We start from the raw sequence: 57,671 nt of genomic DNA on the forward strand, positions 1-57,671 counted from the left end.
TAGTGCTGATCCCGCAGGTGGCGATGCGGCGCTGGCTGCAGGCGACGCTGGCGCAGCGACACGGCATTGCCGCGCATCTCCAGTTCCTGACCCCGGGCGAATTCGTGCGCCATGCGCTCGACGCCAACGTACCCGGCGCCAGCGAGGATCTCGATGCCGCTGCGCTGCAATGGCGCCTGTACGCCCAACTGTCCGACCCGAGCGCACTCACCGGTCGCGCGCTGACGCCGCTGCGCGAGTACCTGAGCGGCGACGACGCGCTGAAGCCATGGGCGCTCGCGGGCGAGCTCGCCGGGATCTTCGAGAAGTACCAGGCCTGGCGCCGCGACTGGCTGCTGGCCTGGGAATCTGGACGCGATCCCTACGATGCCCAGGCCGAGCTGTGGCGCCGCGTCGCCGGCCAACAACGCCACCGCGCGCGCCGCATCGACGACTACCTGGCGCGCTTCGAAGCGTCCGAGGCGCCGCTGCCGAGCGCGCTGCCGCCACGCCTGTTCGCCTTCGCCACGCTCAACATCTCGCCCGACGTGCTGCGCGTGATCGCCACCCAGGCCCGTGTCGGCGCGCTGCACTTTTATGTGCCCACGCCGTCGCGACGTTACTGGGGCGACTTACCGACCTACGCCCAGCGCCTGCGCGAAGATCCGGAAGTCAACGAAGACGAGAATCCACTGCTCGCCGCCTGGGGCGCGGCCGGGCGCGATTTCATGGCCGTACTCGGCGGGCACGAAGTCGTGCATCCCTCGCACGAATTCGAACGCTACGCCGATCCGGAAGCACTGCCAGGCGATGCCCCCGCGCAGGATTCGCTGCTCGGCCGCCTGCAGCGCGACCTGCTGCACCGGCGCGCGCCGCGGCCGTGGCGCAAGACCCTCGATCGCGACGATCCCAGCCTGCAGGCGCACGCCTGCCACACCCGTCTGCGCGAAGTGCAGGTGCTGCACGATCGCCTGCGCGCGCTGCTCGACAACGAACTGGCCGACGGCCGCCGCTTCGATCCGCCGCTGCAGGCGCGCGAGATCGCGGTGTTGTCGCCCGACATCGATCTGTATCGCCCGCATATCGAAGCGGTGTTCGGCGCGCTCGCCGGCACTCGCGATTACATCCCGTACGCGCTCGCCGATTTGAGCCCGCTCGCCGGTGAGCCGCTGGCGGAAGTGTTTCTGCGCCTGCTCGCGTTGCCGACCTCGCGCTTCGGCGTCAGCGAAGTGCTCGATCTGCTCGCGACGCCGGCGGTGGCCGAAGCCGCGGGCCTGGACGCGGCCGGGCTCGAGCGTCTGCGGGACTGGCTGCATGAAGCCGGCGCGCGCTGGGGCCTGGACCCCGACCACCGCACCCGCCACGACGCACCGGCGGACGCGGCCTACACCTGGCGTTTCGCGCTCGATCGCCTGCTGCTCGGTCATGCCAGCGGCGACGACGAGGACCTCGCCGGCGTCGCGCCGTGGACCGAGCTCGAAGGCAGCGCGCTCGATGCACTCAACGCCTTGATCCGCGTGCTGCGCGTGTTCGCCCGGCACGAACGCCTGCTCGGTCGCGCGATGCCGCCGGCGCAATGGCGCGAAACCCTGTGCGCGCTGCTCGACGCGCTGTTGCCGGAACGTCCGCGCGTTGCCGCCGACCAACGCGCGATCGAACGCCTGCGCCAGCAGATCGACACCTTCGCCACCAGCGCGCTCACCGCGGGCGTGGCGGAGCCGGTGCCGCCCGAAGTAGTGCGCGCCTGGTTCCAGCAGGCGCTGGCCGAATCCGACACCCGCGCGCCGCTGCTTACCGGCGGGGTCAGCTTCGCGCGCATGGTGCCGATGCGGCTGCTGCCGTTCCGGGTGATCTGCGTGCTCGGCATGAACGACGGCGACTACCCGCGCCGCGATCCGGCCGGCGGCCTCAACAAGCTGACCCAGGAACTCACCACGCCGGCGCGCCGTTACGGCGACCGCTCATTGCGCGAAGACGATCGCTTCCTGTTCCTGCAGTTGTTCGCCGCGGCCAGCGACGTGTTCTACGTCAGCTGGCTCGGCGCCGATCCGCGCGATGGCAGTGCGCGCGAGCCGTCGGTGCTGGTGTCGGAACTGCTCGATGCCGCGGCCGCCTACCACGTTGATGCCGATGCGCGCCGCGCGCTGGTCCTGCACCATCCGCTGCAGCCGTTCGCGCCGCGTGCGTTTGGCGACAGCGAGGAGCCGCGCCATTACAGCTACCAGGCGGCGTGGCATCCGGCCGCCGATGCATTGCGCGGACCGCGCAGCGAACCGCGGCCGTGGTTCAGCGAGGTACTGGCTGACGTCGACGCCGAAACCGAACTGCCGCTGGTTGCGTTGCGCCGCTTCCTCACCGATCCCGCCGAGGGTTTCCTGCGTACGCGTATGGGCCTGCGCCTGCCCGACGACATCGCCGTGCATTCCGATCTGGATCCGCTGACCGCACCGGCGGGCGGACTGGAACGCTGGCGTCTGCAGCAGGTGGTGTTCGATGCCTGCGTCGACGCAGATACAAACGATCTTGCCCGGCGCTTGCGTGCGCGTGCACTGCTGCCGTCGGGCGCGCTGGGCGAACGCCAGCTCGCGCGGCTGCGCGCGGACGTCGAGCCGTATGCGGCTGCATTACGCCGCTGGCGAGAGGGCGAAGCGCAGACCCGTGCGTTCGAAATCGACCTCGATGGCGTGCGCCTGTACGGCCATCTCGACCGGTTGTACCCGCACGGCGCATTGCGCCTGCGCCTGGACACGCTGCACGGACCGGCGCAGATCGCGCATGGCCTGGATTGGCTGGTGCTGTCGGCGTTGGGCGATACGCGCCCGCTGGCCCAGCTGGCGCAGTGGGAAGGCGGGCCCGAAGTGCGTCTGCGTCCGCCAATTTCTTCTGAACAAGCGCGCGACGCCTTGCGCGCCTTGCTGGCGCTGCGCCGCGAAGGCCTGCGCGAACCGCTGCCGCTGCAGGCCCGCTCCGCGTGGCTGTGGTACGCCGCGCCACGCGATAACGACGCCGACCAGACGGCCGCCTGGAAGGCGGCGCGCGAGCAATGGTTCGGCAACGACCGTAAATGGGGCGAAGTCGATTCCGCGACGGTGCAGCTCGCATTGCGCGGGCGCGACCCGTTCCTCGACGAGCTCGATGGCGCACGCTTCCGCGAATTGGCAACACGCCTGTTCGATGCGGTAGCGCCGCGTGCGAATGCGATGGACGCCGGAGCGCCAGCATGAACGCACCGCGACTCGCACCGGACGCTCCGCCGCGGGATTTCCTCGACCTGCCGCTCGACGGCGTGCGCCTGATCGAAGCCAGCGCCGGCACCGGCAAGACCTTCACCCTGGCCACGCTGGTCACGCGCCTGGTGATCGAGCGCCAGCTGCGCGTCGGCCAGATCCTCGCGGTCACCTACACCGAGGCGGCGACGCAGGAACTGCGCGAACGCCTGCGTGTGCGCCTGGAACTCGCCGCGCGCCTCGCCAACGAAGTCGCGCTGATGCCGACTTCGCTCGCCGACGACGGCGATGCGGCGATCACGCGCGTGCTGATCGAACGCCAGGCCAAAAAAGAGAACCCGGTGGCCCTGGCGCGCCGCCTGCGCCAGGCCGCGCGCGAGATGGACCTGGCCGCGGTGTTCACCATCCACGGCTTCTGCGCCCGCGCGCTGGCCGAACACGCGGTCGAAGCCGGCCAGCCGCTGCTCGCGCCGGACTTGATCGGCAGCGAGCGCGAACTGATCGACGCGGTCGCCACCGACCTGTGGCGCGTGCTCGGTGCGGATGCGGCGGAAGCCGAGCTGCTGCAGGCGCAATGGCGCACGCCCGACGACTTCGCCAAGGATCTGGGCCCGTTGTTGCGCGCGCCGCGTATCGAGCCGCCTGCACCGGATCCGGGTGTGCCCGATCCGTTGCCCGCATTGCGTGTCGCTGCCGATGTATTGCGCGGCGCCTTCCTGGCCCATGGCGACGACGCTTGCGCCGCGCTGTCGGCAGCGATCGACGGCAAGGTGCTCAACGGCACCAGTTACAAGAAGGAGTTGCCGTCCGAGTTGCAGCGTTCGCTGGCGCACTGGTGCGCAATGGACGACGCGACCGCCGTGATCCACGAGCGCATCGACCGGCTCACCCCGCAGATGCTCGCGGACAAGACCAACAAGCCGAAGAAGCCCGGCGCGCCGTTGCCGACCCCGACCTCGCCGCTGTTTGAAGCCGTCGCCGACTATCTCGAGGTCGCCGAGCGTCGCGCCGAATGGCTGGGCGCGCAGCGCATTGCGCTGGTGCATCGCGTGCGTGAACTCGGCGCGCAGCGGCTGGCCGCATTGAAGCGCCTGCGTCGCGAACAGACCTTCGATGACCTGATCGCGGATCTCGCCCAGGCGCTGGATGGCCTGCACGGCGCGCGTCTGGTCGAACGCCTGCGTGCGCAGTACGCGTTCGCGCTGGTCGACGAATTCCAGGACACCGATTCACGCCAGTGGGCAATCTTCCAACGCGTGTTCGGCGATATGCTGGCGCAGGAAGCGGTGCTCGCGCCGAACCTGTTCCTGATTGGCGATCCCAAGCAGGCGATCTACCGTTTCCGCGGCGGCGATGTGCACACCTATCTGGCCGCGGCCGAGCGCGCGCAGCGGGCCCCGGCGCTCGATCGCAACTTCCGCTCGCGGCCTGCGCTGCTGGGGGCGATTGCCGCGTTGTACGACCGGGCCGGCGATACCGCCTTCGTCGATGCGCGCATCCGCTTCCGCGAGGTGCACGCGGGCGATGCCGTGCGCGATGCGGATTTCCGCCGCGATGGGTATGACGCCGCGGCGTTGACCCTGGCCGTGCTGCCGCCACCGCACGATGGCCGCAAGCGACCGCAATGGAGCGTCGGCGAGGCCCGCACGCTTGCGGCGCACGCCTGCGTGACCGCGGTGCACGCGCTGCTGGCGGATGCGCGCACGGGCCGCGCGCTGCTGCGCGAGAAGGACCGCGAGCGCGCCCCCGAACCCGGCGATATCGCCGTGCTGGTGCGCAACCACGCCGAAGCCACGCTGATGCGCGAGGCGCTGGTGCGCAGTGGTATCCCCGCGGTCGCCGCCGGTCGCAGCAGTCTGTTCGCGACCGAACAGGCGCGCGATGTGCTCGCGCTGCTCGAGGCGTTGCTGCATCCGGACGACGACGCACGCTTGCGCGGCGCGCTGGCGACGATGCTGGTCGGGCTTGATGCCGCCACACTGGCCAGCTTCGACAGCACGGCGGCGCTGCACCGCGATTGGCAGCTGCGCGCACTGGCCTGGCGCGATCGCTGGCGCCGGCACGGACCATTGGCGCTGCTCAACGCGGTGTGTGCGGAACAGGCGCCGCGCCTGCTCGCGCTTAGCGACGGGGAGCGGCGCCTGACCAATGCCCTGCAGCTGGCCGAAGCGCTGCAGGAAGCCGACACCCATGCGGTCGGCGAGCATGGTCTGGTCGACTGGTTGCGTCTGCAGATCGCCGAGGCCGACGACAGCGATGAAACCCAGCAGCTGCGTCTGGAGTCCGATGCGCGCTGCGTGCAGATCCTGACCCTGCACAAGAGCAAGGGCCTGGAATTTCCGTTCGTGTTCCTGCCGTTCGCGGCGATCGGTCGCGACAGCCGCAACGGCAACCTGTGCGAATACCACGACGGCACGCAACGCGTGCTGCAGCTGCGCAGTGAGGCGACGCCGGTCGCCAAGGCGGCATGGGAACACGCGAAGGGCGAACAAGAGAAAGAAGAACGTGGTGAAGACGCGCGCCTGCTCTACGTCGGCCTGACCCGTGCGCGGCATGCCCTATGGCTGGCGACGGGCCCGTTCGCGCAGGCCGAACTCAGTCCATTGGCGCGGATGCTCGATGATCCCCACGCGCTCGCGGCGCAGCTGGGCGAAGCCATCGAGGTGCAACAGATCGCGCTCCCGTTGACCCTGCCCGATGCACTCGCCGCGGAACAACGTGCAGCGGTGCCACCCGCCCGCAACGCACGCCGCAGCGTGCCGCGCGACTGGTGGGTCTACAGCTTCACCCAGCTCGCCAACGAAGCCGCCGGCGCGGTCGAAGCCGCGCCGCGCGCGGTCACCGAGGAAGGCGGCGCGCAGGACGAACCCACGCCCGCGCTATTCGAGGGCGATGCGCGTTTCGCCGGCAGCCGCTTCGGCAACGTGCTGCACGGCGCGCTAGAGCGCGTGGACTTCGCCGCGTGGGCGCAGTGGCCGCACATGTCACCTTCGACCGAGCAACAGGCACACCTGCGCGCGGCCTTGCAGGCCGGCGGCTACGGCGATGCCGACATCGACGACGGCGTCGCCGTGCTGGAGCCGCTGATCGGCCATACGCTCACCGTGGCGTTGCCGGAAGGCGCGCGGTTGTGCGCGGTACCGCCTGATGAGCGCGCGGTCGAAATGGAATTCCACTTCGCCCTGCGCCCCACTGCGGTCGCAGATCTGCTCGCGCTGCTGCACGCGCACGGGCTGCTGCAACAGCGCCACGCCTTCGGCACGCGCCAGCGCCTGGAAGGCCTGATGACCGGCAAGATCGACCTGGTCTATGCGCATGCCGGGCGTTTCCATGTGCTGGACTACAAATCCAACCGCCTCGCCGGCTACCAGCCCGAGGCGCTGGCCGCGGCGATGGACGACAGCGAATACACCCTGCAGGCGCTGCTGTACGCGCTGGCGCTGCACCGTTGGCTGCGCTTCCGCCTCGGCGAAAGCTACGCCTACGACACCCACTTCGGCGGCATCCGCTATCTGTTCTGCCGCGGTCTCGACGCCAGCGACCCGGCCGCGCCGGGCGTGCACGCGTGGTTGCCGCCGCGCGCGCTGATCGAGGCGCTGGATGCGCTGTTCGGATACGACGCGGCGGGGGAGGTGGCATGAGCCTGCTCGACACCCTGCTACGTCAGGGCGCGCTGCGCCCGATCGATCATGCGCTGGCGCAGAGCCTGCGTCGGCTCGGCGCCGAGGATGGCGACACCGATGAGCGTGTACTCGTTGCCGCGGCATTGGCTTCGTCCGCCGTCGCGCAAGGCCACGCCGGACTCGATCTGGCGCGGCCGCAGCTGGTCTGCGCCGCCGAGGCACCGTGGCCGGATGCGGGCGAATGGGAAGCGGCATTGCGCGGCTCGCGCTGGGTCGCGCAACCGGATGCCGACGCCACGAGCGCACAGGCACCGCTCGCACTCGAGCGCGGCATGCTCTATCTGCGCCGCTATCGTGAATTCGAACGCCGCCTCGCCGCGGGCCTGCGTCGCATCGCGAACGCGCCGCCTGCCACCGGCGACCTCGCCGCACTCGTGCCGCTGTTCGCCGCACTGTTCCCGCATGCCAAAGAAGGCGATCGCCAGGCACGCGCCGCCGCGCTGGCCTTGCTGCGTTCGCTACTGCTGGTGACCGGCGGCCCCGGCACCGGCAAGACCACCACGATCACCCGCGTGCTGCTGTTGCTGCTCGCGCAGGCGCGCCTGGCCGGACTCGCACCGCCGCGCATCGCCCTGGCCGCCCCCACCGGCCGCGCCGCTGAACGCATGGCCGAAAGCCTGCGCGCGGCGACCGCGCAGCTGCGTGCATTGCCGGACATCGATCCCGCGCTGCTCGACGCCATGCCCGACACGGCCAGCACGCTGCATCGCCTGCTCGGCACGCTGCCCGACAGCCCGCGCTTCCGTCACGACGCCGACCATCCGCTGCCGTTCGAGGTGCTGGTGATCGATGAAGCCTCGATGGTCGACCTGCCGCTGATGTGCCGGCTGGTCGAAGCGGTACCGGACGGCGCGCGCCTGATCCTGCTCGGCGACCGCGACCAGCTGCCCTCGGTCGAAGCCGGCGACGTGCTCGCCGCGATCACCGATGCCGCCGGCGAAGGTGAATCGCTGCCGCCGGTTCTCGCCGCGGCACTACGACCGCTGCTGGGCGACGTGCCTGCGCTGGCGGACGAAGCGGGCGCGCTGTCCGGTCATCGCGTGCAACTGCAGCGAGGCTATCGCCAGGCCGCCGCGCTCGACCTGGCTCCCCTGGCCGAAGCCCTGCGCCGCGGCGATGGCGACGCCACGCTGCAGCAGCTGCACGCTGGCCTCGCCGGCGTGCACTTCCATGCCGACCTGAGCGATCCGCTCGCCGGCGCCACCCGCGAAGCGCTGCTCGCGCCGTGGCGCGCGCTGCAGCAGCTCGACGATCCGCTCGAGGCCCTGCAGCACGCCGCGCGCCTGCGCCTGCTCACCGCGCTGCGCGAGGGGCCACAAGGCGCGCACGTACTCAACCAGCGCATCGAGGAAGCGCTGGCGGGCATGCAGCGTGATCCGTACTTCCACGGCCGCCTGCTGCTGATCACCGAGAACAGCTACCGCCACGGTCTGTTCAACGGCGACATCGGCGTGTGCCAGCTCGATCCCGCGGGCGTGCCGGTGGCCTGGTTCGCCGGCGGCAGCGAAGGCGTGCGCGGCTTCCACCCGGCCTCGCTGCCCGCGCACAGCGGCGCGTTCGCCATGACCGTGCACAAGGCGCAAGGCTCCGAATTCGACACGGTATGGCTGCTGCTGCCGCGCCACGACGCGCGCTCGCTGTCGCGCGAGCTGGTCTACACCGCGCTGACCCGGGCCCGCCGCGAGTTGCACGTGTGCGCCGGCGAAGCGGTGCTGCGGGCCGCGGTGGCACGTCATGCGGCCCGCATCTCCGGGCTGGCCTGGCGCCTGCGCTAACGGCTTTTGCACACGTCCCATTTCAGCCCGCAACCGCGGCTGGAGTACGATGCCCGTCCCCTGCAACGAGGCCGAACGATGGCCAACGACAAACCCACGCGCGAGCAAGCCGAAGCCGCCGTGCGCACCCTGCTGAGCTGGGCCGGCGACGACCCGCGCCGCGAAGGCCTGATCGACACGCCCAAGCGCGTCGTCACCGCGTTCGGCGACTGGTTCAGCGGCTACGGCGAAGATCCGACCGAGTACCTGCAGCGCACCTTCGAGGAAGTCGAGGGCTACGACGAGATGATCGTGCTGCGCGACATCGAGTTCGAAAGTCACTGCGAACACCACATGGCCCCGATCATCGGCAAGGCGCATGTCGGCTACCTGCCCGACGGCAAGGTCGTGGGCATCAGCAAGCTGGCGCGCGTGGTCGAGACCTATGCGCGTCGCCTGCAGGTGCAGGAGAAGCTGACCGCCCAGATCGCCCAGGTGATCCAGGACGTGCTGCAGCCGCGCGGCGTCGGTGTGGTCATCGAAGGCGCGCACGAATGCATGACCACCCGCGGCGTGCACAAGCGCGGGGTCAGCATGATCACCTCGAAGATGCTGGGCAGCTTCCGTGAGGACGCACGCACCCGCGCCGAGTTCCTGCAGTTCATCGACGTCGGCCCGGGACGCTGATCCCGGGTCTGCGCGGCCGGTCACGGTCGCGCCTGCACGTACCATTTGCCTGAGGCCGCGCAAAGCCGTACACAGGCGGTAACCAGTCTGGAGAAGGCGACATGGCCGTTGTCTCGAAACATCGCAAGCCGGTCGCGGCTCACCTGGCCGGCTCGCGTGCTCTGCGCGGGCTGGGCGTGCTGGCGGCCCTGCTGCTGCTCAGCGCCTGCGCGCAATTCGCCACGCTGACGAACAAGGGCGGCAGCGAACCGGATGTTCGCAAGCAGCGCCAACAGTTCAATGAAGCCATCGCCATGCGCAAGATGGCCGACCTGGGCCCTCTGGTCAGCGACGACACCCAGCTGATCGAGCCGTCGCGGATCACGACCGGCAAGAAGAACCTCGTGCGTGCCTATGAAGGCCTGGTGCAGAAGCGTCCCGACCTGCTGCTGATCTTCACCACCGAAACCGTGGAGCGGAATCCACGCTGGGCGTTTGCCGCCGAGCGTGGCCGCTGGTTCCAGTCCTGGCAGGAACAAGGCGAGTCCATCGAAGTACACGGCAGCTATTACGCGCTGTGGAAGTTCAAGGACGGCCGCTGGCGGATCCAGTCACAGATCATGACGCCGGTGGTCTGCAAGGGCACGCGCTATTGCAAAGCCCAGGAGTAGGGCTTCGTCGTTCGATGGAGCGCGGCGGCTAACCGCATCCGCCACCTGCGTCATCCCCGCTTCTTCGTTGTCGCGACCGCGGTTGGCTTCGCGCTGCGGGCCGCGCGCTGACTCCAAGTCCGGCTTCCTTAAGGAAATGACGCAATGAAGCTTAATCCGTCGTGGTCGTTCGCCCTGGCCCTCATGCTGGCGTTCCCGGCATGCGCCGGCGAGGCGCCCGCAACGCTGCGCGTCGATGTAGTGCACACCGGCAACGCGCTCACCGAGCAGTACGCGCTCGACCGCGTCGTGATCGAGCCACTGCCCTGGGCCGGCAATCCGGCGCGCCCGCTCGACCACACCAATCGCGGGCTCAACCGCTTCGAGGTGGTCGACCCCAAGACCAACAGGGTGCTGTATTCGCGCGGCTACAGCACCATCTTCGGCGAATGGCGCACGACCGAAGAGGCGCAGAAGCACAGTCGCGGCTTCCAGGAATCGCTGCGTTTTCCCAAGCCCGAACAACCGGTGCGGGTGCGCGTGCTGGAACGCGACGACCGCAACGAGTTTTCGGTGGTGTGGAGCGTCGACATCGATCCGGCGGCGATGGAAGTGCTGCGCGAGCAGCGACCCGCGCCGGCCAAGCCGATCGCGATCCGCCATAACGGCCCCTCGGCGGAGAAGGTCGATCTGCTGATCCTCGGCGATGGCTACACCCAGGGCGAGTTGCGCAAGTTCGAAGCCGATGCGCGCCGGCTCGCCGATCATCTGTTCAGCGTGTCGCCGTTCCGCGAACGCGAGCACGACTTCAACGTGTGGGCGTTGGCCGTGCCGACGCGCGAATCGGGGGTATCGCGGCCGTCGACCAATACCTTCCACCAATCCGCGCTCGGCACCCGCTACGACATCTTCGGCAGCGAGCGTTACGTGCTGACGCTCGACAACCGCGCGCTGCGCGAGGTGGCGCAGTACGCGCCGAACGAATTCATCGAGATCCTGGTCAACAACGAGACCTACGGCGGCGGCGGGATCTTCGGCCAGTTCAGCACCGCCGCAGCGGGCAATGACTGGGCGAACTATCTGTTCGTGCACGAATTCGGCCACCACTTCGCCGCGCTCGCCGACGAGTACTACACCTCACCGGTGGCCTACACCTCGGGCGAGGAGCGGCCCGAGCCGTGGGAACCCAACGTCACTGCGCTGCTGGATCCGGCGCAGCTGAAGTGGAAACGCCATGTCGCGCCGACCACGCCACTGCCGACCCCGTGGCCCAAGGCCGAATTCGAGGCCTACCAGCGCGAGTACCAGGCCAAGCGCGTCGCGCTGCGCAAGGCGAACCGGCCGGAGTCGGAGATGAGCGCGTTGTTCGCGGCCGAGCGCAAGTTCACCGATGCGTTGATCGCGCGCCAGCCCAACCATGAGCTGATCGGTGCGTACGAAGGTGCGAACTATCAGGCCAGCGGATATTACCGCTCGGAGATGCAGTGCACGATGTTCAGCCGTACCGAGCGGTTCTGCCAGGTGTGTCAGGACGCGATTGGGGACATCATCGACTTGTATTCGCGGCCACCGACGGAATGAGGTCGCGCTAGCGCCTTACCCCTCACCCCGCTTGCGGGGAGAGGGACCGCTTCGCGCAGCGAAACAGGTAATGGGCCGTGCAAGCACCGCGAAAAGCGCCTCTCATCCGGCGCTTCGCGCCACCTTATCCCCGCTGGCGGGGAGAAGGGCAAGAACTTAGCGGGCTGTGCTCAACGCCTAAACGATCGCCGCCGCCTCTGCGCTTTGTAGAGCGGAGCTTGCTCCGCTGCCTTTCGGTCAGGACAGAATCAAAGGCAGCGGAGCAAGCTCCGCTCTACAAGGCAGGAATCACGCCACGCTTAGAGTCTTCACGATCGCCGCCGCCGCTTCGCGTCCCTCATACGCCGCGGTCACCACCAGATCCGCCCCGCGCACCGCATCGCCACCGGCAAAGATCTTCGGATGCGTGGTCTGGAACGGCAGCAACGCGTCCGGTGTCGCGGCGTTGCAACCACCACCGCAACGCGACCGTTCCTTGCCCACGCGAATCCGCCCATCGCGCTCCAGCTCGATGCCGTGTATCGCCAGCCACTGCGGTGCATCCGGTTGGAAGCCGAACGCGATGATCACCACGTCCGCCGCCAGCACCGATTCGCTCCCCGGCACCACCACCGCATTGCGGCGCCCTCGGGCATCGGGCTCGCCGAGCACGGTATCGGCCACACGCACACCGGTGACGGCTTCGGTCCCCAGCAGACCCAGCGGCTGCCGGTTGAACAGGAACTGCACGCCTTCCTCGCGCGCATTCGCCACTTCGCGCGCGGAGCCCGGCATGTTCGCTTCGTCGCGCCGATACACGCAGCTCACGCTGGCCGCGCCCAGTCGGATCGCACTGCGCACGCAGTCCATGCCGGTGTCGCCGCCGCCGAGCACGACCACGCGCTTGCCCTTCAGATCGGGCAGGGCGATGTGATCCTCCCAGCCGGCGATCGGCCTGCTCACCGGATGCTGGTCCTCAGCCGATGCCTTGGCATCGGCGGCGGCATGCACGATGCGTCCGTTCTGCACCAGGAACGGCAGCGCCGGCAGCACGTTTGCCAGATCCTGTCCTGGTAAGCCGCCGTCGGTATAGCGGTAGCTGCCGAGACCAAGGAACACCGCGTCGAATTCTTCGAGCAACGCATCGAGCGTGACGTCGCGCCCGACTTCCACGCCGAGCCGGAATTGCACGCCCATCCCGTCGAGGATCTCGCGCCGCGTCCGCATCACCGTCTTGTCGAGCTTGAAACTGGGGATGCCGAAATGCAGCAACCCGCCGATCGCCTCGTAGCGATCGAACACGGTCGCCTGCACGCCCGCGCGCGCCAGCCGGTCCGCGCAGGCCAAACCTGCGGGCCCCGCGCCGATCACCGCGACGCGCTTGCCGGTGGCGACGACGTTGCCAAGATCCGGCCGCCAGCCTTCCGCAAACGCGGCATCGATGATGTATTTCTCGACCGCGCCGATGGTGACCGCACCGAAGCCGTCGTTGAGCGTGCAGCTGCCTTCGCACAAGCGATCCTGCGGACACACGCGGCCGCAGATCTCGGGCAGCGGATTGGTCTCGTGGCACAACGCCGCGGCTTCGGCGATGCGGCCCTGACGCGCGAGTTCCAGCCACTGCGGGATGTAGTTGTGCAGCGGGCACTTCCACGCGCAGTACGGGTTGCCGCAATCCAGGCAACGCCCAGCCTGGTGCTTCGCCTCGGCGTGGTCGAAACGACCGTACAACTCGCCCCAGTCGCCGTCCTGGCGCAGCGCCAGCGGAATACGTTCGGGCATCTGCCGCGGCTGGTCGCGGAAGCCGAATACGGGCTTGGCGGCGGTGGGCTTCTTCGTTTCCATCTTGCTCATGGTCCGACCCGGCCCTCCGGTTTCGTCATTCCCGCGAAAGCGGGAACCCAGTGACTCTGCTTCTGCCCTTCGATCTCTCCGACGTAGCGAAGAAAAGACGCTGGGTTCCCGCTTTCGCGGGAATGACGAGCAAGAACAGAGGCGATACGGCTCGTCGCGTTCATGCCGCCCTCCTGAGATTCTCGGCCAGCGCTTCCAGACTCGCCGCCTTCGGCTTCACCAGCCAGAACTTGCCGAGGAAGTCGCGCATCTCCTCGACGATGCGCTGCGACCACGCGCTGCCGGTGTGCTGCACATGAGCGAGCAGCAGATCGCGCAGATGCGAACGGTAGTTCTCCATGCCGTCCTCGGTGATGCGCTGGATATCGATCAGTTCGTGGTTGTAGTGATCGACGAAGTCGCGTTCCAGATCGAGCACGTAGGCCAGGCCCCCGGTGAAGCCGGCGCCGAAGTTGAGCCCGGTGCGGCCGAGCACCGTGATCACGCCGCCGGTCATGTATTCGCAGCAATGGTCGCCGGCGCCTTCCACCACCGCGATCGCGCCGGAGTTGCGCACGCCGAAGCGCTCGCCGGCGCGACCCGCGGCGTACAGCTCGCCGCCGGTGGCGCCGTACAGGCAGGTGTTGCCGAGGATCGGTGCGTGCCGCGTTTCGTAACGCGCCGCGCGCGACGACTTCAACACGATGCGGCCGCCGGCCATGCCCTTGCCGACGTAGTCGTTGGCCTCGCCGGTGAGTTCGAACTGCAGGCCGCCGGCCTGGAACGCGCCGAAGCTCTGCCCGGCGACGCCGGTGAAGCGCACCGTGATTGGCGCATCGCTCATGCCGCGGTCGCCGTGGGCGCGCGCGATGCGGCCGGACAGGCGCGCGCCGATGCTGCGGTCGGTGTTGCGGATGGCGTAGGCGTAGTCGCCGCCGCGCTTGTACGTAATCGCGTCGATGAGGTCGGCGTCGAGCTGCGCGGCCAGGCCGGCTGCCTCCGCGGCCGGTGCCGGCGCGCCGCAATGGCCGCCATGTGCGAGACCGTCATGAGCGAGCAGCGGAGCGAGATCGGGATGCCGTTGGCGCGCGTTGTCGTTGTCGAATTGTTCGAGCAGATCGACCCGCCCGACGATTTCGCCCAGCGAGCGCACGCCCAGCTGCGCCAACCATTGCCGCACTTCCTCCGCGAGCAGGCGGAAGAAGTTCTCCACGCGCTCGGGCAGGCCGGTGAAGTGGTTGCGACGCAGCGCATCGTCCTGCGTAGCCACGCCGGTGGCGCAGTTGTTGAGGTGACAGATGCGCAGGTACTTGCAGCCCAGCGCGATCATCGGCGCGGTGCCGAAGCCGAAGCTTTCCGCGCCAAGCAGCGCGGCCTTGACCACATCCAGGCCACTCTTCAAGCCGCCGTCGGTCTGCACGATCACGCGTTCGCGCAGGCCGTTGGCAAGTAGCGCCTGTCTCGCTTCGGAGAGCCCCAGTTCCCATGGCGTGCCGGCGTAACGGATCGACGAGAGCGGACTCGCACCGGTACCGCCGTCGTGACCGGAGATCGTGACCAGGTCCGCGCCGGCCTTGACCACGCCGGTGGCGATCGTGCCGACGCCCGCATGCGAAACCAGCTTCACCGAGATCAGTGCCTGCGGATTCACCTGGCGCAGATCGAAGATCAGCTGCGCGAGGTCCTCGATCGAATAGATGTCGTGATGCGGCGGCGGCGAAATCAGACCGATACCGGGCATCGCGTAACGCAGCCGCGCGATCAGTTCGTTGACCTTGTGTCCGGGCAGCTGCCCGCCTTCGCCGGGCTTGGCGCCCTGCGCGATCTTGATCTGCAGCACTTCGGCGTTGACCAGGTACTCGGGGGTGACGCCGAAGCGCCCCGAGGCGATCTGCTTGATCTTCGAGACCTTGTCGCTGCGGTAGCGCGCGGGATCCTCGCCGCCTTCACCGGAATTGCTGCGCCCGCCCAGGCGATTCATCGCGATCGCCAGGGCCTCGTGCGCTTCCGGCGAGAGCGCGCCCAGCGACATCGCGGCGGTGTCGAAGCGGCGCACGATGGCTTCGATCGGCTCGACTTCATCGAGTGGAATCGGAGTAGCAGCGGCCTTCAACCGCAACAGGTCGCGCAACGCCGCCGCGGGCCGTTCATTCACCACATCGGCATAGCGCTGCCAGTCGCGCGCCTCGCCGGTGGCGACCGCGCGCTGCAACGACGTGACCACATCCGGATTGAACAGATGGTATTCGCCGCCCGGCAGATACTTCAGCAGGCCACCAATCTCGGGCAGCGCATTGGCATTCCACGCGTGATCGGCGAGGTGCTGCGCATCGGCCTGCAACGCGTCGAATCCGGCGCCGTCCAAGCGCGCGGCGGTGCCGGCGAAACACAGCTCCACGACGTCGCGATCCAGCCCGATGATCTCGAACAGCTGCGCGCCGCGATAACTGCCGACGGTGGCGATGCCCATCTTCGACAGGATCTTGAGCAGGCCCTTCTTCACCCCACGCCGGTAGCTGCGGCCGATCTGCGCGACTTCGCCGTGCTTGGTCTTGAGGATGCCGCGCACGCCCAGGTCGTGCAGGGTCTGGTAGGCGAGGTAGGGGTAGACCGCGGTCGCGCCGCAACCGATCAGGCAGGCGAAGTGGTGCGGGTCGCGCGCGGTGCCGGTTTCGATCACCAGGTTGGCGCTGCAGCGCAGGCCGACGCGGATCAGGTGGTGGTGCACCGCGCCGGTGGCGAGCAATGCATGCAGCATCAAGCGTCCGGGTTGCGGATAGCGGTCGCTCAGCAGCAGGAAGATCGCACCGTCGCGCACGGCCTGCTCGGCCTGCGCGCAGACGCGGCGCAGCGCCGCTTCCAGGCCTTCGGCCGTGTCGAAGTTGAGATCGATCAGCGCGTGCGCGTCGGCGAAGGGCTCCATCGCCAACAACTGGCGCAGCTTGCGCTGCGACAGCACCGGCGAATTGAGCATCACGTGATGCACGGCCGCGGCGCCACGGTCGTTGTCCACGCCGTCGTCGAAGATGTTGCCTTCCCGGCCCAGCTGCGTGACCAGCGACATCACGCAGTCCTCGCGCAGCGGGTCGATCGGCGGATTCGTCACCTGCGCGAAGGCCTGGCGGAAGCAGTCGTACAGCGGCCGCACCTGCTGCGACAGCACCGCCATCGGCACGTCGTCGCCCATCGAGCCGACTGCTTCCTGTTCGGTCTCCGCGAGCGGACGCAGCACCTGCTCGCGCTCCTCGCGCGTGAGCTGGAACAGCTTCTGGAAGCGGGTCAGCGTCTCGTGGTCGAACGGCTCGGCGGCGAGATGAGGATCGATCAGTTCGCTGTGCAGATAGGTCATGCCCTGCTTGAGCCAGCGCTTGTACGGCGCACGTGCGCGGTTGATCGCGTCGATCGCCTCGCTGTCGAGCACCACGCCGTCGTGCAGGTCGGCGGCGATCATCTCGCCGGGACCGAGCTTGCCCTTGGCTTCGACGTTCGCCTCGTCGAGGTCGAACACGCCGGCTTCCGAGGCGATCATGAAATGCCGGTCGAACGTTTTCACCCAGCGCGCCGGACGCAGGCCGTTGCGGTCGAGCGTGCAGGCCGCATAGCGCGCATCGGTAGTGACGATGCCGGCCGGGCCGTCCCAGGGTTCGGAATTGATCGCGTAGTAGTCGTAGAACGCGGCGAGATCGGCGTCCCGGTATTCCAGCGACTGCGTTGCCGGCGGAATCAGCACGCGCATCGCCTTGAGCAAATCCCAACCGCCGGCCTGCAGCAGCTCGAGCATGTTGTCGAGCGATTGCGAGTCCGAGCCGTCGGTGGTGATCACCGGATCGAACTCGCGCAGATCGAGGTCCTTGGTGCGCCAGGCCTGCGCGCGCGCCTGCGCCCAGGCGCGGTTGCCGGAGATGGTGTTGATTTCGCCGTTGTGCGCGAGCAGGCGGAACGGCTGCGCCAGCGGCCAGCGCGGCGCCGAGTTGGTGGAGAAGCGCTGGTGGAACACGACCGCGCTGCTGGCCAGTTCGGTGCGTTGCAGGTCGGGATAGAACTGAGTGAGGCGCTCGGGCAGAACCATGCCCTTGTAGCCGATCGCGTGCGCCGACAGCGAGACGACGTAGAAGTCCTGCGCGTCGCGCAGGCGCTGTTCGGCGCGGCGCCGGGCGAGATACAGCGCGTGCTGGAAGCGTTGCGGCGTGGGCCGCGCGCCATCGATATCGAGCGCGGGCACCACGAACAACTGTTCGATACGCGGCATCGACGCGCGCGCGCGTTCGCCGCAGGCGCTCACATCGACCGGCACCAAGCGCCAGCCGGCAGCGGCGAGCTGCACTTCGCGCAGCGCAGCGGCCATGGTGTCGCGCGCATGCTGCGCGGCGACTGCGTCGTGCGGCAGGAACACTAGACCCGCGGCGTACAGCTGGCCGAGCGTGATCTTCGCTTCGGCGGCCAGGGCGCGCAGCCAGGCATCGGGCTTGCGGATCAGCACGCCGCAGCCGTCGCCGCTGAGGCCGTCGGCGGCGACGCCGCCGCGATGGGTCATCCGCACCAGTGCCGCGATCGCGCGTTTCACCAGTGCAGCGGAGGGGACATCGTCGAGCTGCGCGATGAGGCCGAAACCACAGGCATCGCGCTCGTCGCGCGGGTCGTACAAACCTTGCGGGCCCGGTGCGGGGCTGGAGTCCATGGGCATTCCTCGGTCGTTATCGGTAGAACCGGGTGAAGCGTGGGGTGGACGGCGCGAAGCAAAGGCGTGGGGCGGCGGTGCGAGATGTCCGTATCGGTGTTTCGGTAGGGTGTTTTCTCGAATTGCAGGGACAAGCCGCCGCGGTTCGCTCACGCGATCCGGCCGGCCTGAATCCCTTGGATGGCCCGAATAAAGCATGTTTTGTGCGCCGCCGCAAATGAGTTTTTGCGCGGGTAAGTAGTTGAAAATGAAACTGTTTCTAGAGCGAATGCTTCAAGCGAAGCAGCCATCGCCCCGATGAAGAAACCCCTCGCCCCGCTTGCGGGGAGAGGGACAGCGTTGCGTAGCAACGCAGGGTGAGGGGACGTAAGAAGCGAAAAGCGCCCCTCATCCGCCCTTCGGGCACCTTCTCCCCGCAGCGCGGGGAGAAGGGCAAGTTCCGGCGATGCAGTGCGTCAGCCGCAAGCCGCACGTCTCAGGCGCTGCAACACCCGCACGCTAAACTCCCCTTCGCACTTCATCGAACCGACCCCCGTGACCGACACCCCCACCGGCGCGCGCAAAGCGGCGCTGATCTTCATTTTCGTCACCGTCCTGATCGACGTCCTCGCGTTTGGACTGATCATTCCGGTGTTGCCGTTGCTGGTGAAGCAGTTCGCCGGTGGCGACACCATCAGCGCCGCGCACTGGATCGGGGTGTTCGGTGTTCTGTTCTCCGCGATCCAGTTCGTGTGCGCCCCGTTCCAGGGCGCGCTTTCGGACCGCTTCGGGCGCCGTCCGGTGATCCTGCTGTCGTGCCTCGGCCTCGGCGTCGACTTCATCTTCATGGCGCTCGCGCCGTCGATGTCGTGGCTGCTGGTCGGGCGCGTGATCTCGGCGATCTTCTCCGCGAGTTTCTCGACCGCGAACGCCTATATCGCCGACGTCACCGCGCCGGAAAAGCGCGCGCAGGCATTCGGCATGCTCGGCGCGGCGTTCGGCCTGGGTTTCATCATCGGTCCGGTGATGGGCGGGCTGCTGAGCGAAGTCGATCTGCGCTTCCCGTTCTGGGGCGCGGCGTTCCTGGCGTTGTGCAATTTCGTCTACGGCTGGTTCGTGCTGCCCGAATCGCATCCGCGCGAACATCGCTCGCCGACGTTCGACTGGCGCCACGCCAATCCGCTGGGTTCGCTCAAGCTGCTGCGCAGCTATCCGCAGATCTGGGGCTTGGCCGCGGTGGTGTTCCTGATCAACCTCGCCCACTTCGTGTATCCGAACATCTTCGTGCTGTTTGCCGACTACCGGTACCAGTGGCATCCCAAACAGGTCGGCATGGTGCTCGGCGTGGTTGGCGTGTGCGGCGTGATCGTGCAGGCCGGCCTGGTGAAGCACGCTGTCGCAGCGTGGGGCGAACGCCGCGCGCTGCTGTTCGGACTGTGTGCGGGCATCGTCGGCTTCACGATCTACGGCTGGGCGCCGACCGGCATGCTGTTCTTGATGGGCATTCCGATCATGGCGTTCTGGGGCTTCGCGATGCCTTCGACCCAGGCGCTCATCACCCGGCAGGTGGATCGCAGCGTGCAGGGCCGCGTGCAGGGTGCGTTGAGCAGTCTGATGAGCCTGGCCGGCATCCTCGCGCCGACGTTCTACACCAGCGTCTTCGCCTGGTTCATCAGCAAGAACGCGCCGGCGCAGCAGCCGGGCGCGCCGTTCTGGGCCGCGGGCCTGCTGCTGGTGGTGGCGCTGGGCATGGCGTGGCGCTTCGCGCGCGCGCCGCAGGCGGTGCCGCAGCCGGCCTAGCTTTTGCTTTGTAGAGCCGAGCTTGCTCGGCTGCTTTCTTCGCCGATCTACGGGAAGTCAAAAGCAGCCGAGCAAGCTCGGCTCTACAAGGACGAGCTGCCCTGGATAACGCGCGGCTCACGGCCCTGGCGCGACACTGCCCGCTCCCTCGCAAGCAGGAGCGCGCCATGGCCCGTTGCGACGTCTGCGGCAACGACTACGACAAGGCCTTCACTCTCGAGGGCCCGCGCGGTCGCGGCACCTTCGATTCGTTCGAATGCGCGATCCATGCATTGGCCCCGGTCTGCGCGCATTGCGGCTGCCGGATCATCGGCCACGGTTGCGAACACGACGGCCGCTTCTATTGCTGCGCGCACTGCGCGCGCGAAGCGGGCGTGCGGGGCATGGACGATCGCGTTTGAGTGCGCGCAATCGCGCACCGCGCTCAGATCACCAGCTTGTCCAGCTGTTCCGGCGGCAGCAGCATCACCGACCAGAACGGCACGCCCTGTTCGCCCCACACCACCGCGGCTTCGTTGAGGATGTCGAGCAGGGTGGCGAAATTGTCGTCGTCGGCCTGCCGCCAGGTGTCGATGTGTTCGATCAGCAGCAGGTAGCCGTCGGCGCGGGCCCACGACAGGTCGCCGATGCTGTCGGCAAGCGCGTCGAAATTGCCGCCGAACCAGCTCGGGAACTGCAGTTCCCTGGCGAAGCGCCGCAGCACTTCCTCCTTGTCGGCACAGCCGGCTAGGTCGACATGCACGACCCGGAAGTCCAGGGCGCGTGCGGCATCCGCCAGCGAACTGTTTTCGCGCATGTCGACGAAATAGGCGCCGCCCTGCGCGGGATCGGCCAGTACCTCACGGACGTCGAGCGCCATCACGGCGACACCTCGAAATGCTGGAAGCTGCGGTAATGATCATCCGTGTACCAGTAATCTTCCGGCGGTGCGCCACCGGTGATGATGCGGCGCGCGCCGCGGTCGGGTGAGCCCGGCGTCGCCACCGTGTACTCGTGGTAGTAGCCGCGCGGTTGCATGGGCAGGCGGCGCTCGCGGTTCTGGAACACGCTGCCGTCCTGCCGGTACGCGAACGGGCCGCCACGGGCGATGCGCTGCAGGACCTCATGCGCTTCGGCGGGCAGGAAGGCGGGATAGCGGGTAGCCGGATGGTCCGCTTCTGCATGCGTGGGCGCCGCGGCTGGCGTCCCGGCATTGGTCGCCACGGAAACCGGCGAGGGCTCGGACGGGACGGGCGCTGGCGTGGGTGCGGACGCACGCGGCTGCATCCACAGCCACAGGCTGAGGGCTACTACCAGCGCAACAATGATCCAGACGGGACGCCGCATGCGCCTTACTCATGCAAATGCGATGCCAGCCTCGAAATGCCTCCGGAAGGCCGTCCTGACGCGAGAGTCGGGACGGACTGCGGACCGGGTCGCAACGGCGGCGGGATCGGCGGGGCAGGTTTCGCCCTAGCCCCGCCGCGTTCCGCCGCGAACTTGGACGTTATGCGTCACCCACACCTGACGTTGGTGACGATGTTGTTGGCGTCGATGTCGACGTTGAGGCGGTTGCCGTTGAATTCCATCGTCATTGCCTGGCCTGGCTTGAGCGTGCGGACCGAGTCGGCGGTGGCGGCGCTTCGCGCCTGCTCGACCGCAGTGCTGGTCGCGGCCTGGCCGACAAAGCTGCGCGCGGCCTCGGCGTTGCAGGACACGGCCGAGTTGGTGGTGGTGTTCGCGGCCGGGGCGGCCATGGACGCGGTGGTGTCGGCGGAGGCGGTATCGGCGGCCGAGCTCATGCCGGACGAACCCGATTCGCTGGTGGTGGCGCAGGCGCTCAGCGCCAGCAGCAGGACGGCGGTCAGTGGGAAGAGAGGACGGCGATGCATCGGAGGACTCCTGCAGGGGGGAGCCGGCAGTCTTGCACTGCGTCCGTGTGGTTCGGGTAAAGCGGCCGCTGTCCGCCCGCATTCAGTTGCTTCGTGCGCCATCGACGCGCGCGGATGTGACCGGACGCACGCTCCCGACCGCATTGGCATGTGCCATGCCGAATGGCAGGGGGCCGTGCCTGCGCTGGTGGGCCAGGATGCCCGGCTAGTCACAGGGGAAATGCATGATCCGTAGTCCGCTGGCGCTGTTGCCGCTCGCTCTTGCCGCCGCCATCCCGTCCGCCTGGGCCGAGGTCCCACCGCCGCAGGATGTGCCCTACGCGCCAGGCGCGATCCGGGTCGACGTCGATGCCACCAATCTCGCCCAGCGCATCTATCGCGTCCGCGAAACCCTGCCGGTGCAGGCCGGCGAACTGGTGCTGCTGTATCCGCAGTGGCTGCCCGGCAACCACGCGCCGCGCGGCCCGATCGAGAAGCTGGCCGGCCTGACCCTGACCGCGAATGGCCAGAAGCTGGCCTGGAAGCGCGATCCGGCGAACGTCTACGCCTTCCACGTCACCGTGCCCGCTGGCGTACAGACCCTGGTCGCCGACTACCAGCTGCTGACCCCGACCGACGGCGTCCAGGGCGGTGTGGCGATGGCGCCGAACATGCTCAACCTGAAGTGGAACACCGTGCTGCTCTATCCGGCGGGCCACAACGCCGACCGCATCGCCTTCGATGCCAGCGTGACCTATCCCAGGGGCTGGCAGGCGGCGACCGCACTCGATGTCGCACGCAAGGACGGCGACACGGTGCATTACCGCACCGTGCCGCTCGACATCCTGATCGATTCGCCGGTATTCGCCGGCCGCTATTTCAAGCAGTTCGATCTCGCGCCGGGCGCCAAGGTGCCGGTGCGCCTGAACGTCGTTGCCGACACCGAAAAGCAGCTCGACGCCAAACCCGAGCACGTCGCCCAGCACGTCGAACTCGCGCGCCAGGCGCTGAAGCTCTACGGCGCGCAGCACTACGACCACTACGACTTCCTGTTCTCGCTATCCGAGCAGCTCGGCGGTAACGGCCTCGAGCACCAGCGCTCCAGCGAGAATGGCGTGGGCACCGGCTACTTCAAGGACTGGGACCAGAAGGTCGGCAGCACCGATCTGCTCGCGCACGAATTCACCCACTCCTGGAACGGCAAGTACCGTCGCGGCGCCGATCTCGCCACGCCGAATTTCAACGTGCCCATGCAGGACAGTCTGCTCTGGGTGTACGAAGGCCAGACCCAGTACTGGGGCAACGTACTCACCGCGCGCTCCGGCCTGCGTCCGATCGACGCGGCGCGTGATGCGCTGGCGATGACCGCGGCGACCTATACCGACAACCGTCCGGGTCTGGGGTGGCGCAACGTGCAGGACACCACCAACGATCCGATCATCACTCCGCGCACGCCCAAGTCCTATCGCAGCTGGCAGACGAGCGAGGACTACTACAGCGGCGGCCTGATGATCTGGCTGGAAGCCGACGCACTGATCCGCGCGCGCAGCGGGGGACACAAGTCGCTGGACGACTTCGCGCGTGCCTTCTTCGGCGTCGGCGATGGCGAATGGAAGACGCCGCGCACCTACACCTTCGATGACGTGGTCGCCACGCTCAATGGCATCGTCGCGCACGACTGGGCCACCTTCCTGCGCGATCGCCTCGACGGCAAGGCGCCGCTCACCGGTGGCATCGCAGCCAGCGGCTGGAAGCTGGTGTACCAGGACACGCCGAGCGCATACGCCAAGGCACAAGCGAAGGACAACGGCACGGTCGACTTCATCTATTCGCTGGGCCTGAGCCTGGGCAACGACGGCCGGGTCAGCGACGTGCGTTGGGACAGCCCCGCCTTCAACGCCGGCATCGGCAGCGGCGCCACGCTGGTCGCGGTCAACGACCTCGAATACAGCAAGGACGCGTTGGCCGATGCGATCACCGCGGCCAAGAACGAGAAGGCGCCGATCCGGCTGATGCTCAAGGAGTTCGACCGTTACCGCACGGTGGCGATCGATTACCACGACGGCCTGCGCTACCCGCACCTGGAGCGGATCAAGGGCGCGCCGGATTACCTCACGCCGATCTTCAGCCCGCGCAAGTAGGCAGCGGCGATCTCACAATCCCGTCGGGGTGTCCGCAGTAGAGTCGATGTACACGCGGACACCCCGCTCCGCGACGGGAGCCGGCCATGGCCCACACGGTGACGTTCAATGTCCCGGAGCGTTCGCTGGGTCGCGAGGACATCGAGTTCGTGGTGATGCGCGACGGCCTGCGTTTCGGCACGTTGCTGGTGTCGAAGGGCGCGGTGGAGTGGCGACCGACCAACAAGGTGTATCGGCGGCGGCTGCGCTGGGAGCGGTTCGACCAGCTGATGCGCGAGAGCGGGCGGCCGGTGTAGGGCGGGTCTCGACCCGCAATTCGCTGCGCCAATCCGCCACCACGTTCCCGTGCTTCGCGAATCGAAGTAACGTGCGGTGGGTCAAGACCCGCCCTACAAGAACCGTGACCGACAAACCCTTCGCCCCTGCCTGCGAGCGCAATCGCGATCCGATCCTGGCCGTGTTGCGCGAGCACTTTTCCGATCGCCGTTCGGTGCTGGAAATCGGCAGCGGCACCGGTCAACACGCCGTGCATTTCGCCGCGGCGATGCCGTGGTTGAGTTGGCAGTGCGCCGATCGGGCGGAGAATCTGCCGGGCATCCGGATGTGGCTGGACGAAGCCGGGCTCGCGAATACGCCGGCCCCGATCGAACTCGATGTACGCGATGCGTGGCCGGCTGACCGGTACGACGCAGTGTTCAGCGCCAACACCTTGCACATCATGGGCTGGCCGGAAGTGGAAACATTCTTTGCCGGTGTCGAACGCGTGCTGGCGAGTGCCACGGATGTCGGCGGCGTACTGGCGGTGTACGGACCGTTCAATTACGCCGGCGCGTATACCAGCGACAGTAATCGCGACTTCGACGGGTGGCTGAAGGCGCGCGATCCGGTGTCCGGGATTCGCGACTTCGAAGCCGTCGATGCGCTCGCCCGCGGCATCGGCCTGCGTCTGGTCGCCGATGTGGCGATGCCCGCGAACAACCGCACGCTGCTGTGGCGGCGATAATGCGCTGAAGGGGCCCGCCGCCTCTCATTCCTCTGCCGGAGAACAAGGACGTATGACGAACCTGAGCGCCGAAGTCGAAGCCGGCCAGGCCATTTACACGAAGCGGACTCTCGGTCTGTACGACTTCGTGGTGCACGGCGTGTCCAACCGCTTCTTGTGGAAGTGTCCGACGCAACGGCTGGAGCAGCTCTATAACGATCATGTCAGCGCCAATCACCTCGACGTTGGCGTCGGCACGGGACTGTTTCTCGACCGCTGCCGCTTCCCGTCGCCATCGCCGCGCGTTGCGCTGATGGATCTCAATGCCGACACGCTGCAGTACGCGGCGCATCGGATCGCGCGGTATCGGCCGGAAAGCTACCGGCGCAACGTGCTGGAACCGATTGCGCTGGACGCGCCGAAGTTCGATTCGGTGGGACTGTGTTACCTGCTGCACTGCGTTCCGGGATCCATCGCGGAGAAGGCGGTGGTGTTCGATCACCTCAAGGCGTTGATGAATCCCGGCGCCGTATTGTTCGGCGCGACGCTGCTGCAGGGTGGTGTGACGCGCAACCTGGGCGCGCAGCGATTGATGGAGGCCTACAACCGCAAGGGCGTGTTCTGCAATCGCGAGGATGATCTGGAGGGGTTGCGGCGCGCGCTGGCGCAGCGGTTCAGCGAGGTTTCGGTGGAGGTGGTGGGGTGTGCGGCGTTGTTTGTGGCGCGTGTTTGAGTCGCCGCGACCTGCAGCGACCGCGCGCCATCGCATGAGCTCGCCGCTCTGACTTGTCCCTCGCCCCGCTTGCGGGGAGAGGGTGCCCGAAGGGCGGGTGAGGGGGAGCGAGCGTAGCGAGCTGCTGTTGCTGTTGTCTCTCTTATCGCTGCCAGCAAAGCAAGGCACCTCGCTGCGCTCGCTCCCCCTCATCCGCCCTGCGGGCACCTTCTCCCCGCAAGCGGGGAGAAGGAAGGGCACGGCGCAGCGCAGAGATGAGGGAAAAGAAAAAGCCCCGCCGAAGCGGGGCTTTTCATCAATGCGCGACAACGTTAACGCGTAACAACCGCGATCAAGCCACCTTCACAATCCGCAGCGGGTTGTCCCATTCCTTCAGCAGCTCGGCCTCGCGCGTCTTGGCCTTGTGCAAGTGGTCTTCCTTGACGTGGCCGTAGCCGCGGATGTGTTCCGGAATGCTGGCGATTTCCGCCGCCAGATCGACATTGCCGCGATCCAGCTTGCCGAGCAGGCCTTCCACCGTCTTGAAGTAATCGACGATCAGCTGGCGCTCCATCTTGCGCTCCTCGGTGCGGCCGAAGATGTCGAAGGCGGTGCCGCGCAGCTTGCGGAACTTCGCCACCCACTTGAACGCGGTGAACACCCACGGGCCGTACTCGCCCTTGATCAGATGGCCTTCCGCATCCTTCTTCGCCAGCAGCGGCGGAGCGAGGTGGAACTTGAGCTTGTAGTCGCCGTCGAACTGCTGGGCCAGCTTCTTCTGGAAATCGCCGCTGGTGTACAGGCGCGCGACTTCGTACTCGTCCTTGTACGCCATCAGCTTGAACGCGTAACGCGCGACGGCTTCAGTCAAGTCGTTCGAACCCGCGGCCTTCTTCTCCTCGGCCTCGCGCACCTTGGCCACGAAGTCGCTGTAGCGCTTGGCGTAGGCGGCGTCCTGGTAGTCGGTGAGGAAGGTGATGCGACGCGCGATCAGCTCGTCGAGCGAACGCGACAGGCGCGCGTCGTCGAGCGGCAGGAACGCGACGTTGTCGCCGTTGCTGGCATGCGCCGGCACGTGACGCAGCTCGTCGCTGTCGCGGGTCTTGAGCGGTGCGGCATTCGCGCCCCACTCGTGGCCTTCCCACTCGCCGGCCTTGAGCATCGGCAGTTCGTGCGGGGTGGCTTCGGCCGCGGTCGGCGCGTTGCGGATCAGGCCCGCGGCTTCGGCGACGGCGGTCGGATCGATCGCGGCGAGGCGGCCCCAGGCAAACGCGGTCTTGTTCATTTCGATCGCGGCGCCGTTGAGTTCGATCGCGCGCATCAGCGAATCGAACGCGATCGGCACCAGGCCCTTCTGCCACGAGTAGCCGAGGATGAACAGGTTGGTCGCGATCGCATCGCCGAGCAGGCCGGTGGCGAGCTGGGTGGCGTCGACGATGGACAGCTTCTCGCCGGCCTGTTCGTCGTTGCCCATCGCCTTGCGGATCGCGGCGACGATATCGGTGGCCGGGAACTGCATGTCCGGACGCGTGGTGAACGTGCCGGGCATTGCTTCGTAGCTGTTGAGTACGACGTTGGTGCGGCCGGTGCGGACCTTCGACAGGACCCAGTAGTCGTTCACCACCACCATGTCGCAGCCGAGCACCAGGTCGGCTTCACCGGCGGCGATGCGCACCGCGTGGATGTCCTGCGGGGTCTTGGCGATGCGGATGTGCGTGGTGACGGCGCCGCCCTTCTGCGCCAGACCGGTCTGGTCGAGCACGGTCGAACCCTTGCCTTCGAGGTGCCCGGCCATGCCGAGCAGCGCACCGATGGTGACCACGCCGGTGCCGCCCACGCCGGTGAGCAGGATGTTCCAGGGCTGTTCGAGCGACGGCATCACCGGCATCGGCAGATCGGCGAGGCGATCCTTGGCCGAGGAGCCCTTCTTCTTCTTCAGCGAGCCGCCTTCGACGGTGACGAAGCTCGGGCAGAAGCCGTTGACGCAGCTGTAGTCCTTGTTGCAGTTGGACTGGTCGATCTCGCGCTTGCGGCCGAATTCGGTTTCCTTCGGCAGCACCGACACGCAGAACGACTTCTTGCCGCAATCGCCGCAGCCTTCGCACACGAGGCTGTTCACCATCACGCGCTTCTGCGGATCGACCATCTTGCCGCGCTTGCGGCGACGACGCTTCTCGGTGGCGCAGGTCTGATCAAAGATCAGCACCGACACGCCCTTGATCTCGCGCAGGCGCTTCTGCACCGCGTCGAGTTCCTTGCGGTCGTAGAACTCCACGTCGCTCGGGAACAGCTCGCGCTTGTTCCACTTGGTGATGTCGTCGGACAGCAGCACGATGGTGTGCACGCCTTCCGAGCGCACCTGGTGCGCGATCTGCGGCACGGTCAGCGTGCCGTCGACCGGCTGGCCGCCGGTCATCGCGACCGCGTCGTTGTAGAGGATCTTGTAGGTGATGTTGACGCCGGCGGCGACCGACTGGCGTATCGCCAGCGAACCGCTATGGAAATACGTGCCGTCGCCGAGGTTCTGGAACACGTGCGGCGTGTCGGTGAACGCCGCCTGGCCCGCCCAGGTCACGCCTTCGCCGCCCATGTGGGTGAAGGTGTCGGTCTTGCGGTCCATCCAGGTCACCATGTAATGGCAACCGATACCGCCGAGCGCGCGCGAACCGTCCGGCACCACCGTCGAGGTGTTGTGCGGGCAGCCCGAGCAGTAATGCGGCACGCGCGGGAACTGCGCGCGCGGCAGGGCGAGTTCGGATTCCTTCTCGGCCATCCAGCGCAGCACGTTCTCGATGTGCTCGGAGTTGTGGAAGCGCTGGATGCGCTTGGCGATGACGCCGGCGATGCGCGCCGGGGTGAGTTCGCCGGTCGACGGCAGGATCCATTCGCCGGATTCGTCGTACTTGCCGACGATCGACGGACGCTGGCCACCGTCCCAGTTGTACATCGATTCCTTCATCTGGCTTTCGATGAAGGCGTGCTTCTCTTCCACGACCACGATGTCCTGCAGGCCGCGCGCGAAGTTGCGCAGGCCGACCGGTTCCAGCGGCCAGGTCATGCCGACCTTGTACACGCGGATGCCCAGATCGGCGCAGGCGCGCGCGTCGAGGCCGAGGTATTCCAGCGCCTGCAGCACGTCGAGGTAGGACTTGCCGGTGGTGATGATGCCCAGACGCGCGTTCGGCGAATCGATCACCAGACGGTCGATCTTGTTCGCACGCGCGAACGCCTGCGCGGCCTTCACCGCGTACTGGTGCAGGCGCATTTCCTGGTTCAGCGGCGGATCCGGCCAGCGGATGTTGAGGCCACCTTCGGGCATCTCGAAATCGGTCGGGATGACGATGTCGAGCGCGAGCGGATTGACGTCGACCGACGCCGACGACTCCACCGTTTCCGCGATCGTTTTGAAGCCGACCCAACGGCCGGTGTAACGCGACATGGCCCAGCCGATCAGGCCCATGTCCATGATGTCCTGCACGCCGGCCGGGTTGAGCACCGGCATCATCGCGCTGACGAATTCGTGTTCCGAGCCGTGCGGCAGCGTCGAAGAACGGCAGGCATGGTCGTCGGCCGCGAGCGCGAGCACGCCACCGAGCTTGCCGGTGCCGGCGGCGTTGGCGTGCTTGAACACGTCACCGCAGCGATCCACGCCCGGACCCTTGCCGTACCACATGCCGTACACGCCATCGACCTTGGCACCCGGGAACAGGTTGGTCTGCTGCGAACCCCACACCATCGTCGCGCCGAGGTCTTCGTTGAGACCCGGGGTGAACTTCACGCCGGCGTTTTCCAGATGCTTCTTCGCGCGCCACAGCTCCATGTCGAAGCCGCCGAGCGGCGAGCCGCGGTAACCGGAGATGAAGCCCGCGGTGTTGAGACCGGCGGCCTGGTCGCGCAGGCGCTGCATCAGCGGCAGACGCACCAGCGCCTGCACGCCGCTCAGATAGATGCGGCCTTCGACGCGGCTGTACTTGTGGTCCAGCGTGTAGTCGGGATCGACCACCGAGTTGGTGAGCGAAGTGTTGGCCGAGGAAGGCGAACTGAGTTCGGCGGTGCTGGTCATGCGTGGCTCCGGCGCGGCGGGGGCCGCGGAGTGGCTAGCGGTGCGCGCGGTATTACGCCTCACGACCGGGGAGGGCGTCGCGAGGAAGTACCGAACGAGGATTCACAAATTGTAGCAGTCCGCGCGGGTCCACCCGCGGTTTCGGGCTTATGCCGATTCTCCGTGCGGTGGCGTGTGTTGCGGCGATGTGCGGCGCGCGCATGTGACAAGGCTACGCCGCTGCGGCCGCGATGGCGGATCTTTTCGCCTATTCCCGGTGCAGTTCGGCGACGAAGTCGTAGGCATCGCCGCGGTAGAACGAACGGGTGAATTCGACCACCCGGCCGTCTTCGAGGAAGGTCCGGCGTTCGATGAACAGGCCCGGGCTGCCTTCGGGCAGCTGCATCAGCCGCGCCTGTTCGGCGTCGAAGGCGATCGCGCGAAGGCGCTGCAACGCGCGGGCGGGGCGGATACCGCGTTCGGCGAAGGCTTCGTACAGCGAATTGCCGACTTCGGCCGGGTCGACCAGCACCGTCTGCGGCACGGCCGTGCGTTCCAGCGCCAGCGGCTGGTTGCCGGCGGTGCGCAGCCGGTAGTAGCGCACCACCTGCGTGCCCGGCGAGACATTCAGGCCCATCGCTTCTTCTGGGGTGACCTCGCCGACGCCGCGCTCCAGAAACACCGACTGCGGATCGAGCCCGCGCGCGCGCAGGTCGTCGGTGAAGCTGGTGAGCTTGGAGAACGACTTGACGATGCGTTCGGCGACAAACGTGCCGGCGCCATGGCGCTGCAGCAGCAGGCCGTCGGCGACCAGGCCGGCGATGGCCTTGCGCACGGTGACCCGCGACAGGTCCAGCAATTTCCCCAATTCGCGTTCACCCGGCAGGGCCTGGCCCGGGGTGAGCGAGCCGTTCTCGATGGCGTGCTGCAGGGTCCGGCGCAGATGCTGGTAGGCCGGCGCGCGGCGGGCCTCGGCTTGGCGCTGGAACTCGGCGACCAGGTAGCTGTTCATCAAAAAACAATACCAATTGCGGACCACGACCGGCAAATGAATGGGAAGTGGTATGCAAGTGGTATCGACGCTGGTATGGTTCGGTCACTGCCACCGGACCTGCCTCATGACGCTCGTTGTCCCCGTCGGATCCGCCGCCCACCCGGCTCACTCCTCCCCTCTCCCTCCGTTTGACCTGGTGATCTTCGGCGGCTCCGGCGACCTGGCCCTGCGCAAGCTGCTGCCGGCGTTGTTCCATCGCTACCGCGACGGACAGATCGTCGACGGCACGCGCATCGTCGGTATCGCCCGCGACGCACGCAGCGACGAGGCGTATCGGGAGCAGGTCCGCGCGGCGCTGTCCGCTTCGGCCGAGCGCGAGCCCGGCGGCGGCGCCGCGCTGGCAGGCTTTCTCCAGCTGCTGCATTACCTGCGCCTGGACCTGGCCAGTGACGATGGTTGGGCCGAGTTCGCGCAGGACATGCGCCGCGAATCGCGGGTGCGGGTGTTCTATCTCGCGGTCGCGCCGCAGCTGTATGCGAATGCGGCGGAGCAGCTCGCCGCGTGGCAGTTGATCGATGCCGATACCCGCGTGGTGGTGGAAAAGCCGATCGGCACCGACGGCGCCAGCGCCGCTGCGATCAACGACGCACTCGGCAAGGTCTTCGCCGAGCGCCAGATCTTCCGCATCGATCATTACCTGGGCAAGGAAACGGTGCAGAACCTCACCGCGCTGCGCTTCGGCAATGCGCTGTTCGAACCCTTGTGGCGCGCCGAGCACATCGACCACGTGCAAATCACGGTCGCCGAGACGGTGGGCGTAGAAGGGCGCGCGCCGTACTACGACCGCGCCGGTGCATTGCGCGACATGGTGCAGAACCACCTGCTGCAGCTGCTGTGCCTGGTGGCGATGGAACCGCCGACGTCGCTCGATGCCGACGCGATCCGTGACGAGAAACTCAAGGTGCTGCGCGCGCTGCGTCCGATCGATCGCGGCAACGCCAGTCAATTCGTCGTGCGCGGCCAGTACCGCGAAGGCGCCGCCGAAGGCCGCGCGGTGCCGGGTTACGCGGACGAACTCGGCAGCCCCTCCAGCACCGAAACCTTCGTCGCGCTCAAGGCCGAAGTGCGCAGCTGGCGCTGGGCCGGTGTGCCGTTCTACCTACGCACCGGCAAGCGCCTGCCGCAGCGCGAGTCGGAAATCGTCGTCACTTTCCGCCAGGTGCCGCATTCGATCTTCGAAGGCGTTAGCGAACTCGCCCCCAATCGCCTGGTGCTGCGCCTGCAGCCAGACGAGAGCGTGACCATGTGGCTGATGAACAAGGTGCCGGGTCCCGGTGGCCTGCGCCTGCGTCACGTGCCGATGGACCTGAGCTTCGCCGAGGCCTTCGGTGGGCGTCAGGCCGATGCCTATGAGCGCCTGCTGATGGACGTGGTGCGCGGCAACCCGATGCTGTTCATGCGCCGCGACGAAGTCGAAGCCGCGTGGAAGTGGATCGACCCGATCCGCGCCGCGTGGGAAGCCGGCACCGACACGCCCAAGCTCTATACCGCCGGCACCTGGGGCCCGAGCGCGGCGGTGGCGCTGATCGAACGCGACGGCAGGACCTGGCATGAAGACGCGGCGTGAGCATCTGACCGTGATCATGCCTACCCTCCCCGTGTTCGCCGATTCCCGCTACCGCGACAGCGCTACGCTCGCCGCGGCGCTGGCTAGCAATGTCGCCGACGACCTGCGCTGCGCGATCGCGCTGCGCGGCGTCGCCAAGGTGGCGTTCTCCGGAGGCACCACGCCGCAGCGCTTCTTCGCCGCGCTCTCGCAGCAGCAACTCGACTGGTCGCGCGTGCGCGTGCTGCCGGTCGACGAACGCTGGGTGCCACCGGTGCACAAGCGTTCGAATGAACGGCTGCTGCGCGAACATCTGTTCCAGCACGCGGCCGCCGCCGCGCAGTTGTTGCCGCTGTTCCGCCCCGTGGCCACGCCCGAGCGTGCGTTGCAGGCGGTGCTGACTTCCGTCGCACACCAGCTGCCGCTCGATGTCGTGGTGCTGGGCATGGGCGAAGACGGCCATATAGCTTCGTTGTTCCCGGATCTCGATCCGGACCGCCGCGATATCGGATTGCAGCCGGTCGGCCGCGCGCCGGTGCTGGCAGTGCGTAGCGCAAACGCACCGGAGCCGCGCATGAGCCTGACCCTGAGCGCGATCTGCACCGCGCCATCGCTATACCTGCACATCGAAGGCGACGCCAAGCGCCGCGTGTTCGACGCCGCCGTCGCCGACGCGCGCTGCAAATTGCCGATTCGCGCGCTGCTCGCGCGCGCGCCGGTGCCGCCAAGGCTGTTCTGGTGTCCCGACGCCATGCCCGCGCAGGTTGAAGCTCATGGCGGCCATGCCGCGGCGCACGATGCCGTGCCGCAACGGGGAGCAGCCTTGTCATGAGCACGCTGCATCCGGTCATCGCCGACGTCACTGCGGGCATCGTCGAACGCAGCCGCGCACGTCGCGCCGCCTATCTCGCCCGCATCGACGCGGCCGCGGACAGCGGACCGCATCGCCGCACCTTGTCTTGCGGCAACCTCGCCCACGGCTTCGCCGCGTGTACGCCGGACGACAAGGCCGCGCTGCGCAACGGCGTCGCGCCGAACCTGGGTATCGTCACCGCCTACAACGACATGCTCTCGGCGCACCAGCCGTTCGAGCGCTTCCCGTTCCTGCTTCGCAACGCCGCGCGCAGTGTCGGCGCCACCGCCCAAGTCGCCGGCGGTGTGCCGGCGATGTGCGACGGCGTGACCCAGGGCCGCGACGGCATGGAGTTGTCGCTGTTCTCGCGCGAAGTGATCGCGTTGTCCACCGCGATCGCGCTGTCGCACGACATGTTCGACGCCGCGTTGTACCTGGGCGTGTGCGACAAGATCGTGCCCGGGTTGCTGATCGGCGCGCTGAGCTTCGGACATCTGCCCGCCGTATTCGTGCCCGCGGGCCCAATGAGCTCGGGCCTGCCGAATGATGAGAAGTCGCGCGTGCGCCAGCGCTATGCCGAGGGCAAGGCCACGCGCGAGGAACTGCTCGAAGCCGAAGCGCAGAGCTATCACGGCCCTGGCACCTGTACTTTCTACGGCACCGCCAACTCCAATCAGATGCTGATGGAGTTGATGGGCCTGCACCTGCCGGGTGCGAGTTTCGTCGCCCCGAATACGCGTCTGCGCGACGCGCTGACCGCGGAGGCGGCCAAGCGCGCCGCCGCGATCACCGCCCTCGACAACGATTACCGCCCGATCGGTCGACTGATCGACGAACGCAGCATCGTTAACGGCGTGGTCGGCCTGCACGCGACCGGCGGCTCCACCAATCACCTGCTGCATCTGATCGCGATTGCGGCTGCGGCGGGCATCGAGCTGCGTCTGGACGATATCGAGACCTTGTCGCACGCGGTACCGCTGCTGGCGCGCGTGTATCCCAACGGCAGCAGCGATGTGAACCACTTCCATGCGGCCGGCGGCATTGCGTTCGTGATCGGCGAGCTACTCGATGCCGGGTTGCTGCATGGCGATGTGGAAACCGTCGCCGGTCCGGGCCTGGCGCGCTATCGCGTCGAAGCCCGCTTCGACGAGAACCACGGGTTGACCTACGTGCCGGCGATCGGGCGCAGCGACCATCTCTCCGTCCTGCGTCCGGTCGCCGCGCCGTTCCGTGCTGATGGTGGTTTGCGCGTGTTGCGCGGCCCGCTGGGGTCGGCCGCGATCAAGATCTCGGCGGTACCGGAGGATCGCTTCGTGATCGAGGCACCGTGTCGGGTGTTCAGCGATCAGCAGCAGGTAAAGCACGCGTTCGAGCGCGGCGAACTCGATCGCGACCTGGTGGTGGTCGTGCGCTTCCAGGGGCCGCGCGCCAACGGCATGCCGGAATTGCATCAACTCACGCCGCTGTTGTCGGTGTTGCAGAAGAAAGGCCATCGCGTTGCATTGGTCACCGACGGTCGGATGTCGGGCGCGTCGGGACAGGTGCCGGCGGCAATTCATGTCAGCCCGGAGGCGGCCTGCGGCGGGGCGATCGCGAAGCTGCGCGATGGTGATGTGCTGCGGCTGGATGCGAATGCCGGGGCGTTGGACGTGCTGGTTGATAGCGACGAATGGGCGGTGCGCGAAACCGCGAGTGCGGACTTGTCGTCGGGCCAGGTCGGCATGGGCCGCGATCTGTTTGCAGTGTTCCGCAATGCCGCGGTTGCGGCGGATGCGGGTGGAGGGATTTTCAACGTGGCGTAGTCATCACGCCGAGGGCTGCGCTTGCCCTTCTCCCCGCGTGCGGGGAGAAGGTGGCCGCAGGCCGGACGCCCGAAGGAAGCTTCGGACACCCTCTCCCCGTCGCTTCGCGACAGGGAGAGGGACATCAAAAGCGCGCGGACATATCGCAATACACACCAAGCCATCGTGCCGAACGCAGCAGGAGCTGCAACGACTCGGCGAAGGAGCGGAGCAGTCTCCTCGCTGCGTTCGGCACGACGACTTGATAAGGAAATTTCGAAATGGGCCTGATCGAATCCGTACTGCACGCCGCGCCGGTCATTCCGGTGGTGGTGATTGAAGACGCCGCATACGCGGTGCCGCTCGCGCGCGCACTAGTGGCCGGCGGCATTCCCGCAATCGAAGTCACTTTGCGCACGCCAGCCGCACTCGCGGCGGTGCGTGCGATCGCACAGGAAGTCGAAGGTGCGATCGTCGGGGTCGGCACCGTGCGCCGCCCGCAGGATCTGCGCGATGCACAGCAGGCCGGCGCGCGCTTCGCCGTGTCGCCCGGTGCCACGCCCGCGTTGCTGGCGGCCGCGAAGGACATCGAACTGCCGTGGCTGCCGGGCGCGGCCTCGGCGAGTGAAGTGATGTCGCTCGCCGAACAGGGCTTTGTCTACCAGAAGTTCTTCCCGGCCGAGGCCGCCGGTGGTGTCGCCGCGCTGCGTTCGCTGCACGGGCCATTGCCGGAAGTGCGCTTCTGCGCCACCGGTGGAATCAGCGCACACAACGCTCGCGATTACCTCGCCACGCCGAACGTGGCCTGCGTCGGCGGTTCGTGGCTGACGCCATCACGGTTGGTTGCTGCGGGCGAGTGGGAAGCGATCGAAGCCTTGGCGCGCACGGCTGCCGCGACGCGTGCCGCAGTGCCCGAGCGCAACGTGTTCTTCGTGTAGCCGCTGTTGCCTTGTAGAGCGGAGCTTGGTCCGCTGCTCAGACTTGCGTAGATCCGCGCCGGCGCGGATCGCTCTTGCTGGGACCGAAGGCGATCCGCGCGGGCGCGGATCTACGGGAATCACTGCCAAGAGCAGCGGAGCAAGCTCCGCTCTACAAAGCCCGGAGGCACCCGGAACGGCCTCGCACGCGTGTCGGGTGTCACGAATGGCCAAAGTCGGCAAAGCGCCCCTGCAGGCAGGTCACGTCCGGCCGCGGCTGCGGCGCTAACATACTTGGGTTACAGGGGGCCACAAATCATGTCCATTCGTTCGCTTTGCCTGCTGCTCGCAGGACTGACCACCGCCGGTAGCGCGTTCGCGCAAGCGCAGCCGCGTCCGGCCGAGTTCTACTTCGACGCCGATCCCACCACGACCCGTCCGATCGTCGTGATCAAGGAGACCGGCGACCCGGCCATGAGGAAGCTGCTCAAGACCATCGAGCGCAACCCGCAGGCCAAGGGCGAACACGCCCAGCTCGCCCACCTGGCCATGGTCAGCGGGCGCATCGACCTGGGTAAGGAGCTCTACCAGCGCTCGCAGGCCCGCATTCCCGAAAACGACGCGCTGTGGCGTCCGCTTCAGTGGAACTACGGCTGGGACCTGTTCCGCAGCGGTGACGCCGCTGGTGCGCTGGCGCAATGGGAGAAGCTGGTGCTCGCCCGCCGTGCCACGCCCAGCTGGGTGCCGCCGACCATGGCGCTCGCCCTGTGGACCAGCGGCCGCAAGGACGAGGCCGTGCAGTGGTATGCCGCCGCGGTCCGCACCGAACCGCAGCTGTGGCGCGACCCGGCCAACTTCGCCCGGCTGCTGCCGGACTGGCGCGAGCAGGACCGCGCCACGCTGGCGGACGTCCAGGCCGCCTGGCTCGCCAATCCGCCCAAGTGGCCATAACCCGCTGATCCGCTGAACACGGCCACCCGGCGGCGCCCGATTCGCGCCGCCGGATGGTCATTCGCACCGGCCCGTCGTCAGGGCTAAAGTGGCCCCCAGGCCGGGTGGGGCCGAAAGCGTCGCAGCCTGCGGCGCGCGGCGGGCCAGCTCACGGGGGGCGGACCGGATGTCCTTGGCGGATCTGAGCGTGATGGTGGTTGAGGATCACGGCTTCCAGCGCCGCATGGCGCTGCGCTTGCTGACGGACCTCGGCTTGGCCGAACTCAGCGAGGCGTCCGACGGACGCAGCGCCCTGCACCTGCTCGAAGGCAACAACGATCCCCCCGACGTGTTGCTGGTCGATCTCGACATGCCCGGCATGGACGGGATCGAATTCATCGGCCACGTCGCGCAGCGCCAGCTCGCGCGCGCCGTCATCGTCGCCAGCGCACTCGATCCCGCCCTGCTCAACACCGTGCAGACCATGGCCCGCGCCTACGGATTGCGCGTGCTCGGCAGCGTCGAGAAGCCGTTGACCCGCGAGAAGCTCGCGTCGGTGTTGGCCAGCTACGACGAAAACCTGCATGACTACGACGCCGATGAATTCGTCGAAGTCACCGTCGAGGCCGCGCGCGAAGCGCTGGCCAACAACGAGATCGAACCGTGGTTCCAGCCCCAGGTCGAACTCGGCAACGGCCGACCAGTCGCGGTTGAAGCGCTGGCGCGCTGGCGCCGCAACGACGGCCGCATTGTGCGTCCGGCTAACTTCATTCCGTTATTCGAACGCGAAGGCCTGGTCGGCGAACTCACCGATCACATGCTTGTGCAGGCCTGCCGCTGGAAGGCGATGTGGGACCAGCGCGGCCTGCGCCTGAACCTGGCGATCAATGTGTCGCCGCAGCTGCTCGCCGATGAGACCGCCGCCGATCGTTATCAGGACATCGTGCGCCGGCACAACATCGAACCCAACGAAGTCATCCTGGAAATCACCGAGAGTTCGGTGATGGCCGATGCCGCGCGCGGCCTGGGCGTGCTTGCGCGCCTGCGGCTGAAGGGTTTCGGCCTGTCAATCGACGACTTCGGCACCGGCTACTCGTCGCTGGCGCAGCTCTCGCACATCCCCTTCACCGAATTGAAGATCGATCAGGGCTTCGTGTCCGGGGCGGCGGCGCAACCGCGCAAGCGTGCGGTGATCGAAGCCAGCCTCGATCTGGCGCGCAAGCTGCAGCTCGACGTCGTTGCCGAGGGTGTGGAAACGGTGGAGGAGTGGCAGATGCTTGCCGAGCTGGGTTGCGGCATGGCCCAGGGTTTCCTGATCTCGCCGCCGGTGCCGGGCAATGAACTGACTACGGCGCTCGCGCGTTGGCGTCGCCCCGAGCACTGAACGCGAACGGGGGCCGTCATGAAGCTCGGCATCCGTCATCAACTCTGGTTCCTCTTCAGCCTGTTCCTACTCACCGGCGGCACCGTGCTGGTGCTGGACGAGATCGCGCAGTACAAGGCGCGCGAATCCCTGCTCGCGCTGCGCGGCCAATCGCTGCTCGGCCTGCGTGAGCTCAAGTCGGTGTCGGACGCCTACGGCATCGACATCGTGGGCACGACCTTCCGTACCCGGAACTACCTGATCACCTGGGAGGAAGGCGTCGCGGCCGTCGATACCGCCAGCGCGCGCATCGACCGCAGCTGGCAATCGCTCGCGCGCCTGCCGCGCACGCCGGAAGAGGAAGTGCATTTCCGCGCGGCCAGCAAGGAACGCGTCGCCGCCGACGCGGCCGTCGCCGAACTGCGCACCATCCTGCAGCGCAAGGACATCGGCGCACTCGGTCGCTTCGCCGACACACGGCTGTTCCCGGCGATCGATCCGGTCACCCTGCGAATAAAGTTGTTGTCCGATCTGGCGACGAGCCGGGCCGATGCCGTGGTGAGCGACAACCTGCGCGACAACCGTCGCGTCAGCACCGTGCGCATCGGTCTTTCGCTCGGCGCGCTGTTCGTGATCGCATTGATCGGACGCAAGGTGTTGCGCAATGCCTATCGCGGTGTGGAAAGCCTGACCTTCCTCGCCCGGCGCATGCGCAAGCACGACTACACCGCAATGCCGCATTACCTGCCCGAAACCGGCGAACTGGGCATGGTCACCGAGGCGTTCCTGGGCATGCGCAACGACGTGCTTGGCTTCGAGACCGAACTCACCGCGCAGCTCGCCCGCAACGAACGCGTCAATGCCGAACTCGCGCGTCGCGAAGCGCTGCAACGCTCGCTGATGGACGCGGCGCCGACCGCGATCGCGGCGATCGACAGCCTGGGCCGCTACTTCCTGTTCAACCCGGGCGCGGAGCGGTTGTTCGGTCACCGCGCCGAAGACTTCCTCGGCAAGGACGCGCCCTCGCTCGATAGCGTCGGCGACTTCGCGCCGGCGCTGGTGCCCGGCGAGAGCTACGAGAAGCTGGCCAAGTTGTTGCAGGAGCAGACCGGCGAAGCCGTACCGGCGGACTGGCGTGCGCTGCGTCGCGCCGCCGAATTGGGTTTGCCGCCGTCCGAAACCGTAATGCTGCATCGCGACGGCCGCATCGTGCACGTGCTGCTGGCGTTGGCGGTGATTCCCGACGCCTTGCATGGTGGCAACGGCCTGCTCGGCGTGATTGTCGATCTCACCCGTATCAAGCAACTGGAAGCCGAGCTGCGTGCCAGCGAGACCCGGGCGCAGGACGCCAACCGCGCCAAGTCGTCCTTCCTCGCCGCGATGAGCCACGAGATCCGCACGCCGATGATCGGCGTGACCGGCATGATCGAAATCCTCGCGCATTCCAAGCTCGATCACGACCAGCGCCATGCGCTCAACGTGATCCAACAGAGTTCGCAATCGCTGCTGCAGATCATCGGCGACATTCTCGACTTCTCGAAGATCGAGGCCGGGCGGCTGGAGATCTCGCCCAGCGTGGTCGATCTCGGCGCAGTAGTGCGCAGCACGATGGCGAACTACATCGGTGCCGCGTCGAGCAAGGGCCTCACTCTCACCTGCGACATCGACAGCCGCCTCGGCCCCGCGCATCGTGCCGATGCGCTGCGTCTGCGCCAGATCCTCAGCAACTTCCTTTCCAACGCCATCAAGTTCACTGCCAAGGGCGGCGTGGAAGTCGCGCTGGAATGGCGCGGCAATGCCGCGCCCACCGTCGCGGATCATGCCGACAACGGCGGGCTCGGCGCGGACCTGTTGAGCTTCCGTGTGACCGACACCGGCATCGGCGTGAGCGCTGAGGCGCAGCAGCGTCTGTTCCAGCCGTTCGCGCAGGCCGAAGGCGACACCACGCGTCGCTACGGCGGCACCGGCCTGGGCCTGGCGATCTGCGCGCGTCTGGCGGAACTGATGGGCGGGCTGGTGACGATGGATTCGGTGCCGCAGATCGGCACGACCATGCGCCTGGCGATCACCCTGCCGCGCGCATCGGCGGCGGAATTGCCGACCGAGCAACTGGCGGTGGGCAAGACAACGGCCTTCACCCCACGCCGTCTGCCGTCGATGGAACGGGCCGAGCGCGAACGCAGCCTGATACTGCTGGTCGACGACCATCCCACCAATCGCATGGTGATCGCGCGCCAGCTCGCACTCGCCGGTTACGCCAGCGAAGCGGCCGAGGACGGGGTGGAAGGCCTGGAGCGTTGGCGCAGCGGCCGCTATGCGCTGGTGCTGTCGGACGTGCACATGCCGCGCATGGACGGCTACGCGCTGGCCGGCAAGATCCGCGAAGAGGAAAGCCGGCATGGCCTGACGCGCACCCCGATCATCGCGCTCACCGCCTCCGCGCTGAAGGGCGAAGCCGAGCGTTGTCTGGCCGCGGGCATGGATGACTACCTCGCCAAACCCGTCGCCGTCGCCGCGCTCGCCACCGCCTTGCAACGCTGGCTGCCGCACACCGCGCCGGTGGTCGGTGCGGAGGACGTCGCCGCGATGGAAGCGGCCAACGCCAGCGAGGCGCTGGCGTTCACCGGCTTCCCGCAACTCGAAGCCACGCCGCCGCTGCTCGACTACAGCGCATTGCACGAACTCAGCGGCGGCGACGACGGCGAAACCGGCGCGGTGCTGCGCGATTTCCTCGACGCCACCACCCAGGATCTGGCGCAGCTCGCGCAGTGTCGCGAAGGCGGCGACATTCCCGCGATCACCCGTCAGGCGCACAAGATAAAGGGCGCCGCGCGCCTGGTCGGCGCGAGCGAACTCGCGCATGCCGCCGCGGATTTGGAAACCGCGAGCCAGGTCGGCGAGTGGTCGGGCATCCTGCCGCACGTCGCACAGGTGGAAACCGCGGCGGAACGGCTGAAGCTGTTCGTGGCCGAGCGCTATGCTGATCCGTCGACCAGCATCGATGGAGCGGCATGAGCAACAAGTGGAAGTGGTGCCTGGGTTTAGGTCTGGGCGCGGTACTCCTGGGGGCGTGGTTCTGGCAGCAAGAGCGTCCCGTGACGGCTGCGGTATTGCGAGGCGCGCAAGGCGATGAGTTCCCGTCCGGTGGCGCGGCGGTCACAGAGGTGGGCCACGTCGTGAATCCCAATGCGGTGGCAACGAAGCCCGCATTGCCCGCTACCGCGCCCACCGCAATGGCGAGCGGGGGCCTCGCTTCGCCATCCGAACTGCAATTCGCGCAATGCGGACGTGATTACACTGCGTCGGTAACCGCACGCATCGCGACACTGGAGAACAGCCGCGAACCACGCGATCGTCTCGGTGCGGCACTGTTGCGGCAGAGCCTCGCAGGGGAGTCGGATGCAGGCATCAAGGCGCTTTCCGTGTTCGCGGACATCGCAGCGAGTGCGCCCAACGATGCTCTGGCGGCGTGGCTGAGTGCGACGCGATGCAGCCGCGACGAAGACTGCGACCAGGACGCGGCGATCGAACATTGGCTCAGGGTCGAACCCGACAACGCCGCGGCCTGGCTCATGGCGTTGGACGCGGCGATGCGGCGCGGCGATCTCCGCCTGGCCGAAACGCTGTTGCGAAAGGCGGCGGCCGCGCCGCGAATCGATGTGCATTACGGTGACACCGCACAGCTCGCCGCGCAGTCCATCGGAACGCCTCCGACGACGCCCGCGTGCGCGCAGGCGGCGGAATCGATTGGCAAGGCGATGGGTCTGGACGGCCCGGGTACGCCAGGTGACATGGCAATCGTTGCCGCCAATGCCATGCCGCAAATGCCGCCGCTGGTTGGCTTTCTCAAGCTGTGTTCTCCCCGGCAGGCAATTCCTGCGGCGCGTCTGGCGGCCTGCCGTTCCGTGTTCGGGTTGATGGCGCGCAGCGATCTACTCGTCTTCCATTGGGTCGGACTGCGCGGCCTGAGCGTGCATGCCGAACCTGCTGATCGCGGCCAATGGCTGCGGCGACTGCGCGACGCCCAATGGATGCAGCAGCAGGCGCCATTGCTATTCAAGCCAGAGCACATGCAGCTGGTGTGGGAGCAGGGCGAAGTGGCCGTGATGATCGCTCTGTTGCAGGAGGCCGGGCGCTGGCCGGCCCCGGACGACTGGCAACCGCCGTCCGGTCCCTGAGCATTGCGTCGCCAGAGTGGCTCCCGCCAATCGCGGCACGGCGCCCCCGCCGGGCCAGCGCTAGGATGCGGTTATCGTTTCCGGAGCCGTACGTCATGCGCCGATTGCTGCTTGGCCTGTTCCTGATCCTTCCTCTTACCGCCATGTGCGCCGATCGCATCACCGGGAAACCCTTCGCCACGCGCAGCGAGGTCTACGCACCGCATGCGATGGCCGCGACCTCGCATCCGCTCGCCACCCAGGTCGCGCTCGACGTGATGAAGGCCGGCGGCAGCGCGGTCGATGCGGCGATCGCGGCGAACGCGGCACTCGGCCTGATGGAACCGACCGGCAATGGCGTCGGCGGCGACCTATTCGCGATCGTGTGGGATCCGAAGACGAAGAAACTGTATGGCTACAACGGCTCCGGCCGTTCGCCGAAGGCGCTGACCCTGGCCGAATTCCAGAAGCGCGGCCTCACCGAAGTGCCTTCGCACGGGCCGTTGCCGGTGACCGTGCCGGGCACGGTCGATGCGTGGTTCGCGCTGCACGGCCGCTTTGGCCGCAAGCCGATCGGTGACGATCTTGCGCCGGCGATCCGCTACGCGCGCGAAGGCCATCCGGTGCATGAAGTCATTTCCTACTACTGGACTCGCAGCGTGCCCACGCTGTCGAAGTACCCGGGCTTCACCGAGCAGTTCACGGTCGACGACGGCGCCGGCAACAGGCGCGGACCGCGCACCGGCGAGATGTGGCGCAACCCCAATCTCGCCAACACCCTTTCGATGATCGCCAAGGGCGGTCGCGATGCGTTCTACAAGGGCGAGATCGCGCGCACCATCGACGCCTACTTCAAGGCGAATGGCGGGTTCCTGTCGTACGACGACCTTGCCACGCATCACGGCGAATGGGTCGAACCGGTGTCGACCAATTACCGCGGCTACGACGTGTGGGAGCTGCCGCCGAACGGGCAGGGCATCGCCGCGCTGCAGATCCTCAATCTGCTCGAGCCCTACGACCTGAAGAAGTACGGCTTCGGCAGTCCCGAACACGTGCACCTGTTCGCCGAAGCCAAGAAGCTCGCCTTCGCCGATCGCGCCGCTTCGTATGCCGACCCGGACTTCTACAAGACGCCGGTGGCGAAGCTGATCTCCAAGGAATACGCGCGCGAACGCGGCAAGCTGATCTCGATGGACAAGGCGATGAAGTCCGCCGAGCCCGGCGTCATCCCGCAGCTCAACGAGGGCGACACGATCTACATGACCGTCGCCGACGCCGACGGGATGATGGTCTCGCTGATCCAGTCCAACTATCGCGGCATGGGCAGCGGCATGGCGCCACCGGGCCTGGGCTTCATCTTCCAGGACCGCGGCGAGCAGTTCGTGCTGAAGGCAGGGCACCCCAATTCCTTCGCACCGGGCAAGCGCCCGTTCCACACCATCATTCCCGCGTTCGTGACCAAGGGCGGCAAGCCGTGGCTCAGCTTCGGCGTGATGGGCGGTGCGATGCAGCCGCAGGGCCATGCGCAGATCCTGATGAACCTGATCGACTTCGGCATGAACCTGCAGGAAGCCGGCGACGCGCCGCGCATCCAGCACGATGGTTCCACGGAGCCTGCAGGACAGGCCACCGCGATGATCGATGGTGGCGAACTCGATCTCGAATCGGGCTTCCCGTACGAGACCGTGCGTGCGCTGATGCGCAAGGGCCATAGCGTGCGCTTCGCCGACGGTCCTTATGGCGGCTACCAGGCGATCATGGTGAACCCGAACGGCGGTTACATCGGCGCCAGTGAATCGCGCAAGGATGGGCAGGCGGCGGGGTACTGACGCCAAACACTCGCCCCTCGCCCCGCTTGCGGGGTGAAGGCGGGCGTTTATGCGCCACTGGCGCATGCCCGACTGAACGCCCTTGCGCTATGCGCAAGGGCAGGGGGCACAGCGGGGACAGCGTTGCGCAGCAACGCAGGGTGAGGGGAAGTGGCGCTGAAGCGAAGAGCGCCCCTCATCCGCCCTTCGGGCACCTTCTCCCCGCTGTGCGGGGAGAAGGGCGAGAGGCACGTGCGCCCCGTGTGTCCTGCACACACCTCCACGACGCGCACCGAACGTGGCGGTCCTTGCCATCGAGCGGCGCGTGCTTGAGCGCAGCGACGTCAGCCGCGACCATGGGCGCGCGCCCCTTTCGATCCCCGCCGATGGCCTTCGACGCCTTCGCCCTCGTCCTCGTCATGCTGGCGGTGGGCTACATCTTCCAGCGTCTGCACGTGTTGCCGGACAACGCCGCGCAGACGCTCAATCTGGTCGTGCTGTACGTGTGTCTGCCCGCGGCGGTGCTGCGCTACGCGCCGCGCCTGCATCTGGAGCCGGCGTTGCTCGCAGTGGCGGTGGTGCCGTGGCTGCTGTTGCTGGCGACGGTGCTCGTCGTGCATCCGCTCGCACGCGCGCTGCGCCTGCGCGACGGCGAACGCGCCGCACTGCTGCTGACCGTCGCCTTGGGCAACACCAGCTTCCTCGGCTATCCGCTGACCCGCGCGCTGATCGGCGAGCACGCGCTGCCGTATGCGGTGGTGTACGACCAGTTCGGCGTGTTCCTGATCCTGTCGACGTTCGGCTTGTGGGTGATAGCGCGCTACGGGGGACGCGTCGACGGCCACCCGCCGGGAGTGCGCGACATGCTCTTGCGCGTGCTCAGGTTTCCGCCGCTGTGGGCGCTGGTGCTGGGCTTCACCGTGATGCCGGCGGAGCCGCCGAGCTGGATCGCCGGCGGCCTGCAGCGTCTGTCGGATGCGCTGTTGCCGCTCGCCATGCTGACCATCGGCCTGTCGGTGCGGCTGACCCTGCCGCGCGAGGAACTCAAGCCGCTCGCCGCCGGCCTGCTGCTGAAGCTGGCGTTGATGCCGGCGCTCGCGATGCTGCTGGTGCCGCTGTTGGGCCTGCACGGCGCGATGGCTCGCGCCACCGTGCTGGAAGCGGCGATGCCGTCGATGGTTACGGCCGGTGCGTTGGCCATCGCTCACAACCTTGCCCCGCGGCTCGCCGCGGCGATGGTCGGTTACGGCCTGCTGTTGTCGCTGCTGACCCTGCCGTTGTGGGCGCAGTGGGGCGGGGCGGCTTGAGCCGATTCAGTCCGCCGGCACGGTGCGCTCGCGCGCCCGAGAGGCCATCACGGACGGACCGGATGACCATCCCGCTCAGACCGTTGTACGCTGCAATCTCATGCGCCAAGTAGGGGGTTTGATGAAGACCGTTCTGGTGGCCAGTTCCAAGGGGGGCGCGGGCAAGACCACGATCGCCACCCATCTCGCCGCGCAATCGGCGCTCGATGGCCTGCGCACCGCGCTGGTCGACGCCGACCCGCAGGCCTCTTCGACCCGGTGGGCACAGAAACGGGCGGGCTTGGACAGCGCCGTGCTCGCCCTCGACGGCACCCGCCGCAAGGGCTGGCACAAGCACGTCCCCGACGACACTCAGCGCGTGATTGTCGACGGCGCCGCCGGCGCCATGGCCGATGAGCTGGATTCGTTCCTGGAAACGGTCGACGCGGTGGTCGTCCCGGTGGTGCCTTCGACCTTCGACATCGAGGCCACGGTGCCGTTCCTCGATTCGCTGGCCAGGCACCCGCGCGTGCGCAAGGGCACGCTGCGCGTCGGCCTGGTCGGCAACAAGCTCAAGCCCTGGACCAACGTGTCGCAACAGGCGCTCGATCTGCTCAAGCAATGGCCGTACCCGCTGGTGGCGCAGTTGCGCGACAGCCAGGGCTACGTGGTTACCACTGCGCTGGGCAAGAGCCTGTTCGACTACCACTCCGCGCAGGTGCGCGAGCACCAGGCCGATTGGCAGCCGCTGCTGAAGTGGCTGAAGAAATGAGCGGGCGGTAACGGTCCGCTCGGCGTTTTCATCGTTTACTCCAACTTTCAGGCCGGCCACTCCATGCGCGAATTGATCCTGCTCCGCCACGCCCACGCCGAACCGGCCGCTCCCGGCCAGGCCGACCTCGACCGGCCGCTGTCGTCGGAGGGCCTGGCCGAAGCCGAAGCCGCCGGCCGCTGGCTGGCGGAGAACCGCCTGACCCCCGATTGCGTGCTGTGCTCACCGGCGCGGCGCGCGCGCGAAACCCTGGAAGCCGTGCTGGGCGCGATCGGCTACGTCGATCAGCGCATCGAGCCGTCGATCTACGAAGGCACGCCCGGCGCGCTGGTCGCGCTGGCCGACGCGCACGCGCCATCCGAACGTCTGCTCATGGTCGGGCACAACCCGGGCTTCGAGCAGCTCGCCGCGCTGCTGCACAGCGGCCAGTCCGGTGACTACCGCGGCATGCCGCCGGGCGGCATCGCCGTACTCACGCTACCGGCGGGCGCGGCGTTGGAACCGGGCGCCGCACAGCTCAGCGCTTTCTGGTGGCCGTGACCCGTACTGATCCAAGGCACATGCAAGGCAAGACCGCTTGGCTGGGCGTCGCGCTCGGCATCCTGATCGCCGCGACGCCTGCCGCACCAGTCAGCGCGCAGGCACTGGATCCGGCGCGCAGCCGCATCGACTTCGACCTCACCACGCGCTGGGGCCAGGTCATCACTGGGTACTTTCCGCGCTATGAAGGCGAGGTGGTGCAGTTGCCCGACGGGCGTCATGAAGTGCGGATACGCCTGGCTACCGACAGCGTCGAAGTCGAGGGTTCGCACCGCTACACCCGCTTCGCGCGCGGCGAGCGTTTTCTCGATGCTGAACATCATCCATGGGTCGAATTCCGCTCCGATCCCTACGAGGGCGAGCTGGTGCGCAGCGGTGGCCCGCTCTACGGAACCCTGAGCATGCACGGCGTCAGCCGCCGTGAGGCCTTCATACTGGCCCCGAGCGACTGCGCGCGCCCGGCGCGTGATTGCGACGTGATCGCCCAAGGACGCGTGTTGCGCACCGATTACGGCGTGGAAAGCTGGCGCTGGGCGCTGACCGACGACGTGAATTTCCGTTTACGGGTGCGCCTGCGCGAGCCGGCCCCCTAAAATCGCCGCATGACCTTTCTGCATCGTTTCGGCCTGGCGGCCTGCGCGCTGACGCTCGCCGCCTGTGCCAGCCTGTCCCCGGCCCAGCGCGAGGCCAGTGCCCGTGTCGTCGCCGCAGCGCGCCCGACCGCGGTCGAGTGCGCGGAGCCCGGCAACTGCGCGCAACCCTCGCCATTGCGCGAGCTGGCCGCGCGCGCCGTGGCCGAGTCCACGCCCGAGCAGCCGCGCCACTACGCGCTGATCATCGATCACGGCCCCGACGCCATGCTCGCGCGCATCAACCTGATCCGTGCCGCGACCACCCGCATCGATCTGCAGACCTACATCTTCGATGAGGACGACGCCGGCCAGCTGGTGCTGGACGAACTGCTCGCCGCGTCGCGTCGCGGAGTCAAGGTGCGGGTGCTGCTCGACCAGCTCTCCGCACTCAAGCGTGTGGACACCCTGGCCGCGCTGGCCGGCGCGCACGCCAACTTCGAGGTGCGCATCTACAACCCGATGCTGCATCGCGCGAAGATCAATTATCCGCAGTACGCGATCGCCGCGGCGTGCTGCTGGCGCAAGCTCAACCAGCGCATGCATTCGAAGATGCTGCTGGTCGACGGCGCGGTCGGGATCACCGGCGGCCGCAACTACCAGAACGACTATTACGACTGGGACGAGCAGTTCAATTTCCGCGATCGCGACCTGCTCGTGGCCGGTCCGGTTGCCGCGACCATGGATGCGGCTTTCGTCACCTTCTGGGACGACAAGCGCAGCGTGCCGGTCGAATACCTCACCGACGTCGGCAAGCAGCTGATCGCCAGTGGCGTGCCCGCACTGAAGGCGCCGGAGTTCAAGCGTCCGCAGCGCGCCGAAGCGATGCGGCGCGATGCCGCCGACGCTGCATTGGTGGGCTCGCGCCTGGCCGCCAATGCCCTCCCGGTCGGCGAGGTGCACTACCTGTCGGATACGCCGGTGAAGCAGCGCGACGCCGGCCGCGATCGCGAATGGACGTCGGACACCCTGCGCCAGCTGATCGAGACCGCGCAGCACGAAGTGATGCTGCAGACGCCCTACCTGGTGATGTCCAAGCCGGCGCAGAAGATGTTCATGCGCATGCACACGCGCGAGCGCAGCCAGCGCCCGCGCGTGGTGGTCTCGACCAATTCGCTCGCCGCGACCGATGCATTCATCGCTTACGCGCTGTCGTACAAGTACAAGCGGCGCTACCTGCGCGAGTTCGGTTTCGACATCTACGAGTACAAGCCGTTCCCGCTGGATTCGCCGATCGACATCGCGGCCACCGGCGCGGATTTGCCTGACCTCGGCGTGACGGCGGAACCGCCGCCGCGGCCGCGCTTCGTCGGCTCGTCGGGGGGCGCCAGCCGCTTTCACGATCGTCGCAGCGTGGTCCGCTATCGCCCGCCGCTATCGCGCGAAGACACCGCCAAGCGTTACGCGCGCCGCCGTTCTAACGAACCGGTGCCGCTCAAGCGCGCCGGCGTGCGGGTTGGCCTGCACGCGAAGTCGGTGGTGATCGACGACCGGATCGGCGTGATTGGCACGCACAACTTCGATCCGCGTGGTGACAACTACAACACCGAGAGCGCGGTAGTGATCGAAGATCCGACCTTCGCGCATGCGCTCGCCGAAAGCATTCGCCGCGATACCAAGCCGGAGAACGCGTGGGTGATCGCGCCGCGCGACAAGCCGCAGGTGCTGTCGGGGCTGGACTATTCGATCGGCCGGTTCTCTGAACGCCTGCCGATCTTCGATCTGTGGCCGATGCGTTACGCGACCAGCTACGAGTTCGTGCCCGGCCCACAGTGTCCGCTGCCGCTGTCGCGTCGTGATCCGCGTTTCCGCCAGTGCTACAAGCCGGTGGGCGATTTCCCTGAGGTCAATCTGGGGTTGAAGTCGCTGACGACGCGGATGTTCACCGCGTTTGGGGCGGGATTGGCGCCGATTCTGTAAGCGCAGCGCAACACCGCGCCCTACTTAGCCCTACTACTTACCCCTCGCCCCGCTTGCGGGGAGAGGGACAGCGTCGCGATAGCGCCGCAGGGTGAGGGGAAGTGAGCGCTGGAAAGCGCCCCTCGGCACCTTCTCCCCGCAGACGGGGAGAAGGACAAGCCTGATCAAACACGCTGATTGGGCGCTATCGCGCCGCCCCGTGCAAGTAATCCAACGTCACCTGCAACATCGCCCGCAGCCCCAGGTCCAGCGCCGACTCGTCCATATTGAACTGCGGCGAATGATTGCTCGGCGCGGTGATCGGATCGATGCCCTTCGCCGTGGCACCGACGAAGAAATACATCGACGGTACTTCCTTGGCGAAGTACGCATAGTCTTCCGCACCCATCTGCAGCGGCGGCTCGACCACGTTGTCCTTGCCGGCGACCGCTTCCAGGCTCGGGCGCATGCGCGCGGTGAGCTCGGGATCGTTCATCGTGACCGGATTGCCCTGCGCATCGGGGACCAACGCTTCGACCTTCGCGCCATGCGCGGCGCCGACGTGTTCGGCGACGTTCTTCAGGTCGGCGAAGATCTTCTCGCGCATGCCCAGGTCGAAGGTGCGGATCGTGCCGCTCATCTCGACGTCGTCGGGAATGATGTTGAAGCGGATGCCGCCGTGAATGGTGCCGAAGGTGACCACGGCCGGCAGCTTCGCCAGGTCGGTGCGGCGCGACACGATCGTCTGCGCGGTGCCGATCATGTCGGCGGCGGCGACGATCGGATCGATCCCGCCCCACGGACGCGAACCATGCGTCTGCCGGCCATGCACCTTGATGGTGAAGCGGTCCGACGCCGCCAGCATCGGGCCCTGGCGCACGCCGATCTGGCCGGCCTGCAGGGTGGAGAACACGTGCAGGCCGAAGATCGCGTCCGGCTTGAAGGTCTTGAACAGGCCTTCTTCCAGCATCAGCGGTGCGCCGCCCTTTTCGCCGGGCGGCACGCCTTCTTCCGCCGGCTGGAACACCAGCATCACCTGGCCCGGTAGGTCCTTGCGCATCGCCACCAGCGCATCGGCGACGCCGAGCAGGATGCTGGTGTGGCCGTCATGGCCGCAGGCATGCATCACGCCGGTGTTCTGGCCGTTGAACGTGGTGGTGATCTTCGAGGCGAAGGGCAGGCCGGTCTGTTCGGTTACCGGTAGCGCGTCCATGTCGGCGCGCAGCGCAACCTTGGGCCCGGGCTTGCCGCCCTCGATGATCGCGACCACACCGTAGTGGGCGATGCCGGTCTGCGGCTTCAGGCCGAGCGCGCGCAGGTGTTCGGCGACCTTGGCCGCGGTGCGCTGTTCGCGGTTGGACAGTTCCGGGTTCTGGTGGAAGTCGCGGCGCCAGGCGACGACCTTGGCCTGTTCGGCCTTGGCCGCGGCGGCGACTTCGGGACGCTGCGCCTCCTGCGCGTGGACGGTGAGCGCACACAGCGCGAGCGGTAGCACGGCAAGACGACGCATTCGGATTCCCCCGGCGGAAAGGCCTGATGCTACCGGCAAATGCGGCGCCGGCCCGTGCCCGATGTGGCCGAACGGCCTGGTCACCTGCCATAGGCTGGTTGGCCTCATCAACCCAGCGTCCGCGGACCGGCTCGCGACCAAGGCTAGGTGATGGAGCCAACCCAGCCTACGGGCGTCAACTCCGTGCGCGTTCGCGCGTTGTCATCGGCATCGATGCAATGACGGGGGAAGCATGCGAACTGCCCTGATCTTCGGTGCCATCCTGATCGGCACAGTGCTGGGCGCGATGTCGCTGGCGCCAAACGCGCACGCGCGCGGCCGTTTCGCCGAGCGTCTGGCTCAGCGGCGCACCGCGCCAGTAGCGGACGCGGTACTCCCGGCCAATGTGCGGGTCTGGCGCGATCAGGCTTACGGCGCCGATCCGCGCCAGCGTTACGACGTGTACGCACCGCGCGATGCGCGGCGTGCGCCGACATTGTTCCTGGTGCACGGCGGTGGCTGGCGGTTCGGCGATAAGCGCGCCGACAACTTGGTCAGGGCCAAGATCGTGCATTGGACCGCGCAGGGTTACATCATCGTTTCCGCCAATTACCGCATGCTGCCCGATGCCGACCCGCTGACGCAGGCGCACGACGTCGCCGTGGCCGTGGCGACCGCGCAACGCGACAGCGCGCGCTGGGGTGGCGATCCCGACCGCTTCGTACTGATGGGGCATTCCGCCGGCGCGCATCTGAGTGCATTGCTCGCGGCCGCCCCGCCGCTGCTGGCGCAGGTGCACGCACGACCCGTGCGCGGCGCGGTGTTGCTCGACAGCGCCGTCCTCGACACTGAACGCTTCATGGCGAAGCCGCACCTGAAGCTCTACGACGACGCCTTCGGCGACGATCCCGCGTACTGGCGCGCGACTTCGGCGTATGCGCAACTGCGCGCGCCCGGGGTGCCGTTGCTGGCGGTGTGTTCGGCCCGACGACGCGAGTCCTGCCCGCAGGCGCATGCCCTGACTGCGCAGGCCAACCGGCTGGGCCGCCGCGCGCAGGTGCTCGAACAGGATCTCAGTCACGGCGAAATCAACAGCGAGCTCGGTCAGCCGTCCGCGTACACCGCCGCAGTCGACCGCTATCTGCAAAGCCTCTAGCAGCGCAGCCTTGTAGTGCCGAGCTTGCTCGGCACGCTTCTGATCGGCCGGCGCGCTGGACCGAGCAGGCCCGGCACCACGCGCCCAGCGGCATCAGCACATTCCGGGGTGCACTTGGAGCCGACGCGGCGCGCATGCGACCCTGCGCCATCTCCGCCAGATGGCCGCCGATGAACGACGCTTCGTCCTCCCGAACCACGGCATTGCAAGGTGACGCGGCCCTGCTGCGCGCCGTCGGCACCTTCGCGCTGACCGCCGCGGTGATCAACGTGATCGTCGGTGGCGGCATCTTCCGCATGCCCTCGGCCCTGGCCGCGCAGATGGGCGTGGCTGCGCCACTCGCGCTCGTCGCCGGCGCATTGGCGATCATTCCGATCGCGCTGTGCTTCGCCGCAGTCGGCAGCCGCGTGCAGGTCACCGGTGGGCCGTACAGCTATCTCAGCGCGACGTTCGGACCGTTTGCCGGTTTCGTCGGCGGCGCGCTGATGTGGATCAGCAACTTCACGTCCAGCGCGGGTGTCGCCGCCGCTTTGTCGGTGCAGGTGGCTAACCTGGTGCCGGCGTTCGCGCCGCCGCTGCCGCGCGCGCTGTTGCTGACGGTGGTGTACGGCGGACTGTTCGCGCTCAATGCCTTCGGGGTGAAGCTCGGCGCGCGCGCGATCACCACGCTGGCGGCGTTGAAGCTGACCCCGCTGTTCCTGCTCGCGGGTATCGGGGTGTTCTTCGTCGACTGGTCGCAGGTGAGCTTCGCCGTTGGCGACGTGCCGTCGTGGGGCGCGCTCGGTGCATCGATGGTGTTGGTGATGTTCGCGTACTCCGGCATGGAGACCGCGCTGGTGCCGTCGGGCGAGCTCAACGATCCGGCGCGCGATGTGCCGCGCGCCACCATGGTCGCGATCCTGCTGGTGGTGCTGCTGTATCTGGCTTTGCAGATCGTCGGCCAGGGCCTGCTTGGCGCGGGCCTGGCGAAGAGCGGCGTACCGGTCGCGGATACCGCGGGCGCGTTGTGGGGGCCGGGACGCGTGCTATTGCTGATCACGGCGTGCATCTCGATGACCGGCTTCCTGATGGGCAATTTGTTCGGCACCGCGCGCCTGGTGTTTGCACTCGGCCGCGACGGTTACCTGCCGCGCCTGTTCGGCACGGTGAGCGCGACCCACCGCGTCCCGCTGTGGGCGCTGGCGGTGCATGCATTGCTCGCGTGGGCGCTGGCGATCGCCGGTAATTTCGATGCGCTGGCGCTGATTTCCGGCGGCGCGATCTGCCTGGTGTACGGGCTGGTGAGCCTCTCGGCGTGGCGTGCGCAGGCGCTGGATTTGCGCGAGCGCGGCGATGCACCGTTCGTGCTGCCGGGCGGCTTCCTGATTCCGCTGCTCGCGATCGCCGCGATGGTCGCGATCGTGACCACGCTCAAGGCCGACGAGTGGAAGGCGATCGGGATCGCGTTGGCGAGCCTGGTGGTGGTGTACACGGTGCTGCATGCGCGCCGACGTCGCGCTGCCTGACCACGCCACTTCGCAAAGCGCGATAACGCGCATCACTGCATAACGGACTGCTGGAACCATGCGCGAGCTGTATCCCGAACTCGAGCCCTACCGCACCCATCGCCTGCGCGTCGGTGCCGTCCACGAGCTGTACATCGAGGAGTGCGGCAATCCGCAGGGATTGCCGGTAGTGTTCCTGCACGGTGGCCCGGGCGCCGGGTTGTCGCCGTTCCACCGCCGCTTCTTCGATCCCGCGCGCTATCGCATCGTGCTGTTCGATCAGCGCGGCGCCGGGCGTTCGACGCCGTTGGCGGAACTGCGCGACAACACCACCTGGCATCTGGTCGCCGACATCGAGGCCATCCGCGAATACTTCGGCATCGAACGCTGGGTGGTGTTCGGCGGGTCCTGGGGTTCGACCCTCGCGCTGGCCTATGCGCAGCGCCATCCCGAACGTGCGCTCGGCCTGGTACTGCGCGGCATCTTCCTCGGCCGCGATTACGAACTGCGCTGGTTCAACGAACTCGATGGCGGCGCGCGCTGGATTTTCCCGGAGCGCTGGCAGCCGTATCTCGACCATATCCCCGTCGACGAACGCCACGACATGATCGAGGCCTACTGGCGCCGCCTCGACAGCGACGATGCAGCGGTGCGTTTCGCCGCGGCGCGGGCCTGGAGCGATTGGGAAGGCGGCAGCACGACGCTGCGCCACGAGCCGCACGAGCCGGGCAACTTCGAGGAACCCAACGTGGCGATCAGCGTTGCCCGCGCCGAGGTGCACTACTTCCGTCACCGCGTGTTCCTGGAGCCGGACCAGCTGCTGCGCGACATCGATCGGATCCGCCACATTCCCGCGACTATCGTGCACGGCCGCTACGACATCATCTGTCCGGTGAAGAGTGCCTGCGATCTGGCCAAGGCCTGGCCGGAAGCTGCGCTGCACATAGTGCTGGCCGGCCACAGCGCCGCGGAGCCGGAAATCGTCGATGTGCTGGTGCGCGCGACCGATGCGCTGGCGGATCGTTACGCGCGGAGTTGAACGAACGCGGCCTGATCAGTCACGGTGGATTTCAACCGCGATGCTCCAGCGCGAGGTATTCGGCCGACTGCATCTCGATCAGGCGCGACGCGGTGCGCTCGAACGCAGGCGCCAACTTGCTGCCGACGTACAGTCCGGTCGGCGCCGCCGCGGCCGTGCAGACCAGGTTGACGTGGCGATCGTACAGCTCGTCGATCAGATGGATGAAGCGACGCGTCGGATCGTTGCTGGTGTCGTCCAGCTGCGGGATATCGCCGAGTAGCACGGTGTGATGTTCGGTGGCGATCTCGATGTAATCGCTGGCCGCGCGCGGGCCTTCGCATAGCGCGGCGAAATCGAACCAGGCGTGGCCTTCAGCCGTCGCACGTACTGGAATCGCGCGGCCGTCGATCACGACATGGCCGGCTTCATCCGCGCAGGGATCGCAGGGCAGGCCGGTGGTGAGTTCGTGCCAACGCGACTCCAGCCAGGCGTCCGACTGCGCATCCAGGGGCGCGCGATAGACCGGCGACTTGGTCAACGCCCGCAGGCGGTAATCGTTGGGACTGTCGAGCAGCAGCTCGACCGTATGCGTCTGCAGCTGCGCGATCGCGGGCAGGAAGCGTTCGCGCTGCAGCCCATGCGCGTAAAGGTTGGCCGGCGCGGTGTTGGAGCTGGTCACCAGTGCCACGCCTTCGGCGAACAGGCGTTCGAGCAGGCGCCCGAGCAGCATCGCGTCGCCGATGTCGTTGACGAAGAATTCGTCGAGTACCAGCACGCGCAGCTGGCGTCCCCATTCGCCGGCGATCTTCGCCAGGGGATCGCTGGCGCCGGCGTGCTCGCGCAGTGCGGCATGTACTTCGCGCATGAAGCGGTGGAAGTGGGTGCGGCGCTTCTGCGTGATCGGCAATCCGTCGAAAAACAGGTCGATCAAAAAAGTCTTGCCGCGGCCGACACCGCCCCACAGGTACAACCCGCGCGGCGTCTCCGGCTTCTTCCCGAACAGCGAATCCAGCAAGCCGCGCTTCACCGGCTGCGTCAGCAACGCATGCAGGCGATCGAGTTCGCGCAATGCGGCGTGCTGCGCGGGATCATCGTTCCAGGCGCCGCGTGCGATGCCTTCGGCGTAGCGCTGCGAGGGCAGCGGGGCGGGTTCGTTCACGCGTGCTTCAATCCGCCACCGGGTTGGGCAGGTGCGGGCGGATCCCCGCCTTGATCGCGCCGCGCAGGTCCATCAGGCGGCGATGGAAGAAGTGGCTGGTGTCGGGCATGCGCACCAGCTCCGGCGGATGGCGCAGCTGTTTGAGCGAGTCGAGCCAGTCGTACACGGCCTGCGGGTCGACGATCTCGTCGGCGTCGCCCTGGATCACCAGCCACGGGCATTCCGGCGGGGTAATGGTGCTGAAGTCCCAGCTGCGCCCGGCTGCGGGCGGCGCGATCGAGATCAGCATCGCCGGCTGCAGTTCCGCCGCGCACTTGATGGTGACGTAGGAACCGAAGCTGAAACCGGCCAGCCACAGCTGCGCATCGGGGCGTTGTTCGCGCACCCAGCCGGCGACGCAGCGCAGGTCGTCGGATTCGCCGACGCCCTGATCGAATTCGCCCTGCGACGCGCCAGTGCCGCGGAAGTTGAAGCGCACCGTCGCGATCCCCGACTCGCGCAGCGCGCGCGCGGCCATCGTCACCACCTTGTTGTGCATCGTCCCGCCCTCGGTGGGCAGCGGATGGCAGACGATCGCGACGACCGGTTGCGCCGGACCTTCGGGCAGGTCGACCGCGGCTTCGAGGTCGCCGGCGGGACCGGTGAGGGTGAGGGGCGTGGATTCCTGGGGGAACGTGGGGGCGTTCATGCGAACCATTCTACGTGTGCATACAGAACGAGCGCGGCGAGTGCGAAGCCCACAAACAACAACGCCGCCCTCGGGCGGCGTTGCGAGCAGCAGCGCGGAGCGCGGCTTACTTGATGTTCGACAGCATCCAGTCGACCGTGGCCTTGACCTGATCGTCGGTGAGGGCCGGGTTGCCGCCCTTGGCCGGCATCACGCCGGCGGTGCCGGTGAAGCCGTGGATGGCGTGGTCGTACAGGGTGTCCTTGCCCTTGCCCGCGCGCGCGCCGAGGCCGGCCGCGGTCAGGGTCGGAGCGCCACCGGCGCCGGAGGTGTGGCAGCCGGTGCACAGGTTGCCGAAGATCACCGAGCCGTCGGTGGTGCCGCCGTAGGCGACCTGCGAGGCCGCGGCGGCCGCTGCGGCGGCGGTGGCGGCAGCCTGTGCGGCAGCGCCGGTGCTGCCGGCATAGACCGAACCGGCCGGAGCAATGCGCTCCTGCATCTTCTTGGCGGCGACCGGGTTGATTTCCGCCGGCAGCTGCTGGTGCACGTAGTAGGCACCGATCATGAGACCCACGGTCACCAGCATCAGGAAGCCGATCACCATGGAGAATTTCTTGAGGAATTCGAGGTCGTAATTGCGCACGAGGGAGTGTTCCTGAGCTTGTCCCGGGCCACGGACCGGGACGAACCCGGCGGGTCAAAAGAGCGGGAATTATTCCAGAAGCGCGGGGCCGGCGCGAGTTTTCACCTTCGCCGGAGCGCCCGGGCGGGCATTTGCGGTGCTGCGGGCGGTCCGGCCGACGAAAGCCGGACCCGCCGTCACAGTTCGATCTGGTGCGGGGCCTGCGCCGGCGTGCTGGCCGGACCAAACGTATCCCGCCACGCGAAATAAGCCGCGGCCGTGAGCATCACGACCAGAGTCGCGCCGTACGCCAGGGTGATCGCGACGGTGAACAAGGCCCCGATCAGCGGATGCAGCGCGTTGCCGATCAGCGCCAGCACGGCGGTAGCCACGCTGACCGCGAGCGTGACCGCAACGAAGCCCGATAAGAACAGCAGTCCGGCCAGCAGGTTCGCCCCGATGTTGCGCACCGAGGCACGGAGGCTGTCGCGCACGGCCTCGCCCAGCGTGGCGTGCGAGAACAGGACCAGCGGCACGCAGAACAGCATCAGCGCGGTGCTGAAGTAGTTGAAGACCAGCTGCGCGCACCAGAGCAGCAGCGGGTGGTCGGGCTGCGGTGCGACGGGGACGGTGCCGCTCATCGCGGCCTTCACCGCCTCGCCGTAGTCGTGCCAGTAATCGGCTCCGGCCAGCGTGACGACCAGCAGCGTGCTGGCCGCTGCGAGCAGGACCTGCACACCGCCGAGCAGGGCCAGCGGCCGCATGCGGCCCTCGCGGATCGGCGCGAAGAGATCGCGCGCCCGCACCGGGCGATCGCAGGCTGCTTCATGGATGACATGCATCAGACCGCCGAGCAGAACCGGCAGCAGCAACACCATCACCAGGAAGAACGGCACCACCGCCATCAGCAACTGGGACAGATCCGCAGCGCCGGTGCCCGCGCCGAGCTTGACCGGCGCCAGGAACAGGAAGCCGATGGCGTACAGCGTTGTGATCAGCAGC

41 protein-coding genes (2 of these 41 only partly in view) are annotated in these 57,671 nt (G+C 67.7%); 29 read left to right on the plus strand and 12 right to left on the minus strand.

Translation table 11 applies throughout. The annotated features are described in order from the left end of the window. The 6 genes from recC to ACYVGK_RS01300 form a co-directional block, all read left to right on the plus strand. Window positions 1–3,203, plus strand: the 3' portion of a protein-coding gene (recC, locus tag ACYVGK_RS01275) for an exodeoxyribonuclease V subunit gamma (RefSeq protein ID WP_460731418.1). 118 nt of this gene lie to the left of the window's left edge; the window shows 3,203 of its 3,321 coding nt (coding positions 119–3,321); the start codon falls outside the window, past its left edge; it ends in the stop codon at window positions 3,201–3,203. Next, on the plus strand, window positions 3,200–6,847 hold the full coding sequence (recB, locus tag ACYVGK_RS01280) for an exodeoxyribonuclease V subunit beta (RefSeq protein WP_460731419.1): 3,648 nt from the start codon (window positions 3,200–3,202) through the stop codon (window positions 6,845–6,847). Before recC ends, recB begins: the two co-directional genes overlap by 4 nt. Then, window positions 6,844–8,664, plus strand: a complete 1,821-nt coding sequence (gene recD, locus ACYVGK_RS01285; protein WP_460731420.1) for an exodeoxyribonuclease V subunit alpha — start codon at window positions 6,844–6,846, stop codon at window positions 8,662–8,664. The genes recB and recD overlap by 4 nt, the downstream gene beginning before the upstream one ends. 78 nt (window positions 8,665–8,742) lie before the next feature. Beyond that, on the plus strand, window positions 8,743–9,330 hold the full coding sequence (gene folE / locus ACYVGK_RS01290) for a GTP cyclohydrolase I FolE (RefSeq protein WP_460731421.1): 588 nt from the start codon (window positions 8,743–8,745) through the stop codon (window positions 9,328–9,330). Window positions 9,331–9,431: 101 nt separating this feature from the next. Further along, window positions 9,432–9,980 carry a nuclear transport factor 2 family protein gene (locus ACYVGK_RS01295; RefSeq protein ID WP_460731422.1) on the plus strand — a complete coding sequence of 183 codons (549 nt, stop codon included), beginning with the start codon at window positions 9,432–9,434 and terminating at the stop codon, window positions 9,978–9,980. A gap of 144 nt (window positions 9,981–10,124) precedes the next feature. Next, window positions 10,125–11,540, plus strand: a complete 1,416-nt coding sequence (locus ACYVGK_RS01300; RefSeq protein WP_460731423.1) for a M64 family metallopeptidase — start codon at window positions 10,125–10,127, stop codon at window positions 11,538–11,540. Between the two features lie 288 nt (window positions 11,541–11,828). Here the strand turns inward: ACYVGK_RS01300 and ACYVGK_RS01305 are convergent, their stop codons facing one another. Both ACYVGK_RS01305 and gltB read right to left on the minus strand, forming a co-directional pair. Further along, window positions 11,829–13,364, minus strand: a complete 1,536-nt coding sequence (locus ACYVGK_RS01305; RefSeq protein ID WP_460732413.1) for an FAD-dependent oxidoreductase — start codon at window positions 13,362–13,364, stop codon at window positions 11,829–11,831. Between the two features lie 169 nt (window positions 13,365–13,533). Next, entirely contained in the window at window positions 13,534–18,030 is a 4,497-nt protein-coding gene (gltB, locus tag ACYVGK_RS01310) for a glutamate synthase large subunit (RefSeq protein ID WP_460731424.1), read from the minus strand. A gap of 519 nt (window positions 18,031–18,549) precedes the next feature. On the opposite strand from gltB, the gene ACYVGK_RS01315 reads away from it, so the two are divergent. Further along, on the plus strand, window positions 18,550–19,809 hold the full coding sequence (locus tag ACYVGK_RS01315) for a TCR/Tet family MFS transporter (protein WP_460732414.1): 1,260 nt from the start codon (window positions 18,550–18,552) through the stop codon (window positions 19,807–19,809). 167 nt (window positions 19,810–19,976) lie between these two features. Further along, window positions 19,977–20,210 carry a hypothetical protein gene (locus tag ACYVGK_RS01320; RefSeq protein WP_460731425.1) on the plus strand — a complete coding sequence of 78 codons (234 nt, stop codon included), beginning with the start codon at window positions 19,977–19,979 and terminating at the stop codon, window positions 20,208–20,210. A 23-nt stretch (window positions 20,211–20,233) separates the two neighbouring features. Here ACYVGK_RS01320 and ACYVGK_RS01325 read toward each other — a convergent pair whose 3' ends face one another. The 3 genes from ACYVGK_RS01325 to ACYVGK_RS01335 all read right to left on the minus strand — a co-directional run bounded on the left by ACYVGK_RS01325 (window position 20,234) and on the right by ACYVGK_RS01335 (window position 21,680). Beyond that, window positions 20,234–20,668: a barstar family protein gene (locus ACYVGK_RS01325; protein ID WP_460731426.1), complete on the minus strand. Its 435-nt coding sequence runs from the start codon at window positions 20,666–20,668 to the stop codon at window positions 20,234–20,236. Next, complete coding sequence (locus ACYVGK_RS01330) at window positions 20,668–21,135, minus strand: guanyl-specific ribonuclease (RefSeq protein ID WP_460731427.1); 468 nt, start codon at window positions 21,133–21,135, stop codon at window positions 20,668–20,670. Before ACYVGK_RS01330 ends, ACYVGK_RS01325 begins: the two co-directional genes overlap by 1 nt. A gap of 167 nt (window positions 21,136–21,302) precedes the next feature. After that, on the minus strand, window positions 21,303–21,680 hold the full coding sequence (locus ACYVGK_RS01335) for an I78 family peptidase inhibitor (protein WP_460731428.1): 378 nt from the start codon (window positions 21,678–21,680) through the stop codon (window positions 21,303–21,305). A gap of 224 nt (window positions 21,681–21,904) precedes the next feature. Here ACYVGK_RS01335 and ACYVGK_RS01340 point away from each other — a divergent pair, with 224 nt between their 5' ends. The 4 genes from ACYVGK_RS01340 to ACYVGK_RS01355 all read left to right on the plus strand — a co-directional run bounded on the left by ACYVGK_RS01340 (window position 21,905) and on the right by ACYVGK_RS01355 (window position 25,515). Then, complete coding sequence (locus ACYVGK_RS01340; RefSeq protein WP_460731429.1) at window positions 21,905–23,800, plus strand: M61 family metallopeptidase; 1,896 nt, start codon at window positions 21,905–21,907, stop codon at window positions 23,798–23,800. A gap of 86 nt (window positions 23,801–23,886) precedes the next feature. Beyond that, complete coding sequence (locus tag ACYVGK_RS01345; protein ID WP_460731430.1) at window positions 23,887–24,096, plus strand: hypothetical protein; 210 nt, start codon at window positions 23,887–23,889, stop codon at window positions 24,094–24,096. Between the two features lie 104 nt (window positions 24,097–24,200). Next, window positions 24,201–24,803 (plus strand): DUF938 domain-containing protein, encoded by a 603-nt coding sequence (locus tag ACYVGK_RS01350; protein ID WP_460731431.1) that lies wholly within the window; start codon window positions 24,201–24,203, stop codon window positions 24,801–24,803. Between the two features lie 52 nt (window positions 24,804–24,855). Continuing rightward, entirely contained in the window at window positions 24,856–25,515 is a 660-nt protein-coding gene (locus tag ACYVGK_RS01355; RefSeq protein ID WP_460731432.1) for a class I SAM-dependent methyltransferase, read from the plus strand. 331 nt (window positions 25,516–25,846) lie between these two features. Here the strand turns inward: ACYVGK_RS01355 and ACYVGK_RS01360 are convergent, their stop codons facing one another. Both ACYVGK_RS01360 and ACYVGK_RS01365 read right to left on the minus strand, forming a co-directional pair. Beyond that, complete coding sequence (locus ACYVGK_RS01360) at window positions 25,847–29,557, minus strand: indolepyruvate ferredoxin oxidoreductase family protein (RefSeq protein WP_460731433.1); 3,711 nt, start codon at window positions 29,555–29,557, stop codon at window positions 25,847–25,849. A 247-nt stretch (window positions 29,558–29,804) separates the two neighbouring features. Then, on the minus strand, window positions 29,805–30,548 hold the full coding sequence (locus tag ACYVGK_RS01365; RefSeq protein WP_460731434.1) for a GntR family transcriptional regulator: 744 nt from the start codon (window positions 30,546–30,548) through the stop codon (window positions 29,805–29,807). Window positions 30,549–30,654: 106 nt separating this feature from the next. On the opposite strand from ACYVGK_RS01365, the gene zwf reads away from it, so the two are divergent. The 14 genes from zwf (at window position 30,655) to ACYVGK_RS01435 (ending at window position 49,092) form a co-directional block, all read left to right on the plus strand. Continuing rightward, window positions 30,655–32,157: a glucose-6-phosphate dehydrogenase gene (zwf, locus tag ACYVGK_RS01370; protein WP_460731435.1), complete on the plus strand. Its 1,503-nt coding sequence runs from the start codon at window positions 30,655–30,657 to the stop codon at window positions 32,155–32,157. Further along, window positions 32,141–32,968: a 6-phosphogluconolactonase gene (gene pgl / locus ACYVGK_RS01375; protein WP_460731436.1), complete on the plus strand. Its 828-nt coding sequence runs from the start codon at window positions 32,141–32,143 to the stop codon at window positions 32,966–32,968. The genes zwf and pgl overlap by 17 nt, the downstream gene beginning before the upstream one ends. Further along, complete coding sequence (gene edd / locus ACYVGK_RS01380; RefSeq protein WP_460731437.1) at window positions 32,965–34,791, plus strand: phosphogluconate dehydratase; 1,827 nt, start codon at window positions 32,965–32,967, stop codon at window positions 34,789–34,791. The genes pgl and edd overlap by 4 nt, the downstream gene beginning before the upstream one ends. 260 nt (window positions 34,792–35,051) lie before the next feature. Further along, a complete protein-coding gene (gene eda, locus ACYVGK_RS01385; protein ID WP_460731438.1) occupies window positions 35,052–35,708 on the plus strand; it encodes a bifunctional 4-hydroxy-2-oxoglutarate aldolase/2-dehydro-3-deoxy-phosphogluconate aldolase in 657 nt (218 codons plus the stop codon). A gap of 297 nt (window positions 35,709–36,005) precedes the next feature. Continuing rightward, a complete protein-coding gene (locus ACYVGK_RS01390; RefSeq protein WP_460731439.1) occupies window positions 36,006–36,638 on the plus strand; it encodes a tetratricopeptide repeat protein in 633 nt (210 codons plus the stop codon). Window positions 36,639–36,804: 166 nt separating this feature from the next. Beyond that, window positions 36,805–38,001 carry an EAL domain-containing response regulator gene (locus ACYVGK_RS01395; RefSeq protein ID WP_460731440.1) on the plus strand — a complete coding sequence of 399 codons (1,197 nt, stop codon included), beginning with the start codon at window positions 36,805–36,807 and terminating at the stop codon, window positions 37,999–38,001. A gap of 18 nt (window positions 38,002–38,019) precedes the next feature. Further along, window positions 38,020–40,995: a PAS domain-containing hybrid sensor histidine kinase/response regulator gene (locus ACYVGK_RS01400; protein ID WP_460731441.1), complete on the plus strand. Its 2,976-nt coding sequence runs from the start codon at window positions 38,020–38,022 to the stop codon at window positions 40,993–40,995. Next, entirely contained in the window at window positions 40,992–42,158 is a 1,167-nt protein-coding gene (locus tag ACYVGK_RS01405) for a tetratricopeptide repeat protein (RefSeq protein WP_460731442.1), read from the plus strand. The genes ACYVGK_RS01400 and ACYVGK_RS01405 overlap by 4 nt, the downstream gene beginning before the upstream one ends. Window positions 42,159–42,253: 95 nt before the next feature. Further along, entirely contained in the window at window positions 42,254–43,966 is a 1,713-nt protein-coding gene (ggt, locus tag ACYVGK_RS01410) for a gamma-glutamyltransferase (protein WP_460731443.1), read from the plus strand. 365 nt (window positions 43,967–44,331) lie between these two features. Next, complete coding sequence (locus ACYVGK_RS01415) at window positions 44,332–45,252, plus strand: AEC family transporter (protein ID WP_460731444.1); 921 nt, start codon at window positions 44,332–44,334, stop codon at window positions 45,250–45,252. Between the two features lie 121 nt (window positions 45,253–45,373). Continuing rightward, on the plus strand, window positions 45,374–46,003 hold the full coding sequence (locus tag ACYVGK_RS01420) for a nucleotide-binding protein (protein WP_460731445.1): 630 nt from the start codon (window positions 45,374–45,376) through the stop codon (window positions 46,001–46,003). 63 nt (window positions 46,004–46,066) lie between these two features. Next, on the plus strand, window positions 46,067–46,543 hold the full coding sequence (locus ACYVGK_RS01425) for a SixA phosphatase family protein (protein WP_460731446.1): 477 nt from the start codon (window positions 46,067–46,069) through the stop codon (window positions 46,541–46,543). A gap of 20 nt (window positions 46,544–46,563) precedes the next feature. Next, window positions 46,564–47,136 (plus strand): YceI family protein, encoded by a 573-nt coding sequence (locus ACYVGK_RS01430; RefSeq protein WP_460731447.1) that lies wholly within the window; start codon window positions 46,564–46,566, stop codon window positions 47,134–47,136. A 9-nt stretch (window positions 47,137–47,145) separates the two neighbouring features. After that, entirely contained in the window at window positions 47,146–49,092 is a 1,947-nt protein-coding gene (locus tag ACYVGK_RS01435; RefSeq protein WP_460731448.1) for a phospholipase D family protein, read from the plus strand. 184 nt (window positions 49,093–49,276) lie between these two features. Here the strand turns inward: ACYVGK_RS01435 and ACYVGK_RS01440 are convergent, their stop codons facing one another. Next, on the minus strand, window positions 49,277–50,581 hold the full coding sequence (locus tag ACYVGK_RS01440) for an amidohydrolase (RefSeq protein WP_460731449.1): 1,305 nt from the start codon (window positions 50,579–50,581) through the stop codon (window positions 49,277–49,279). 232 nt (window positions 50,582–50,813) lie between these two features. On the opposite strand from ACYVGK_RS01440, the gene ACYVGK_RS01445 reads away from it, so the two are divergent. From ACYVGK_RS01445 to pip, 3 genes are all read left to right on the plus strand, one after another. Next, on the plus strand, window positions 50,814–51,716 hold the full coding sequence (locus tag ACYVGK_RS01445; RefSeq protein WP_460731450.1) for an alpha/beta hydrolase: 903 nt from the start codon (window positions 50,814–50,816) through the stop codon (window positions 51,714–51,716). Window positions 51,717–51,886: 170 nt separating this feature from the next. Next, entirely contained in the window at window positions 51,887–53,221 is a 1,335-nt protein-coding gene (locus tag ACYVGK_RS01450) for an APC family permease (RefSeq protein WP_460731451.1), read from the plus strand. A gap of 58 nt (window positions 53,222–53,279) precedes the next feature. Continuing rightward, window positions 53,280–54,239 (plus strand): prolyl aminopeptidase, encoded by a 960-nt coding sequence (gene pip, locus ACYVGK_RS01455; RefSeq protein WP_460731452.1) that lies wholly within the window; start codon window positions 53,280–53,282, stop codon window positions 54,237–54,239. 31 nt (window positions 54,240–54,270) lie between these two features. On the opposite strand, the gene zapE is transcribed toward pip, so the two are convergent. The 4 genes from zapE to ACYVGK_RS01475 all read right to left on the minus strand — a co-directional run. Beyond that, entirely contained in the window at window positions 54,271–55,380 is a 1,110-nt protein-coding gene (gene zapE / locus ACYVGK_RS01460) for a cell division protein ZapE (protein ID WP_460731453.1), read from the minus strand. 7 nt (window positions 55,381–55,387) lie between these two features. Then, a complete protein-coding gene (locus tag ACYVGK_RS01465; protein ID WP_460731454.1) occupies window positions 55,388–56,068 on the minus strand; it encodes an alpha/beta hydrolase in 681 nt (226 codons plus the stop codon). 106 nt (window positions 56,069–56,174) lie between these two features. Next, window positions 56,175–56,690: a c-type cytochrome gene (locus ACYVGK_RS01470; RefSeq protein ID WP_460731455.1), complete on the minus strand. Its 516-nt coding sequence runs from the start codon at window positions 56,688–56,690 to the stop codon at window positions 56,175–56,177. A gap of 176 nt (window positions 56,691–56,866) precedes the next feature. Then, window positions 56,867–57,671, minus strand: the 3' portion of a protein-coding gene (locus tag ACYVGK_RS01475) for a hypothetical protein (RefSeq protein WP_460731456.1). 101 nt of this gene lie beyond the right edge of the window; 805 of the gene's 906 nt are visible here — the last part of the coding sequence; its start codon lies beyond the right edge, outside the window; it ends in the stop codon at window positions 56,867–56,869.

Source organism: Lysobacter tyrosinilyticus, from assembly GCF_054779815.1.

Coding starts and splice junctions, on each gene's coding strand:
- folE (WP_460731421.1), top strand. CDS start 8,743: ATGGCCAACGACAAACCCACGCGCGAGCAAGCCGAAGCCGCCGTGCGC.
- ACYVGK_RS01400 (WP_460731441.1), top strand. CDS start 38,020: ATGAAGCTCGGCATCCGTCATCAACTCTGGTTCCTCTTCAGCCTGTTC.
- ACYVGK_RS01405 (WP_460731442.1), top strand. CDS start 40,992: ATGAGCAACAAGTGGAAGTGGTGCCTGGGTTTAGGTCTGGGCGCGGTA.
- ACYVGK_RS01425 (WP_460731446.1), top strand. CDS start 46,067: ATGCGCGAATTGATCCTGCTCCGCCACGCCCACGCCGAACCGGCCGCT.
- edd (WP_460731437.1), top strand. CDS start 32,965: ATGAGCACGCTGCATCCGGTCATCGCCGACGTCACTGCGGGCATCGTC.
- ACYVGK_RS01465 (WP_460731454.1), bottom strand. CDS start 56,068: ATGAACGCCCCCACGTTCCCCCAGGAATCCACGCCCCTCACCCTCACC.
- ACYVGK_RS01320 (WP_460731425.1), top strand. CDS start 19,977: ATGGCCCGTTGCGACGTCTGCGGCAACGACTACGACAAGGCCTTCACT.
- ggt (WP_460731443.1), top strand. CDS start 42,254: ATGCGCCGATTGCTGCTTGGCCTGTTCCTGATCCTTCCTCTTACCGCC.
- ACYVGK_RS01395 (WP_460731440.1), top strand. CDS start 36,805: ATGTCCTTGGCGGATCTGAGCGTGATGGTGGTTGAGGATCACGGCTTC.
- ACYVGK_RS01335 (WP_460731428.1), bottom strand. CDS start 21,680: ATGCATCGCCGTCCTCTCTTCCCACTGACCGCCGTCCTGCTGCTGGCG.
- ACYVGK_RS01330 (WP_460731427.1), bottom strand. CDS start 21,135: ATGCGGCGTCCCGTCTGGATCATTGTTGCGCTGGTAGTAGCCCTCAGC.
- ACYVGK_RS01435 (WP_460731448.1), top strand. CDS start 47,146: ATGACCTTTCTGCATCGTTTCGGCCTGGCGGCCTGCGCGCTGACGCTC.
- ACYVGK_RS01360 (WP_460731433.1), bottom strand. CDS start 29,557: ATGACCAGCACCGCCGAACTCAGTTCGCCTTCCTCGGCCAACACTTCG.
- ACYVGK_RS01440 (WP_460731449.1), bottom strand. CDS start 50,581: ATGCGTCGTCTTGCCGTGCTACCGCTCGCGCTGTGTGCGCTCACCGTC.
- ACYVGK_RS01295 (WP_460731422.1), top strand. CDS start 9,432: ATGGCCGTTGTCTCGAAACATCGCAAGCCGGTCGCGGCTCACCTGGCC.
- recB (WP_460731419.1), top strand. CDS start 3,200: ATGAACGCACCGCGACTCGCACCGGACGCTCCGCCGCGGGATTTCCTC.
- ACYVGK_RS01355 (WP_460731432.1), top strand. CDS start 24,856: ATGACGAACCTGAGCGCCGAAGTCGAAGCCGGCCAGGCCATTTACACG.
- recD (WP_460731420.1), top strand. CDS start 6,844: ATGAGCCTGCTCGACACCCTGCTACGTCAGGGCGCGCTGCGCCCGATC.
- pip (WP_460731452.1), top strand. CDS start 53,280: ATGCGCGAGCTGTATCCCGAACTCGAGCCCTACCGCACCCATCGCCTG.
- eda (WP_460731438.1), top strand. CDS start 35,052: ATGGGCCTGATCGAATCCGTACTGCACGCCGCGCCGGTCATTCCGGTG.
- pgl (WP_460731436.1), top strand. CDS start 32,141: ATGAAGACGCGGCGTGAGCATCTGACCGTGATCATGCCTACCCTCCCC.
- ACYVGK_RS01345 (WP_460731430.1), top strand. CDS start 23,887: ATGGCCCACACGGTGACGTTCAATGTCCCGGAGCGTTCGCTGGGTCGC.
- ACYVGK_RS01415 (WP_460731444.1), top strand. CDS start 44,332: ATGGCCTTCGACGCCTTCGCCCTCGTCCTCGTCATGCTGGCGGTGGGC.
- ACYVGK_RS01340 (WP_460731429.1), top strand. CDS start 21,905: ATGATCCGTAGTCCGCTGGCGCTGTTGCCGCTCGCTCTTGCCGCCGCC.
- gltB (WP_460731424.1), bottom strand. CDS start 18,030: ATGGACTCCAGCCCCGCACCGGGCCCGCAAGGTTTGTACGACCCGCGC.
- zwf (WP_460731435.1), top strand. CDS start 30,655: ATGACGCTCGTTGTCCCCGTCGGATCCGCCGCCCACCCGGCTCACTCC.
- ACYVGK_RS01420 (WP_460731445.1), top strand. CDS start 45,374: ATGAAGACCGTTCTGGTGGCCAGTTCCAAGGGGGGCGCGGGCAAGACC.
- ACYVGK_RS01450 (WP_460731451.1), top strand. CDS start 51,887: ATGAACGACGCTTCGTCCTCCCGAACCACGGCATTGCAAGGTGACGCG.
- ACYVGK_RS01390 (WP_460731439.1), top strand. CDS start 36,006: ATGTCCATTCGTTCGCTTTGCCTGCTGCTCGCAGGACTGACCACCGCC.
- ACYVGK_RS01430 (WP_460731447.1), top strand. CDS start 46,564: ATGCAAGGCAAGACCGCTTGGCTGGGCGTCGCGCTCGGCATCCTGATC.
- ACYVGK_RS01300 (WP_460731423.1), top strand. CDS start 10,125: ATGAAGCTTAATCCGTCGTGGTCGTTCGCCCTGGCCCTCATGCTGGCG.
- ACYVGK_RS01305 (WP_460732413.1), bottom strand. CDS start 13,364: ATGGAAACGAAGAAGCCCACCGCCGCCAAGCCCGTATTCGGCTTCCGC.
- ACYVGK_RS01365 (WP_460731434.1), bottom strand. CDS start 30,548: ATGAACAGCTACCTGGTCGCCGAGTTCCAGCGCCAAGCCGAGGCCCGC.
- ACYVGK_RS01445 (WP_460731450.1), top strand. CDS start 50,814: ATGCGAACTGCCCTGATCTTCGGTGCCATCCTGATCGGCACAGTGCTG.
- ACYVGK_RS01325 (WP_460731426.1), bottom strand. CDS start 20,668: ATGGCGCTCGACGTCCGTGAGGTACTGGCCGATCCCGCGCAGGGCGGC.